Origin of the sequence: Polaribacter sp. (assembly GCF_036480315.1) — a bacterium.
In the GTDB taxonomy this organism is placed as follows: Bacteria; Bacteroidota; Bacteroidia; order Flavobacteriales; family Flavobacteriaceae; genus Polaribacter.
Window position 1 is genome coordinate 1 of the sequence record NZ_JAZGGG010000046.1, and the last position, 57,671, is coordinate 57,671.

Here is a 57,671-nt window from a genome sequence, read left to right on the forward strand (position 1 = left end):
GTTTTAAGACTAGAATACTCTCAAAATTAACCTCATTAACAATTATTCAATTCATTAATAAGTTTACTTTTGATAGAAATATTAACAACTTAAAAATTAGTATTATTTAAATGCACAACGGGTTAAAGCAGATTATTAGTCAATCCAAAGGATTTTAATTTTTAAATTATGCATGATGATAAAGGAAATTGGTTTCCAAATGAATTAGTAGAAGAGTCTAATCCAAATTACATTCCTAAAAGAGTTCAAGTTTTAATTGATAATGGAAGTAAAGCAGAATGTAAATGTTGTTATTCAAAAGAATATCTAACATTTGACCATGTCAATCCGACATCAAAAGGTGGTAAAGATGATAATAATAATGGTCAAATTTTATGTAGTAGGTGCAACTCAATTAAATCAAATAAATTTATATCTATTAAAAAATTAAGAAAATTAGTAAAATGACAAAGCACATACTTTTTAACATCATAAAACAAAAAGAAGTGCCAATTGAATTTACTTTGAATGAGCAAAGAAAATTTCCTGTTCATGCTCATTTCTTAACAGAAGTTGAAAAATCTGTTATTGTGTATAAATATAAACCAGATAAAAATTTAGATGAAGAAAAATATATTGAATTTTTAAAGAATTATTTCAAGAAAAAATACAATGCATATTCAATTGAAGTGGGTACTCTTCAGGAACAATTAAATTAAAAAAAATATCAAAATATTGTCATTAATTTGCTATATTTGAACTCATTATAGATACTTCAAAAAGTCCTAAAAACCATTTTTAGGCATAAGATTTCAACAAATATTTTATTAATTGATTTACATAGGTATAGATCCTGGTGTTAAAACTGGTTTTGCAATCATTTGCAATAACCAAAAGGAAGCACTTACAGTTACTATTCATAATGCTTTTCCATTGATTAAACAGCTTTTAAAACGTGATGATAAAATTCATGTTAGAGTAGAAGATGCAAGAAAAAGAAAATGGTTTGGACCTAAATCAAAAGAAAAACAACAAGGAGCTGGTTCTATTAAAAGAGATTCCAAAATTTGGGAAGATTTTTTAACTGAATTATCCTCTAAAAAAGATTCAAAATTAACTTTTGAAATGTTGCATCCAATCAAAGGCGGGACAAAAATGAATGCTGACCTTTTTAAGAAAATTACAGGAATCAAAAGTAGAACCAGTGAGCATGCTAGAGATGCTTATATGCTAATACATAATTATAAAAAATAATGAAAGCGAGAGCAGGTTTATTAATGTTGTTGATGTGTATCATCAGCTTCACAGGATTCAGTACTACAACTGACCTGAACCAAAATTCGACCGCTGTAACAAATGCCGACTACGATGTAGGTGATATAGTTACAGATTTTGTAGTAACCACAAATACTGATTTCACAATCACAAAAGAAGCCAGTCTAAGGATTGTAAATTTCTTTGATGATTATTCTAAAGAAATCGTATCAAAGCAATCATTGGTAACAGATTTAACTTGCAAGGAACTTTATAAACCTCCTGTATATCTAGCTAATACCGATGCAAAGCATAACCGATTAAAGAACCTTTGCACAGATAATTCACAGCCAAGTTTAAAAAACAAAATCAGTTCCAGCAGATTTAAAGATAATTCAATTTATCGAAAAGCAAGAGATTCCTTTAGGATGTGCTAATAAAAGTTTGAATTATTATATACAAAAAGCCTTTGCAAAAACGGTAAAGGCTTTTTTAAAGTTGATGTTCCTGAGTGGTTAAGGGAGCTGTTTGCAAAACAGTCACCATACGGTGGTAACATATAAACAAAGTCAATAGAATTAAGGAATTTGAAATGAGTATATCACACAAGAAATTAGCAATTAAAGACATTATCCTCTTGGAAAACAATCCAAGAATGATAACTGATGATGAATTGTTAGGATTATCTAAGGATATTAAGAATGACCCAACATTTTTACATCAAAGACCTCCTTTAATTAATTTCATTGATGGGAAATATTATTGTTATGCAGGAACACAAAGAATAAAAGCACAACTACTGTTAAAAGAGACTGAAACAATTTGCTTTATTGAAGAAAATGTTCCAGAGGATTTACAAAATAAAAGAATGTTGAAAGACAATCTTCATCGTGGTAAATGGGATTCTGATAAGTTATTTGACTTAGGATTTGAAATATTAGAATTAGAAGAAATAGGTTTTGATTTTGATGAATTAAATATTGACACAGATCTGTTTACAGAACCAACAGATTTAACTTCTGAAATGAAAAACAATCCACCAACTTTAAAATTGGTATTCCAGGAGGAAAAACAAATGGCAGAATTCATAAAGGATTTAGATGTTTTAATAGACACAACAAATAATCCAAAATATTCAGGTATTAGTTATTCAATAAGTCTAGGAGAATTATGAGAATAGAGAAAGCATCCGGTAAAGCAATTAAGTATGCTTGTATGAAATTTCATTATGCAAAAGCAGTTCCACAAATACGTTTGGGATATTCTGTTTTTAATGATGCTAATGAATGGTGCGGTGTAGTTCTTTTTTCAAATGGTGCAAATAGATATATAGCTTCTGAATTTGGTTATGTTCAAGGTCAAGTTGTAGAATTAGTTCGTGTAGCATTGAATGGTAAGCAAAATGCAACTTCACAAGTATTAGCTGCAACATTAAGGCAAATTAAAAAAGATGCTCCAGCTGTAAAGCTAATTGTTAGTTATGCTGATAGAAATCAAAATCACATAGGTATTATATATCAAGCTACTAACTGGCTGTATTTAGGAGAATATGCAAATGAGAGAGGAATTATGTTGAATGGTAAGTTAATTCACCGTAGAAGCATCAATTCTAAATATGGAACATCAACTTTAAGTTGGTTAAAAGAAAATGTAGATCCAAAGGCAGAAGTCATTAAAGGAAAAACAAAAATTAAGTATGTATTCCCTTTAAATAAATGGACAAAAAAAGAATTAAGTAAAAGAGCAAAACCATATCCAAAAAAGGAAATGGAGAAAGTTGCTTAAATATTAACTACATTAGTCATCTAATTAATTTCAATAGAATGGCTAATTTTCAAAATAAGTTTTTAATGTATATCGATTACTTAAAAAGAAAATTAAAAAGAAGAAAAGAATCTTTTAAAGATTTACAGGATAGAATAGACAATAATATTGCTTCTTCTTTAGCTAAACAAGAATACTTTGAAACAAAAGGTAGGATTGAAGAATTAGAAGATGATGTTGATGCTGCTGAAGGAATGTTAGAAAAAGAGTAGTATATTTTTATAATTGACTATTCAGTCAATTACTACAGTATTGAAAGATATGGTGAATGTTAATGTTCTATTGACAATTGCACCGAAATCAAATTGATTTTTATTAATGGCAACCAGAAAGAAACCGGTAAGGAAAAAGCCTGCTGGAAAGAAAACTGTTAGAAAACCAGTTGGACGCCCAACACGTTACAAAAAAGAGTTTGCAGCACAAGCATTGAAGCTAACAATACTTGGTGCTACAGATAAAGACATGGCTGATTTTTTTGATGTTGATGAAAGAACTATTAACCGTTGGAAGAAATCTCATACAGAATTTTGTCAGTCCATAAAGAAAGGTAAGCTAGAAGCTGATGCAAATGTAGCTTCATCATTGTATAAAAAAGCTATCGGATTTAAACATAAGGATTCAAAAATATTTCTAAATGATGGTAAAGCTGTTGTAGTGCCAACAGAGAAACAATATCCACCTGATGCAACAGCTGCTATATTTTGGTTAAAGAATAGACAACCTGAAAAATGGCGTGATACAAAGAATATAGATCATACAACAGGTGGTGAAAAGATAAATGAAAATAGAAGTGATAGGGATGCAAGGATTGAAGAATTAATAAAAAAGCATCAAGGTGGCGCTGACTGATAATGAAGCAAGGGAATTAGAGAAGTTGTTGTATCTGAATGATATTGAAGATAGTCAAGATGGATTATTAGTATTTACAAAAACAACATTTAAGAAATTCGTGCCAAAAGAATTTCATATTAAGTTCTATGACATATTGAACCGATTTGCACATAAACAAATCAAAAACCTAATTACATCAATGCCTCCACAACATGGTAAATCAGAAGGAGCTACAAGAAGATTGATGTCTTTTATAGCTGGATTGAGACCTGATATGAAAATGGCTTTGATTTGTTATGCAGCTACAAAAGCAGAAAAATTTGGACGTGAAATTATGTCTATAATGCGAGAAAAAGAATATAGAGATATATTTCCTCATGTTCAATATCCTGAACGTGGTTATACTGGAGCAAAAGCAAACACAAATACGGAAAGAGAATCTATTAATTCAGATGGCTCAATGAAATTTGTAGGTGTTATAGGTCCGCTAACAGGAGATCCAGTTGATATACTTGCAATGGATGATTTGTATAAAGATTGGAAAGAAGCAAATTCACCATTAGTACAAGAAAATGTTTGGGATTGGTATATATCTGTAGCAGATTCAAGGCTTCATAATGATTCTCAACAATTAATAACATTTACACGTTGGAGTGATAATGATTTGATAGCAAAGCTTATAAAATTAGGATTAGTTGTTTTATATGATGGAAGTGAAGATTTAGATGATGTGATTGCTAATTTAAGAAATGACCAGTTTTTGATGATAAACTTTCCAGCATTAAAAGTTGGAGAACCAAATGAAATAGATCCTCGTAAACCAGGAGAGGCTTTATGGCCTGAAAAACATTCTCAATCTAAATTAGAAAGTACAAGAGCAAAAGACCCTGATAAATTTGAGTGTTTACATCAAGGAAATCCAGTTAATAAAAAAGGATTGATGTATCGAAAGTTTAAAACATATAAAGAGCTTCCAGAATTTAAAATAATCAAAAATAGAACTGATACAGCTGACACAGGTTCAGATTACCTGTGCAGTATAAATTATAAAGTTCCATTAAATTCTAATGATATTCATAAATATGTTACTGATGTTTTGTTCACCAATGAACCAATGGAAGTTACAGAACCACAAACTGCAGCACTATTAAAAAGAGGAAATGTAAATAAATCTTGGGTTGAAAGCAATAATGGAGGTAGAGGATTTGCAAGAAATGTAAAAAAATTATTGAAGTTAATGAAAGGTAAAACTATTGTAGAATGGTTTCATCAAGGTAACAATAAAGAAGCAAGAATATTTGCAGAAAGTGCATCGGTTAATGAACAAATTGTGTTTCCAGAAGATTGGCATATTAGATGGCCTGAATTCTATCAACACATTACAACATATAAAAAAGTATTCAAAGAAAATAAGTTTGATGATGGTCCTGATGTATTAACAGGAATCATAGAAGAAGAAAGTAAAACCAATACAACACATACAACAGAAGTTAATGCAAATGACTTAGGATTGTTTTAAACAAATTTATATTATGGATTTATTAGAATTATTAAAAGGAAATAAAATAAAAGAAGCTATTGAAGCTCTAAAAGGAAAAGGAAAGACATCTACTTCTGGTCATGCTGCTGAATATGAAAATGACAGAAAACAAAGAAATACTCAAGTAGGAAAAAGATTAGATAAAACTGTTGGTAATGATGTTGTAACAGTATCAAAAATTCCTATTCCTTTTCAACGTAAAATAGTTAAGAGTGCAGCATCATTTTTATTTGGAAGTCCTGTGAAATTGACTCAAAAAGAAAAAGATGAAAACTCAAAAAATGAATCATTTGAATCAATTACTAATCTTTGGGATGATTTACGTTTAGATTCTTTATTGTTAAAATTCTGTAAAACTGTAAAATCTGAAACTGAAGGAACGATTATATTTTTTCCTGTTGAAAAAGAAGGTGCTGAAAAGGTTAAAATTAAAGCTAGAGTATTGAGTAATGAAAATGGAAAAGTATATCCATATTTAGATGCATTTGGTGATATGATAGCTTTTGGATGGGAATACCCAACAAAAGAAAATGACAAAGATGTGTTATACATGTATTTATGGACTGCTGAAACTAATTATGTTTTTAGAAAAGAAAAAGATTGGGAACCTGCAGATGTAAATCCAAAAACACCAAACTTATTTCAAAAAATACCAGTTGTTTATTTGTCTCAAAATCATCCTGAATGGTGGGAAGTGCAAGATATGATTGACACGTTTGAAATGTCATTTTCAAAGTTTGTTGATACTAATGGATATTTTGCTTCACCTATGTACAAAGTTAAAGGAGCTGTTGGATCTATGCCTAAAAAGGATGATACAGGTAAGATGGTTAAACTTGATATTGTTGAAACTGACAAAGGAAATGTAGTAGAAGCTGATTTAGAAGTTCTTTCATGGGATAGAGCGCCTGAAGCATTGAAATTAGAGTTTGAAACTGCAAAAGGATTGATTCATGAAATGACTGATACTCCTGATTTATCTTTTGATAATGTAAAAGGTTTAGGAACTGTATCTGGGCTTGCATTAAAATTAATGTTTTTAGGACCAATATTAAAAGCTAAATGGAGTGAAGGAGATTATCAAATTGTAGTTAGTAGAATTATTAATTTATTGAAATCAGCTATTACCAACATCACTAAAGATGGTAAAGGAAATATGGATGAATTAAGAATCAATACAACATTTACATCTATACTTCCAGAAAACTTAAAAGAAACAATTGAAGTGTTATCTGAAGCATTAGGTGGTAAACCTTTAATTAGTCAAAAAACAGCTGTTAGTCATAATCCATTAGTTGAAAATGTAGATGAAGAAATGACTGAAATTGAAGCTGAACTATCAAAAGAATCTGCATCTGAATTAGGAGGAACTGAACAAATTTAAAAATTAAATAATGAAGTCAATAACATTTCCAGAAGTAACAAATAAAATAGCTGAACATCAAGAAGAATTTAATACAGTTCATGTTCAATTTCAAAAGAATGATAACAGTGTGAATATGTGTTTTGAATTAACTGATGATGAAATAGAAGAAATAAAAAGAACTGGTAAAATTTGGTATAAACAAGTTGTTAATGGTCAAATGCATCCAATGAGGTTATCTCCATTTAAGAATCAAATTATAGAATAATGAGTTGCTCAAAAGTAAATATTGACAACATGGAGTTGATTGAAAATGAATATCAAGATCAACATGGTAATATTTGGTGTGCTTTAAAATTAATAGAACATTCAAAAAAGTATAAACCTTTTAAATTGCCTTTAATCGGAATTGATTTAACAAGATTACCATGGGATGTAGATAATATTTCAACATTTATTCATCATGCCAAAAGAATTAAAAAAACGAGTTTAAAACATCCAATAATTTTAGATGATGAGGGTATGATAACTGATGGATGGCATAGAGTAGCAAAAGCTATTTTAAAAGGTGAAACTCATATAAAAGCAATTAGATTAGAAACTATGCCAACTCCTGATAGAACAGAAAAATCAAATGAAGAATAAAGCAAAAATAAAAGTAGAACAATTCTTAAATGCTTGGAAAGAAAACAATCATATAAAAATGTATGAATTGACTTCTAAAACATGGATGGCTAAACATTCTAAAAAGCAATTAAAACAATTGCTTCCAAAAAGAATAAAATCATTTAAGGTTGAAGAAATTACAGAATTTTCTCCATGTATTTATGATGCTAATATCACTTTAAGAGTTGGTGGTAAAACAAAAAAAGTAACAGCAAGATTGTTGTGTGAATTAGAGCCTTATAAGCCATCAGTAGATGGTGTGTTTGGAATAAATCCAATAAGTATAATTAAAAACCTTTATTAAAATGGAAACAAAAAAACCAGTAGAAAAAAAAGAAACTAAAACAGTTTCAAAATCAGAGAAATCAATCAATTTATTGTTGAAAAACAGAGGATTTGATAAACATCAAATAATATCTGAAAACACCAAAGAATTGACTGTAGCATTTGGATATGAAAAACACAATCATTCTGAATTAATTATACACAATTTCAGTAAGAAAACAAATGAAACTGTAATTGTTGATGGTGAAGCATCATTTGATGAATTTGTTGTAAAAGTGAAAGAATACTTGAAGAAAGATTAAATAAATGCCAAATCATAAAGAATTATTATCAACATTATCAAAGCAAGAATATTATCTGAATAAGATATATGCTGCTATGGCTTCTGATTTATCAAAAGTCCTGAAACGATATAAAATTAATGGTAATTCTAAATTATGGTTTAAAAATGCATTAGTTAAAAAGGATGTAGAAAAAGTATTGTCGAAATACAGAAATGTAATTTATAATCATATTTCAAGCAACGTAAAAAGCGCATGGGAATTATCAAATAATCATAATGATTCATTTGTAAATAAATACATCAAAGGAATTACAATACCAAATGATAAATTGTATTTCCAAAGAAATAATGAAGCTTTAAAAGCATTTTTAAAAAGGCAATCAAATGGACTTGATTTATCAGGTAGAGTTTGGAACTTATCTAATCAAACAAAATCACAATTAGAATATTTTATTGCAGAAGGATTAACCGATGGAAGATCTGCTGGAGATTTAGCAAAAGATTTACAACGTTATTTAAAGCAACCTGAAAAGAGATTCAGAAGATTAAGAAACCCAATTACTGGTAAGTTGGTTTTGAGTAATCCTGCTAAAAACTTTCGCCCTGGTCAAGGTGTTTATAGATCTAGTTACAAGAATGCTTTGCGATTAGCAAGAAATGAAATTAATATTGCTTACAGAACATCAGATTTTGAAAGAAGAAAGCAATTACCATTTGTAACAGGTATTACTGTTCATTTATCTAATGCACATCCAAGATATGATATATGTGATGAATTGGTTGGAGATTATCCTAAAGAATTTGTTTTTACAGGATGGCACCCAAACTGTTTATGTTACACAACATCAAAACTATTATCAAAAAGAGATTTTATTAAACAGTTAAAAGGAAATAGTATTGATAAATCAATTTATACAAATACAATTCCGGTAAGAGCTGGAAGATTTCTTTCAGTGAATTCAAATAGATTACAAAGGTTGAATTCTAAACCTCATTTTCTTCAAGATAATTTTAAAAATACAGACAAAGGTTATCAGCTTAAAAAAAGTATTGGAGAACCTGTTTTTGTAACAGAAGAAATAGAAGATAGTTTAATTAAAGGATTGAAAAATATTGATGTTAAAACCAACTTTAATGATGCTGGATTAACTTCTTTTAAAAGTAATGCAGCAGGTTTTAATTTGAATGAAATGTTTTCTGAATTAGAAAACCAATTAACAATTGCTGGTTTAAAGAAAATATCTAAAAAAGTGTATTTGAATAAAGATGGATTTCAATTTGAATTATCATCAAGAGGTTTTAATATGACCAGGAGTGTTTTGTATGGAAAAGAATTTAATAGTGTTTCTCATGATTATTTATTGTTGCCAGATAAAGTTCAAGGAGGTGGATTAACAAAAAAAATGTTTCAATCTTTATATAAACAATATGAAAAAGGGAATATTAAAAAAATAGAAGTTCATGCTAATATTAATGTTGGAGGTTATGCGTGGGCACGTTATGGTTTTTCATCAGTAGATAAACGTTATTTAGATTTAGTTGTTAAACGATTTGAAGGAACATCTATTTTTAATAAAGTTAAAAGGATTGTAAGTAATCATTATAAGAATGGGAATAGCACACCTTTTCCAATGTATAAAATAGTTGAAGTAAAAGGATCTAAAGAAATACTATTAGGTTCAGATTGGTTTGGTGAAATAAACCTAAATAATAAAGATGAAAAAGAAAGATTTTTGAATTATTTGTTTAAGAAATAAGCTTCAACCATTTTGGTGAATACTTATCATATTGAGCTTTAGTAATATCATATACTTCTAAAGCTTCATTTAATTCAAAAACACCATCTTTTACAACAGAACATGCTGCATGTACTTTGTGAGAGATTTCAGTTTCAGAATCAATAGTGAATTCAGAATGCATTTTATCTGTAAGTTCTTCTTGCATAAATGCAAAAATACAAAAAAATGAGTAAAGATATAAACATATTAAAATCTGCAGAAGATTACATCAATAATCATGATGTAGATAAGTCTGTTGAAGAATTGTTTATTGAATTTCAAAAAATAGTTGACCTACATATAGAGTTTGAAAAATATTTAAAAGAAAATAAGTTAAATCAAAATCTAGAAAAAATGCAAAGAAGCAAAAGACTTTTAGCAAAACGCAAACTATTTGCTGAATGGTATTTAGTGTCAACACAAAATAAATTAGACACAAAAGTTGTGTTTATAGATCTTTCAGAATTCACATTTGCATCTAAAAGAACTATTCAAAAAGACTTATCGAGTGAAGCTACGGCTTAAACTATTTTAAAACAATATCTCTTTTCTAAATAGCAATTATTTTTATCACTAATTAATAATCTAAATTATCTAAAAATGTTAAAACAGAAACTCAAAGATGCACTGAAACTAGCAGGGCTTAGTGAGGGTCTAGCAGACTTTATTTCAATTACAGAAGAATCACAAATTGAGGGGGTTATAACTTCTTTAAAATCAACTCAAAACCCTGATGATGTAACACCTGATTTCAATAAAATATTGGGTTCTGAAGAATTTGCAAAATACATTTCAAAAACTGGGTTTGAAAAAGTTATTGAATTATCTAAACCGTTAAAAAGCGGGCATGATAAAAAAGTAACTGAAGGTATCAAAAACAATCAAGAAAAGTATTTCAAGCAAATTAATCCAGAAAACAAAGAAGAAATGAATGAAGATGGGACACCGAAAACACCAAAAAAAGATGATGATATGCCAGCTTGGGCAAAAACGTTAATGGATAAAGTAGAAGGGATTGAAAAATCTAAAACTACAGAATCTAAATTAGAACAAGCAAAAGCATCATTAAAAGGATCTAAAATAATTTCTGAAAAACTTCAAGAAAGATGGGTTTCAAGAATAGATTTAGAAAGTGATAAATCATTTGAGGACCAGGTAAAAGAACTTGAAACTGAATATACAGAAACTTACACAGCTGCTGTGGGAGGTGCTTCAGGTAAAGGTTTACCGTTAGGAGGTCAAAATACTGGTGAAGCATCAGATTCAGAAGTTGAAGAAATATTTGGATAAAATCTAATTTTAAAAAAAACAAGCAAATGAGTAATCTAAATTTAAACACCACCGAAGAAGAGTTTGAAGGAGCATATGATGCTGCAATCAAACACTATGTTCATGGTAAAGAAGGAGGAGCTGTTTTAGATATGACAGGTTTTTCTGATGCTTATGTTTACAAGGGTCATGGAATAATCAATGACAACGGAACATTTAAGCCTCAACCTGTAGATGGAAGTCAATATGCTAAATTAGTTGGAGTCGTAAGGTCTAACACAAAAGCATCAAAACCATCAACAGGGATAATGACACAAGGAACTATTAACAACAATGCTGTAAAGTATCCATTTAATGCCAATTCTTTAGCGGCATTACAAGCTTTAGGTATTTATAATCAAGTAGATTAAGATGGCAAAATCAATATTTAAAGAATTAATAGGCAAATACTTTTCAAAGATTGCAAAGTATTTCTATGACAAGATAAATGGTTCTAAAGAAGAACCAAAATATCTTCACGATCAAATGTTAGATGAAGAGTATTCTGCTGACATGACTTACGAATCAATAAGTGGAAATTTCACAAGAATTACAGCAGATGTAGTTTCTTTTGATTCCCCAGCACCAATTAAAACAAGAGGTTCTTTTAAAAGAGCTTCTGGCGATATTACTAAAATGGCTTTAAAGTTTTTATTAACTGAAAAGCAAATGAATACAATTCGTATTTTAAGTAAAGATGAAGGGCGTAAAAAAGAGCTAATCAAAAAGATATTTAATGATACAGAAGCATGTATTGTTGGTATTAAAGAAAAAATTGAACAGGCTCATTTATTAGGTTTCTCTGGCGGTGTAACTTTAATTGAAGATGATAAGAATGTAGGAACAGGAATCAGAATTGATTACAATATTCCTAAAGGAAATCAATTTGGTGCAGTTACTAAATGGAGTGATGATGATGCAAAACCAATTGATGACATTAAAAGAATTAAAAGAAATGCAATGCATAGTGGTGAATATCCTAATACAATTTGGATGGATAGCTACATTGTAGATAAGCTTTTAAATAATGCTCAAGTAAAAGAATTATTTGCATTTAATTTAAACTTTGTAGGTACTAACGTACCAATGTTGAGTGAAGAACAATTAAAATCTGTTTTCAAAACAAATCTAAAATTAGATTTAATGGTTGTAGATAGAACTTTTGTTCATGAAAAAGATGGTAAAAGAACAGTTTCTCAGGGATGGACACCAAATATGGTTGTTTTTACTACTGGTGTAAAAGTTGGAGCATTAGTTTATAGCACACTTGCAGAGGAGGAATTCCAGCAAGAAAGTGTAGAATATGCTAAACCTAATTCTTATATCTTAATTAAGAAAGATGGTACAACTGACCCTGTGAGTGAAAAGACAGCAGGAGAAGCTTTAGTTATTCCAGTACTTCAAAATGTAGAATCTTTATTTTACTTAAATGTGGAAGAAGCTGAAGCATCAGAAGATACGCAAACAGAAGGTGATGCAGTATATACTTATAAAGAAGTTAATTATACTAAACAATCTGTAGTTGATGGTATTAATGCAGGTAGAACTGTTGATGATGGTATTGCAGAAGCTAAAATAACAAATGCAGATAGCACTTTAGCTAACAAAATTGATAAATTATCTGAAGAAGGAATTGCATTATTTGAAGCTGAATTAGTAGCTGTATAATGACAATATTAGAAGCCATACAAGCTAATCCAGTGTTTTCTGATTTAGAAGAAAAAACTATACAATATGCATTAGTTAGCCGCTCCGTTGATGGAGCGGCTACTTATGCAACAAGTTCTTTGAAAAACGTAGAATTAGTTTCTGCAGATTTATATTTAGATAAATCTTTACTGCCAGAATTTAAGGAAGGTCAATTGTCTTTAAAATACAATTCATCAGATTTAAAAAAACGAGCATTAACTATTTATGAAAAATATGAAGATCCAAAAGCTTTAGAATTAGGTCCAAAAACTATAAATGTAGGAGTTACAGCTGTAGATGCTTAAAAGATACCCACATATAGGTAAAATTAAAATCAGTAAAGAAACTGATAATGGTACATCTACTCCAGATATAGCTGAAAGTGAAATTGAAGTTAAAGGGAGATATGAACCAGGAGGACAAAATAAAGCATTGGATTATTCAGCAAAGTTTTATTGCAAACCTAATTCAATACCTCAATTTGATGTTGATGGTCAAAAATTTATCTTTGAAGGCAAACAATTTAAGATAGTTCAATTACATAATTATCAATCACATTGTGAAATATGGCTGGAATAAAAGCACTTTTTAATGGTGTTCAACTAAATAATATTTTTGAACAATTTCAAGAAAAAGTACATAGTGATATTTTAAATACGTTGCGTTTTGTTGGTGAAGAATTTGTAAACAAAGCTAGAATAACTGGAAATTACAAAGACATAACTGGAAATTTAAGGAGTTCAATTGGTTATATTATTTTAAAAGATGGTAAAATAATTGACAAAAATTTTGAAGGAGAAAAAGAAGGGAAAAACCAAGGACAAAAAGTAGCTAAAGAAGTTGCAGAACAACATCCTGACGGATACGTTTTAATCGGAGTTGCAGGAATGCAATATGCAGCATATGTAGAGGCAAAGAGTTTTGATGTAATAACAGGTTCAGCGCCAGAAGCTGGATATTTAAAATCAATATTAGATGAGATCTAGCTTTGACATATTAGATGCTCTTTATGAGTTGATAAATAAACCAGTAGTTACAGATGTAATTTCAGGTAAAATATATTCAGGAAATATTCCAGATAAAGATCAAAATGAAAATATCACAATTAAGACATTAAATAATCCTAATCGATATTTACAAGTAGGTTACATTAATTTGAATATTCACATTAAAGAAATTCAATCTGGCCGACCAAATTTAGCAAGGTTCAAAGAGATATTGAATATCATTATTCCATTAGTAGATGATGTAAAAACAGGAACATTTACGTTTCAAATTGATGATGATAAAGGAGTTTTCAAAAATCAAGAATTAGATAGTATGTATTTCTATAATTTAAAATTAAAATTTCAAACAATTTAAAACCATAATAAAATGGCAAAAGAAGATAATATTAGAGGAATTGATCGAATAGAATTCGGTGTTCCTGGAGATGGTGTTATGGGTGCAGGAACATTTACTGTATTCAAAAATGTTAAATTAAATTCAACAAATTTAACAGATCAAAAACCAACAACAAAAAAAATACCTACAGAAAATCATGCGAATTACCGTACTGTTTCTGAAGGTGCAGAGCCTTTAAAACTAACAATAAGTTTGTATGAAGTAGAAAAAGAAAATGCTGTTTTTCTTGCAGGAGGTACATATACAACAGCAACTAAAACATACACGGCTCCCGTAACGCCTGTAATTAAACATTTATCTGTTAGGTTAGTTGATGTTGAAGGGAACAAATTAGAAATTCCTGTTGCTGCCGTAATTGGTGGACGAGATGGTAATTTAACAAAAGGTGATTTATTAGATTTCAAAATAGAAATTGAAGCAGAAGCAGCAATTACATCAGCTGGTGTAGATAATTCGCCTTATCAAATCATCTATGCAAACTAATTTTTTTAATTAATATATTAAGGGACATTAGTTTGTCCCTTTTTTAATATGAGTGATAAAAACAAACAACAACTAATTCAAGCGTTAATTGAAAAGCCTTCTAAATATGATATTGAGGTTTTAGATAATTCAATGCTTCCTGACAAATTAAAGAAAAGAAAAGCTATCTCATTTGTTATAAAACCACCAACTTTAGAGATTTTAGCAAAATGCACCTTACCTGCATTGAAAATTCCTGAAAGTGTTCGAGAATCTAAAGATTTGAAATTAGATGAAGCAATTGAATACAGAAATGAAATGGCAGAAGTATTTGCAATTTTAGCTCATGGAAAGCCAAGTGATTTTCCTACTTGGTATGTGCCATTCTTTTTAAATAACTTAACAGCAAAAGAGTTGTATATGCTATTTTATGAAAGTGTTTTAAAATTACAAACAGATTTTTTTTTGAACTCTTTCCAGATAGCAAGTCAGAACAATCCGATGATGATGATGAAAAAAGTAAAAGATTTAACCCCTACCAATTCATAGGTAGTGTATGTAATTACTATCATTTTAGTTTTGATTTTGCTTTTAGAGAAATATCATTTCAAAACTTAATAATGCTTTCAGCAAGTGTTCCTAAGCACAAAACCAAAGAAGAAAAAAAGAAATCACAATCATTCACAGATCTTTTAAAAAATCATGGAAAATAAATTTGACATAGTATTCAATAGATTAAAAGAAATCAAACTTGATGAAAACGTTTTGTGCAAAGCTTTTTGGTTAAAAGTATTAAGATTGCATCAAAATTTTAATGAGGCTGATTGTTGGCAATTGATGACTGAAAATATCAGTTGGTTGTTAAAAGCAAAAAAACATTTTGGAATTGATATTGATATTATTACTTCTGATGAAATTAGAGATTGGTTTCCTGAAGATATTTTAAATGAACATCATATTTATTCAAAAGGAAAACATCATATATCTAATACTCAAGTTATAGGCCTTGGAGATGTTAAATTAGAAGTTGATGGTCATAGTGAAGTGTTTTTGTTTGATAATGCTTTTGCGAAGTGTGGAGATACAACTTTTGTGAAAGGATATGATAATAGTTTTTTTATTGTAACTGATTGTATTGGTAATGCTTTTGAGAATTGCCAAGCTGAATCAAAAGGTTTGTCAATTGTAGAAAATTGGACTAATAATAAAGTAGTTAAAGGACCTAATTCTTTGGTGGTAAATCGTCATTAAAACCTACAGGGAATAAAACATGATAAACCATGCAATTCCAGTAGTATCTTAAAATCCTATACCATCTTGGTAATTTATTTTTCTTTTTCATAAAAACAGACTTTTCATGTTAGGAAAATGTAATTCATCTCCAAATTCATATTCTTCTAAAAACTCATAGAGTTCTTTTCCTCTTAATTCAACATCAAAATGAAAATCTTCATTTTTAAAAAAGAAGTTATTGTTTTCTCTTTTGTAATAAATATAATACTTGCTTATTTGTTCAGTAATATCCATTTGAGTATGCACCATTGCAAGTGCGCTTCTAATAGATAAATGCTTTGCCAACATAAAACGATAAGGATGTACTTTCTTTCCATTAAAAAAAGCTTTTGTTCCAACCCAATTAGTGACATTATATTTTAAGATTGGAAATATTTTATCATAGATATGTAAAACATCATCAATTTCAATCCGAATTTCTTCACCATCAAAAGAACCTCCTAAAGTCAAAGCACATTCAATTGCTTTACTGAAATTTTTAGATCTATTTTTTTTAATAATTAGTATAAACATAAAATCGTCTGAAACTACGGAAACAGACATGCAATTTACTTCTTAAAAATGGCTGTTACAAATACTTTTAATGAAAATATAATTTCATGGCAGTACGTGGAGATAACTCACTTTTTTTTGCAACAGGAATAGATAACAGCGGTTTACTTAAAGGAAAAACTGATGCAGTAAATATTATACAATCATTAGGTTCTAAAATATCTAAAATAAATCCTTTTGCAGCATTAGCTATTGGAGCAATAGCTGCTTTTACTTTAATTGCTAATGAGGGTTATAAAATGTCAAAGGCATTTGAATCTGCAATGGCAGAAGTTAAAACGATTGCTAACGTTTCAGAAAAGGATTTTAAAAAGTTAGAAGAAAATGTATTTGGTATTTACAAAAGGTTAGGTACAGAACCGCCAGACAAATTAGCACAAGGATTGTATGAAATTATAGGAGCTGGTTTTGAAGCTGGTGATGCATTAAATATTTTAGAAATTTCTTCTAAAGCTGCTACTGCCGGTGTTACTGAAACTGCTGTTGCTGCAGATGGTTTAACTACTATTTTAAATGCTTTTAAATTAACAACAGGAGATGCTCAAGAAGTTGCTGATATTATGTTTGCAACTGTTGACCGTGGTAAGATTTCTTTTGAAGAATTATCAAGTCAAATTGCAACTGTAGCACCTTTAGCTGCATCCAGTAATATTTCATTTCAAGAAGTTGGTGCTGCAATATCTACATTAACAAAACAAGGTGTGCCAGCAAGTGTTGCAATGACACAAATACGTTCAGCTATAATTGCCACAAATGAAGTTTTAGGAGATGGAGCATTTAAAACATTGACTTTACAGCAAGGATTGCAAAAGATGTATGAATCTGCAAATGGAAGTCAAAACCAATTAAAAGAATTAGCAGGTAGAATTGAGGCTGTAAATGGTATTATTGGAATTGCTGGAGATAATTTTAAGGGAGCTTCTGAAGATTTAGATGCCATGGCAAATTCTGCTGGTAGTGTTGATAGATCCTTTAAAACAATTACATCAACAAATGCGAATCAATGGGAGATATTTAGAAATAGAATAAAAGCTACTACTAAAGGAATTGGTGATGCTGTTTTAGATATGAGCAATGATATTGTTGGTGGATTAAATAGAATGATTGATGGAAATGAATCTGTAGTTGATTCATTAAAAGAACATAAAAGAAAACTAAATGACTTAACTTTTGAATACAATGACCACAATACATCTGCTGAAAGAAGAAAAGAAATATTAGGAGAATTAAAAAAATTAAACCCTGCAATTGTTTCTGGTCTTGGAACTGAAAAAGACCAATATGTTTTATTAAATGACAAACTCCAAGATTACAATTCTCTTCTAAATAATAGAATTAGTTTAGAAAAAGAACTAAATAATATTGCTGAATTAAATACGGAAAAGGATGAAAAGAAAGAAAGTATTTACAATTTAGAAAGTAAAGCAGATAAAGCAATTAAAGACATTAACAATGAATTTAGAAACGGAAATATTAAGTTTTATGATGATTGGGCTAAAAAGTTTGAAGAAGCACTAAAAGGAGATTTTGAAAACTCTTTTTTAAAATTAAAATCTTTGACTGAAATCCTTTATAGTGATAGAAATAACACAGGTCAAAGAACAAAAAACAGAAACATTACAACACGAATACATCGTGATAATTTTGGAGATGTTGGTGGGGCAAAAGGGTCATTTGTTAGATATAATAAAGAAGTACAGGAATTAAGTAAATCTATTGATGCTGAACAGTCAAAAATTGATGCAAAAAGATTATATGATTTAAGAGGGAAGGAAGATTATGTTTTAAAATTATTGAAATCATACAAGAATTTAGATAAAGTTACTAGAGAAATTGGTGTAGATGTGTCTTTAGTTAAGGATTCAGATGTTAAAAAAGAAGTAGCTTTTATTAAAGCAACAAATGCTGAAATCAAAAAGATAACAAGTATTAATAATTATGCTTATAAAAAAGATAGAAATATTTTTAAAGAATATCTAAATTCTAAAAATGAAGATATAAAAGCAGCTGCCAAAAAGCAAAAAGCGTTTTTAGATTATAAAATACCAAAAAAGCCAGGAGATGATAATAGAACTGCAGCTGAAAAGTTTGCTGATGATTTAAAGATAAAAGAGGAACAATACAAGCATTACAATTTAGCTTTAAAAAATGAGGACCTGGAGTTTGCGAAAAAACTAAAGGAAACATATAAATTAAAGGAAGAAGATTATATCACATACTTAAGAAACTTATATAAGATTTCTCAATCTGATGGTTCTAAAGTTTTGATTTTACAAAGTCTAGATAAACAAGGTACTGGTTTAACTCCAAGGGAAAAAGTAACTGCTTTACCATCACTGAAAACAGCACCGTTGGTTTTAGATATTAAATTAGATACATCCTCTTATCAAGCTGTTGAAAGAGAAATTAAAAGACTTGAAAAACTAGCAAAAAAATCTCAAAGTGAATCAGAACAAAAATCTTTAGGAGAAAAGATAAAAGTTGAAAAAAAGAAATTAAAAGCTATTGAAAACAGAATTAATGGTGCAGAAAAATTAGAGAAAGATTTTCTAACCAAAATTCAAACTTTATCGAGAAAAGATTTAATTGCAGAAAAAAAACGATTAAAAGAAAAGCAAAAATTATTAGACAAGAATACTGAAGAAGGTTCAAAATCTTATGAGGAATTACAAAAACAGATTCGTAAAATAAATGAAAAGATTGGTGATGATATTGCTGGAGTTGCACAAGAATTCTCTAAAGCATTTTCAGGTTTATCTGATTTATTTTCAAAGTTTGGAGATGAAGATACAGCTCAATTATTAGGTCAATTATCAGGAGTAGCAGATGGTATTGCTTCTATAGCATCTGGAGATATTGTAGGTGGTATTTCAGAAGTGTTAAGTTCTGCTATATCTGTTGAAGTAGTTTCTGATACTGCAAAATTTGAAGCATCTATCAAAGAATTGGAAAAAGCAATTGACAAACTAGATTATGTGATTTCTAAAAGTATTGGTAATGACAAAATAGGAAATCGTAAACAAGCAATTAAAGATTTAGAAGATTTAGAAAAACAAGCTGATTTAGCCTATGAAGCTGAAAAAAAAGCAAGGAAAGAAGTTAAATTTTTAGGATTAAAACTTTGGAGTAAAGGATCTGGAAGTGGAACAGATCCTGCTAAATTAGAAGAATTAGAGCAAAAAGCAGAAGATGCTAGAAGAAAAGCACAGGAGCTAAAAGAACAATTAGATGAACTTTATACTGGTACCACACAAGCAACTATTGTTGATAGTATTATTTCAGGTTTAAAAGAAGGTAAAAGGTCCGTTGCAGATTTTGCTGAAAACTTTAAAGAATTAATGCAAGATGCATTATTACAAGCATTTCAAATAAAGTACCTGGAGAAAGAAATCGAGAAATTTTATGAAGCATTTGCAGATGCTGGTTCAGATAGTAATTATACTGCTGAAGAAATATCTGCTTTACAGAATCTTTATAATTCAATGATTGCTGGAGCACAAGATGATATTGATGCTATTAATGCAATTTTAGAAAGTTCTGGAATTGGTAGTTTAGGAAGTGAAAATGGAGCAAGTGGTTTAGCTGGTGCTGTTTCAACAATTACAGAAGATAGTGCTAATATTATTGCAGGTACTTTAAATAGCATTAGAATTGATATTGCAACTGGTTTGGAGATTGCTCAAAGAAATACAATTTACTTATCTCAAATTGTCACCAACACATCTTATAACAAGCTGTTGGAAAAGATGGATATAACATTAACTAACATCGATTCAAAACTATAATCAGATGAATAAATTAAATGGACAACTTTTAAGTTATTACGGTTTTGTTTTGGTTGGATATTCAGGCATTATGGATATGCCTCAAAGATTAGGAGAAACATTCTATGATTGGGGAGATTACCAGGAACCTTTAGTTGATTCAGAAGATATATTTTGGAAATCGAGAGACTTTAGTATGGATGTTGTTTTTGATGAACGCAGAACATCTAAAACTTTAAAATCAATAGTTCAAGAAATAGCCAATTTACATGAATGTTTGTTAGAAACTGATTATGGAAACTTTGCAGTAAAAGTAAAAGAAATTCAAAAAGTAAATAGGTATGGTTTAGTAACCAAACTAACATTGTTATTCAATGAAAGGATTCCAAAATTCAATGCAACTTTAGGAAATCGAATTGGAGGTAATGGTGTTTTGATTGACGATTATGACTTTAAAAAAGACTTTGGCATTACAATTACCAAAGTGAAGCCATTAGAATATGCTCCAGTTGCAAAGTTAATGAACACAACCGTTTTTAATACTTCTCAAAAATTTTCAGACCACAGAAACTTTAAGGTGTTTGAATTTGATTGTGTAAAACATTTTTCATCAATAAGTGAATTGAGTGAAACTACGGAAAAATTTAAAAAATTACTATCACTAGGTGGTTACCGAATTATAAATTTAAACAATGAAAGCTACAACTGTTTTTTAATTGAAGGATTTAAAATTCTCTTTGTTGGAGATAGTCTTATTAAATTCAAATTAAGGTTAAATAACTATATAATATAAAATTATAATGCAACAAAAAACAATTAGAAATCATAACGGTCAAACCTACACAATACAGGAGGCTTCTGATATTTTTAAAGAATTAAGTGATAGAACTCAATCGAATGAACAGGGTTACAATTCTATAAACGAGTTAGGTGGTAAAGTTAAAAATTTAGAAAACAATCAAATTACTGGTGTAAAAACTTTTGAGGATTTAGACGACAATTCTAATGGTAAAACTTTTTTACCAATCACAGGAGATGTTGAGGTAAGTTACAAGGTAACTAACGTAACAAACCCTTCTTCTACAAGAAAAAACGGTTATTATAGTTGGAGTGGAAGTGTTTATACTTTTGAAGATAGTTTAGTTGTTGGTAATATTGAAAAAGATAATATTGATGCTGTAAGTGGGGGTAAAGTATATGATACTATTATTAAAAAAGCTAATTTATTAAACAACAAAAACATTTATGTAAGTGATGAATTAATCACAGGAGCATACATCAAATATACAAACGGAGTTATTACATCTAATGCGGGGTATTCCTACATTAAAATTGAGGTTAAACCTAATACTACTTATACTTGGTCAAATGATGTTGGTTCTAATAATTTAGAGCAATTTTCTTGGACTGAATCAGATGGTACATTTGTAGATGGTAATATTGGAGGTTCTGAATCAATTACTTTTACTACATCTTCAACAACGAAGTACGTATTATTAAGTATCAATAATAGTTATTTAAACTCTGAATACCAGTTAGAAGAAGGAGCTGAAAGATCTGAATACATTGAAGGGAGATTAGAGATTAAAGCATCTGATTTAGAAAAAAAATCAATCAGTCCAGAACATATTAAAAACGAGTCTATAAGTGATGAACTTATTAATCCAAGTTCTAACATTGTTTTAAAAAGGGTTGGTGTAAATGTATTTGATATTAATTCTATTATTTCAGGAGCATACATCAAATACACAAATGGAGTTGTTACTTCAAATGCAGGATATTCTTATTCTGATTTTATTGAATTAAAACCAAATACAGATTATAATTGGTCTAATGGTTCTTTGGTAACTAATTTAGAGCAATTTGCTTCTTATGATAACGATAAAAACTATTTAAGCGGACATATTGGAGCAGAAAAAAGCATCACATTTAATACAGGAAATGATATTAAGTATGTTAGGTTTTCTATAAATAATAACTATCTAAATTTAGAATATCAATTAGAAGAAGGAACTGAAAGAAGTTTGTTTAAAGAGTACTCTATTTCATTAAAAGTATCTGATTTAGAAAAAAAATCTATTACAAGTGAATACTTGAATCAAGATTTATTAAACTCATTAAGCAATGTTTTAAAAACAATTGTAACTGTTGATATAAATGGAAGTAAGCAATTTACAAGTTTAAGAGATGCTATAAATAGTTGTACAAATTTATCTACAAAATATGAAATTCAAATTAAAGAAGGAGAATATGATATAATGTCTTATTTCACACAAGCCGAAATTGAAACAAGTGGATTTAAAGGATTGGATATACCTAACAATGTTTCTTTAGTAGGAATTGGGAGAAAAGAATTTGTACACCTTAAAGGAGAATTAGATACTAATATTTATCCTCCAGCAATAACAAGTATTGTTTCAACTTTGAATACAAAAGGTAGTGGAGATTTTATCAATTTAAAAGTAACAGCTTTAAATTTAAGGTATGCAGTTCACGATGATGTTAATTTTATCGATTTAGTTAGATACGTTAAAGATTGTATTTTCTATCATTATCAAGGTGCTGGTTTTGGTCAAGCCTATGGAGAAGGTTGTAGAAGTGGTGGCAATTTCACTTTTGAAAATTGTTATTTCTACACAGAACAAAATGGCTCATCATATTCTACACATAACAATGTGAATTTTGACAAACCAAGTAAACACAAATACATCAATTGTGTTTTTGACAACAAAGAAGGAGATTTAGCAATTAGGTTTGGTTCTATGGGAAGTGGTCAAAAAGATATAATTGAGTTAGTGGGATGTAAATTTAATGGAAGAATTTACATAATGGAAGAACAATCTAATGGTGTTGGAATTGATTTTGAAATTACTGGTTATGGAAATGATATTGTTCCAATTGAAATAGAACACACAACAAATAATCAATATACTTACAATTTAACAGGACAAACTATTAGTAGAAAAAATGAAGGTAACTCAAATATTTTAAAAGGAGATGCTCTAAAGTTGTCAATTAATGGTAAAGGTGTTGAAAAAATGCAAACCTCTGATGATGCTTCTCTATTCTATGGAATAGCATTTAATGATTTCACACAGGATAATACTGGGATTGTTAAAATAGGTGGATTTCATCAACTTTCTGACACAAATTTAACTGGTTTGAATATAGGAGATAAAATAGGAGTAGTTAATGGAGAATTATCAGTTGTTAGTGTTGCTGAATATATTAGTGTTGTTTTGTTAACTGGATTTATAAGAATTAAATAAAAATGAAATTCTACAGAAATCAAGTAGAAATAAGAGATGTAACTGTTGATAACAAAACACAGTTAAAGCAATCGTTACAAGGTCAAGATATTATCCAATGTAATTTTACATTGGATAGTTTTTTTGATTTCCAAATTGGAGATTATGTTGAATGGAGAAACAAGAAGTATACAATATTCAAGCAACCATCTGTAAAAAAGGATAAAACAAATGTATTTCAATATAATTTCGATATAGAAAGTGACCAATACAGGCTTTTAGATGCTCTTTATATGCTTGATGGGCAAACGGATTTTTATTTAATGGGAGATCTTGAAAAATTTGCAAACTTGATCGTTGTTAATTTGAATAGGCTTTCAGGGACTGGATTTTATCAATTAGGTTCTATTCCAAATACAGATGTTAGAAATTTATCTTTTCAAGACCAAACTTGCCTTAATGTACTACAAAAAATAAGTCAAGAATTTAGTTTTGAATTTTTATTTTCTGATGATGGTAGAACTATATCTTTTATAGATAAAATAGGTAATGATATAGGGTTATCTTTTGAATTTAAAAAAGGTTTAAGAAATATAGAACGACAAAAAGTAAATGATAAAAATATCATTACAAACCTTTATGCATTTGGGGGAGAACGAAATATTTCAAAAGATTATGGAAGTAAGAAATTAAAAATTGATGTATTAGAAAAAAATGTTGATTTATTTGGAAAAATAGAAGGTGTTGTAAACTTTGATGAAATATACCCACATAGAGAAGGGACTGTTTCTACAGTAATTTCTGATAATTTATTGAAATTTACTGATACATCATTAGATTTTGATGTGAACAGCCAACTTATTGAAGGCACGGTTGCTAAAGTTACTTTCAATTCAGGCTATTTAGCTGGTTATGAATTAGAAATATCAGATTATGTACATTCTTCAAAAACATTTACAATTATTGCTTATTCTGATGTAAATGGTTTAGAGTTTCCAAATGATACTTTAAAAATCCGACCAGGAGATAAGTATGTGCTGCATGATATTATTATGCCTGAAATTTATGTAACAAATGCAGAAACTGAATTAGAAGAAAAATCACAAGATTATTTAGATGAAAATAGTTTGCCAAATGTAATTTATAACATTGTACCAGACTATGTTTATCTAAGAAAAAACTTAATTCAATTAAAAGTAGGAGATGTAATTGAAGTAAAAGATACAGATTTAAATGTTGTTTTTAATACTCGTATAATTGATGTAGTTCAAAGTTTATCGAATAAATATGTTTATTCTATAAAGGTTGGAAATAAAGTTAATGTTGGCTACATATCTCAAGTAAGAAATAATTTAACAGCACTTGATAATAATATTAGAATTGAAAGACAAGATAGAACAATTCAATATAATAGAATTCGTAGAAATTTAAAAAACATAGATGAATTAAGAGATTCTATTTTCGACCCTGACGGTTACTTTGAAACTGATAAAATAAAGCCTTTAAGTATAGAAACAGGGATGCTATCTGTGGGAATGAAAGGTCAGCAATTTATCACTCGAAACTTATTGATAGAAGCTAATTTTCAAGGCAATACAAACAGGATAAAATGTGGAGAAGGACAATTAGTTCATTTTATTATAGATCCTAATGGAGTTAAAGAATGGAATCTAACTGGAAACATATTTGATTTAAGTAATTCAAACACTTTTTATTACATATATGCTAAATGTAGCAAGGCAACAAATACAGGTGTTTATGAAATATCTACAAATCAAATTCAAACAGATTCAGGAATTTATTATTATTTTCTAATTGGAGTAATTCATTCAGTTATTGACAATGTTAGAGGTATAAGTTTAACATATGGACAAACCACCATTAATGGAAAATTCATAACAACAGGACGTGTTCAATCAATAGATGGTTATAATTTCTTTGATTTAGATTCAAATCAAATGAATTTAGGTGATGGTCTGAGTGGAATGGATTGGAATGTGTCAAATCCAAACAAATTAACAATTAGAGGAGGGTTAGTACAAAGTCCTTCAGGAAGTACAAATCCGATTACTGTTTATAAGGGAGATTGGAAAGTAAATGAAATCTATTTTTACGGAGATGAAGTAACTCATAATGGAAGTACATTTATCTATATTAACACAACTCAAACTCAAGGAAATTCACCTATTCATAGAGATTATTGGGTTGCATCAGCACAGTCAGGAAACACTATTCGAACAATTTACAGAAGATATGTTGATAATTTTGTGAATGATGGTTTTACTGTTGTTGGTTTTATAGATAATATTTACATTCCAGAAGGATTAAATCCTGCAGATTGGAGTGAAGAACCAACTCAAGGAGATGGCCCTTTATGGATGTCGAAAGCAATTGTTGATATTTATGATGAAATAATTGAAGGATGGTCTAATCCAGTAAGATTAACTGGTAGAAATGGAGTTTCTGGTCCTGGTATTGTTTATCGTGGAATATTTGATGAAACAAAACAATATTTTAATAATGAAAAAAGAAGAGATGCTGTAAAATATAGTGGTAATTATTATTTATATAATGGAACAAATGATGTTGCTTTAGTTTGGTCAAACAGTAATTGGGAAGATTTTGGAGCTCAATTTGATAGTGTTGCTACAAACACTTTGTTAGCTGAAAATGCAAATATTGGAGATTGGAAAATAAAAGATGGAAAAATAACTTCTCAAAATGAGCACAATGGAAGTCCAAGAGCTCAATTTGATGGTGCGAATGGGAAAATCACTTTAAGAAGCCCAAAAGAAATATATAATACCGACTCAACCACCTCAATTATAGAACAAATTATTCAAATAGATAGTATTGAAGGTCAATTAAAATCTACCCACGAAGGTACTTTAAATCAAGAACCCGGAGAAACTATTGTAGATAGCGAGGGTTTAAGTGTAAAATTTGCAGGTATAAACGTTGAAGACACTGAAGCAATAGATTTAAAAGCAGGTGTATCTGCAAATGTAAAAGGTAAAATGAATTCTCTTGGATTTGGTTCTCAAAATCCGTTAGTAGGAGTTTACGGAAGGGCTTTAAATACAGATATCGACCCAACAAAAGCTTTTGGAGGGTATTTTTATGATTTAATGGCAAAAGGATTGTTCTTGCATGGTGCTGTTAGGCAGAATTTAAGTTATTATATCCCTGAAAATGAAGTTTTTGTAACAATGTCTGGTGCATCAGCATCTACAGTTTATCTACCTTATAATGACAAAGGTCATAATACATATAGACTATTATTTATAAAAGCACAGGTTAGTACAGTTACTGTAGATGCTAATAATGGTGTTATTTCTACAACTACTAATGTATCTACAATTTCATTATCTCAAGGTCAAGTAGGTTTGTTTTATAATATTGGTATTAATTCATGGAGTTTTAGTAGATTAACTTTTTAGGTTATGATTATCATAAGTAAATTTTTAGTTAGAAAAGGATACGCAGGAATGGCTATATTTCCGTTAATAATTTTGAGGAATAAAAAGAACAAAACCAATAAACGATTAATTAACCATGAAAGAATACACTTAAAACAACAATTAGAACTTTTAATTATACCTTTTTTTATTTGGTACGGTATTGAGTTTTTAATTAATTGGGTAAAATATAAAAACAGCAAAACAGCTTACTACAATATCTCATTTGAAAGAGAAGCATATCAAAATGAATATAATCTCAAATATCTTAAAACAAGGAAATTATTTTCATTTTTAAAATATTGAATGAAACTACGGATATGCCAAAGCTAAAGAGTTTTTAATTATTCTCTTTAGTCTGAAATTAGCATCTAAACTGATTAAGATGTTAGGTAGTAAAAATGATTTTTTCGTTCAATCAGAAGATTTTCTTTTCAAAGCAAAAGGAGATATGGTATCTGTACTTCAAAAACTTGGAAGAAGTAAGAAAGATATTGATGAATATTTAGATGCCTTTGAATATTTCTGCATTCCAGAGAATCAAAATAAATATGATGGGTCAACTGTATTAAGAGACTTGTATTTGTTGAGGTACCGTAATCCTAATGTAAGATTGAGTGTGGATTCAATGAAACATGATTACGATTATTTAATGGGTGCCAATAGAAATTGGAAAAAACAATGGAAGGCTGATTTAAAATATTTCTTTGGATTGTTAAGTAATGGAAAAGGAACTCATTACACGAGATTGATTGCGCTTCTTTTATTAAGTACTACACTTTTAATCCCTATTAATTTTATAAAAAGTAAGTTAAAATGAAATCAACCCTCATAATTATATCTTCATTTATTGCAAAGCATTTACTTATAATCCATAAAGGGACTGCAATAGCAAAATTAAAATCAAGTGTAACCTTGGCAGTATCTGCTTCACCAATTGCATTATTACTTGATAAATTGAAATCATGGGCAATAGATAATATTGAATTTATGACAATTATTGCCTTTGCAATTATAATAGATCATATCATTGGCTCTATACTTCATGCTTTTAAATTAAGAGATTTTACTTGGAAAGAAAACCTAAAAGGTTTGTTGGTGAAAATGGGTTTAACAGTTGCAGGCTATTTGCTTTTTGAAATGTTCAATTTCATGTTAAAGGATGCTGAATGGTTAGCTAAATACTTCAAGTTAGTAACTAATTTAACTGTGTTTCTATATCCTGCAGGTTCTGCTTTTGTTAATATAAGCGTTCTAACAGATGGTAAATTTCCACCTATTGGATGGATTGAAAAAATAAAGAAATTTCAAACCAACCTTAATTTAAAAGAATTTAAAGGGGAAGAAGAAGTCAATAAAATAAATGTTAATGATGCTGAAGTAGTAGAAGTTGAAATTGATAAACTAGAAAGATAATGGGATATAAATTTGGAAAAAACAGTGCAAAAAAACTTTCTACTTGTCATATTGACTTGCAGAGAATAATGAATCTAGCAATATCTCGAAGTAAAGTTGACTGGGGAATATCTGAAGGTCATAGACCTAAAACAAGGCAATATCAATTATACCTTGAAGGTAAGTCTAAAATTGATGGTTACACAAAAAAAGGAAAGCATAATTACAAACCTAGTTTAGCTGCTGATATTTTTGGATACCATCCTGATTTAGCAACAAGAAGAAAGTTAGCTTATGACAAGACTACTTTAAGCTATATAGCAGGATTAATAGATGCATGTGCCAAAGAACTTTACGAACAGAGAGAAATAAGTCATTTAATACGTTGGGGTGCAAATTGGGATTCTGATGGCATTATAGATTATGACCAGTCATTTGATGATTTTCCACATTTTGAATTAATAAAACCTTAATCATGAAAGAAGTAATTTCAATAGTAAAAGATGAAGAAGGGAATGAACAAGCTCTTTTTATTTGTCCTGGTTGTGGAGGTGGTCATGCTCCATATATAAAAGGTACTGGAGTTCCTGTTTGGGGATTCAATAATGATTTGGTAAAACCAACTTTTACACCTTCAATATTAGTTAAAGGTCATTTAGGAGAAGTAAAAGGAATTGATAAATATGGTATTTGCCACTCATTTGTTACTGATGGTAAAATAAAATTTTTAACTGATTGTACTCATGAATTAGCAGGAAAAACTGTTGATATAAAACCAATATAAAATGAAAAAGATACTTGAATTACAAAGTAAGTTAACTCCAAAAAATGACAAATTAGGTCATTTCTTCTGGGGTTTTTGGTATGCTCTATTTGGAGTGTTAATGTATGTTGTTTTCAGTTGGATTTACTGGATAGTTATTCCAACTGTGATTCTTGCAGCGTCAAAAGAATTTTGGGATAGTAGAGGTAATGGAAATGTTGAATTTTTAGATTTCCTTTTTACAATTATACCAAGCGCAGCATTATTTCTTATAGCTTATATGATATGAGACAAAAATACTACATCATTATCATATTAATTGCGTCAATCATTGGTGTAGGAAAACACTATTATGACAAGGAACAATATAATTCTCTAATAAATAAGATAAAAGAGGATTTAGAGACAGAAAAGCAAAGTGCTATAAGATTAAAGGATAGCATTATTTTAAAGAGAAATGATAAAATTAACGTATTAATTCAAGACAATGAAAAAGCCAAAGCAAAAAGCAATTACTGGTACAATATGGCAAAACGTAATAATGTCAACCCTAACTATGATATTGATTTTATTACCGCAGCAGATATTCTCTCAAAAAGTAAATATCAATCAGGAAAAACAAACAGTAACTCTAAACAAAGAAAAGACAATTGATGTAGCTAAAATCATTAAGAATGAAAAACGTTTAACTGAAGAGAATGCTAAACTTGTAGAAATCATAAGAAAGCAAGATAGTACTATTCAATCTTTAGCAAATAAAAACCTTTTAGGATTAGAAACTGTTAAACTTCAAAATTCTCAAATATTCAAACTATCTCAAGATGTTCAGCGTTATAGTAATATGCAATTGAACTATGAAGGAAAGAAAAAACATAAACCAACTTTTTTATTTGTAAAGTTTAGAGCTGACTATTTACCTACCACAAAACAGTATATACCAAGTACTGGAATTACATATTTTGGAAAAAAAATAGGTGCAGGAATTAATATTGGTTTCTTTGAAAATCAAATTACGTATGGAGCTGAAATAGCAATCAATATATTTTAAATTAGATAACTGATAAAATGTAAAAACCACTCCGAAGAGTGGTAAAAATTGCTATGAAAAAGAAAAAGTGATCTTTCGACCAATTTAGATTATAAATATACAAATTCTTATTCAAACAGCTTATTAATAGTGTCTGATTCTTCTTTGTGATAAAAATCTTTTAAGTAATGTTGAGTTGTTGCAATTCTTGTATGACCTAATAGTTTAGATATCATTAATAAACCAACATCACTTTTTACTGCATAATCTGTAAAAGTATGTTTTCCCATATGCATTGATATTGGTTTATTTATCTCACATTCTCGTGCAATTATTTTTAAAGCTCTGTTGAGATTATTATTTTGAATGTATATTCTGTACTCAACTTTTTCTGTTGGTGATTTCTCATATCCATATAATGGTGGGAAAACAAAACAATCATCTTTGCCTTTATATTTTTCCAGTATTTCAATAGATCTAGGATTTAAAGGAATTGTTCTCCTGGCACCAGCTCTATTTCTTGCTTTATTCATTGTGTAAACAATATCATTCCCAATAATATTACTCCATTGTAATTTACACATATCTGTAAAGCGCATACCAGCTGTATAAAAAGAAAAAAGAAACATATCCCTTGATTTAACCATAGCTTTATGTCTAGGATGTATTTCTAATTTAATAACTGACTGTATCTCTTCTAAAGTAAGAGACTGTTTTTCAACATTCACTGGGTGTACAGTAAATCCTCTTAATGGATTTTTCTCTATAATGCCCATTTTAACAGCATTGTTTAAAACTAAATGTAATGCTCTAAAATTAGATGAAACTGTATTTGTTTTGTTTTTACGAGCTCTTAAAAATGATTCATACTCTTTACCCCATGAAGGAGAAATATCTGAAAAAGCAATGAATGTAGAAAACATTCTTAACTTATCTAAATAATGTTGATATGTTTTAGCAGTTCTATATTCGCCTCTTGATTTTTTTTCATCTACAATTGATTGGTAAAAATCTAAAAAGGATGAAGTGTCATATTTTTTTGTGTTCCGGTATATTTGTAATAATCGTTTAGCAGATACACCTTCATTTTTATAATGGACTTTTTTAACTTCAGAAAGTAATGAATTTAATTTAGCATTAAAGTTTTCTTCTAAATTATGTTTTTTTACAATTTGCTTTTTTGGGTCCCATTGATTTTTTAGAACAGATATCTTTGTGTCAATATATTGAATATCATTTTGGCTAGTAAAAAATCTTAAACGAATTGCTTGAGTTCCGTTTTGCTTTTTGTAAGTGTTTATTTGAAAGCTAAAAGTCATTTGTTCATTATTTGTTCATAAATTCGATAAATATAAACTATTATAAATAAATATGAAAAATAAAACCCTTTAGCAAAGTAAGGGGTTTGGCTGTTATCTACTATGTTTATTCACTATTCCATCAACATACTGTGGTAAATATTCTGTACATCATCATCTTCTTCTAGCTTTTCTAAAAGCTTCTCAACATCTGCTTGTTGTTCTTCAGAAAGTTTAGTTGTTGTTGTGGGGATTCTTTCAAAGCCTGAAGACACAATTTCAATATTACTTTCTTCAAAGAAAGCTTGTATTGCACCAAATTGTTCAAAAGGTGCATAAATAATAACACCATCTTCATCGTCAAAAACTTCTTCTACTTCAAAATCTATCAATTCTAATTCTAATTCTTCTAAATCTATTGTAATATCTTCTTTTTTAACAGTGAAATTACAAACATGGTCAAACATAAAAATAACAGAATTAGAAGTCCCTAAATTTCCATCATTTTTATTAAAAACTGCTCTAACATTGGCAACAGTTCTATTATTATTGTCAGTTGCAGTTTCTAGAATAACAGCGATTCCATGAGGTGCATATCCTTCAAACAAAACTTCTTTATAATCTGCTGTATCTTTATCTGTAGCTTTTTTTATAGCGCGTTCAACATTTTCTTTAGGCATATTTGCTGCCTTTGCATTTTGCATTACTGCCCTTAAACGTGAATTTGCATCAGGATTTGGCCCCCCTTCTTTTATAGCCATTACAATGTCTTTACCAATTCTAGTAAAAGTTTTTGCCATTGCTGACCAACGCTTCATTTTACGCCCTTTCCTTAATTCGAATGCTCTACCCATTTCTGATTTTTATTTTTATTAATGCTCACAAATGTAAAAATTTGAAAGCTGTTTTACAATCTTTTGATTATTCTATTTGTAATGACATGAATTTCATTTGTAATATAAGCTAATTCAATATATTAGCTTTTGTTTAGTATTTATTTTAAAAGGTTATAAGATTGTTTTGCAATCTCAATTTCTTCATTTGTAGGAATAACCAAAATTTTTACTTTAGAAGTAGAAGATTGAATTTCTCTGATTTCTTTTGAGCGTATTTCATTTTTTTCTATATCTAAATTAATTCCTAGAAACTCTAGATTTTCGGAAGTTAACTTTCTCATTAGGTTTGAGTTTTCCCCAATTCCTGCAGTAAATACAATAGCATCTAATCCGTTTAAAACAGCAGTGTAACTACCAATGTATTTACGAATTCTATAGCCTGCTAATTTTAAAGCATTTTGACATTCTAGGTTCCCTTTATTTGCGTTTTCTTCAATTTCACGTAAATCTGAAAATCCAGTTAAACCTTGCATTCCAGATTTTTTATTCAATAAATCTGCTACTTCATCTGCAGATTTGTTTAATTTTTTCATCAAAAAGAAAATCACTGATTGATCGATATCTCCAGAACGAGACCCCATAATTAAACCGTTCATTGGTCCAAAACCTAATGAATTCTCTATGCTTTTTCCATTTTTTATTGCAGACATACTACAGCCATTTCCTAAATGAATGGTAATTATATTTTTTGAAGCATTTTCACCTAAATGTGCTATTGCTTTTTCTGAAACATATTTATGGCTTGTGCCATGAAAGCCATAAGCTCTAATTTTATGTTCCTTTAGATAAGTATTATTAATAGCGTATTGATATGCTTCTTTTGGCATTGTTTGATGAAAAGCAGTATCGAAAACGGCTATTTGCTTTGCTTCTGTAAAAATAGTTTCAGCAATTTCTATACCTGTTAAATTTGCAGGGTTGTGTAAAGGTGCTAAATCAAATAAATTACGAATACTATCTTTAACCTCTTTATTTACAATAACTGTTTTACTAAATTTACTTCCGCCATGTACTACTCTGTGGCCAACAGCTTCAATTTGATCAACAGAATCTATAACGCCTATTTTTTTATTTAATAAAGTTTCTGCAATTTTTTTTAACCCAACCTCATGATTTAAAATTGATATAGTTTCAGAATATTTTTCAAGGCCTTTTTCGTGTGTAAAAATGGCATCTTTCATTCCTATTCTTTCCACTAAACCAACACATTTTACGGTTTGATTTGGCATTTCTATCAGCTGATATTTCAAAGAAGATGAGCCCGCATTTAATACTAAAATATTCATATTATCCTTGTTCTGCTTGAATTGCTGTTAATAAAACGGTGTTAAAAATATCATCAACCGTACAACCTCTACTTAAATCATTTACAGGTTTATTTAAACCTTGTAACATTGGACCAATTGCCAGTGCGCCAGTTTCTCTTTGTATTGCTTTATAGGTGTTGTTTCCTGTATTTAAATCAGGAAATATTAATACAGAAGCTTGTCCTGCAACTTCTGAATTTGGCATTTTTGTTTTTGCAACAGACATATCTACTGCAGCGTCATATTGAATTGGTCCTTCAATTTTTAAATTAGGATTTTTTGCTCTTGCTAATTCAGTTGCTTTTCTAACTTTTTCAACTTCTTCTCCTTTTCCAGAACTTCCTGATGAATAAGATAACATGGCAACTTTAGCTTCAATACCAAAAGCTTCTGCGGAAGCTGCAGATGAAATAGCGATTTCAGAAAGTTGTTCTGCATTCGGATTTGGATTTACTGCACAATCTCCCATTACAGAAACTCTATCGGATAAACACATAAAAAATACAGATGAAACTACAGAAACACCAGGTTTTGTTTTTATCAATTGTAAGGCAGGTTTTATAGTGTGCATGGTTGTGTGAACTGCTCCAGAAACCATGCCGTCTGCTAAACCGTTTAAAATCATTAAGGTTCCAAAATAGGAAACATCTCTGGTTAAATCGACAGCAGTAGTTTCAGTCATTCCTTTATGTTTTCTTGCTTCAAAAAGGGTGTTTGCAAAACCTTGGTTATAAATAGAATCTTCAGGGTTTATAATATTTAACTGATCTAAATTGATTTGTAACCCTATTTGATCGCATTTTTGTTGAATTTCTGTTTTATCACCTAATAACGTTAAATCTACAATGTTTAATACTTGTAAGCGAGCTGCAGCTTGTATGATTCTTTCATCATTTCCTTCAGGTAGAACAATGTGTTTTCGTTTAATTTTTGCTTTTTGAAGTAAATTATATTGAAACATACTTGGTGTTAAGCGAATGGAATTGAAAGAGGTTAAGATATTCGTTAATCCTTCAGTATTTACATAAGTATCAAAAGTGTCTAAAGACAAAATTATTTTTTTACTATGTGATGCATAAATTTTTGCTTTTACTGCACCAATTCTATTAGAAATCCCAAAAGTTCCTCCTTCTACAGAGATAATAGGAACTGTAGATTGCACACCTTCTATTAATTTGATAATAGATTCTTCAGGAGTAATACTTCCTGTTAAAATAATACCTGCAATTTTTGGATAATTTTTAGAGGCGTTTGCTTGTAAAGCACCTAAAATAATATCTGCTCTGTCTCCAGGGGTTATTACTAATGCATTTTCTTTAATACGGGTTAAGTAATTTCGTAATTGCATGGCGCCAGTACTATAACTACCAATTGCATTGTCTAAAAATTGTTTTCCGAAAAGTACTTTTCCATTTAAAGCTTCCACAACTTCTTTTACTGTTGGAAATGCTAAAAAATCTACTTTAGGAATTACATCTACTTGTACTTTGTAAGGGATTACCTCCCTTAATTCTTTGGTGATATACTCAATTTCATCTTTCTCTGTTTTATTAGCAATTACACCTATAACATCTACATCTTTTTCTATAAAAGATTTGTACGATAATTGCATGGTATTGATAAAATCCTTTTTGGTTTTATCGTTTCCTGCACCAATTATTAAAGCAGGGATTCCCAAGTTTTTTGCAATCATTAGATTTACATCTAGTTCTGTAAAACCACCTTCACCAGAAAAATCAGTTCCTTCTACTAAAACATAATCGTATTTTGCTTCTAGTTGTTTGTGTTTTTTAATGACATTATGAATTACTTCATCTTCTTTTCCTTCACTTAATAATTCTACAACATCACTCTGTTCGTAGGCATAACAATCTTTGTAATCGATGTCTAAATTAAAATAGTTAATTGCTGTGTTTGTATGATTGTCATAATCACTGTTTTTGCCTTTGTTGATAATAGGTCTAAAATAACCGACTTTAGATGATTTTGTTAGCATCATTCTTAAAAGGCCTAATGATATTAAAGACTTGCCACTATTGGGTTCTATAGTGGTAATATAAATGGATTTGCTCATTTTTTTTAAATATTGTTTTGCAAAAATAAAATTTAAGGAAATGATTAATTGTGATAATTGTCATTTGTAATAATGAATGTATTTTAATAGGTATGTGTAAAGTTCATTTTGCCGCCTTTTTTTAAAATTTCCTTTGCTTTTTTATGATTTTCTTCAAAAGTCTGAAGGCTTGTGTATTTACAAATACCATAAGAATAATGGTATTTAATAATCTCAAAATCTAGTTTAGTCAATTCTTTTTTGCTAGACTTACAGCTAGAAAGCATACTACTACAAGGTAGTTTTTGTGTTTTGAAAAAACGCCCTAAAGTTTGATAAAAATGTTGAAGTAAAATATTGGCATTTTCTTTTTTGTCAATTGTATTGTTTCTTGTTAAGTTGATTTCTAGTTTTCCATCATAAATTCTCCCATTTTTCCAATTAACATAATAGTTTATGTATTTGTTTTTTCTTAAGTTTTTTGAATATTGATATTTATTCTTTTCATCAATTTGAGAAATAATATAATTGGATTTGGTGATATCTTTAACGTACGAAATTTTAAGTGAATCTATAGAAGATAGCTTTTTTACTTCTTTTTTTATTTTTTTTATGTAATACTTGTCTAGTGAAGGTGTAAAATATATTTTTATCGGTTTTTCCCACAAACGCATAAACTCTTTTTTTCCTCTTCGTATGTTGCCTGTAGAATTGTACTTCTTGAAAACAACGTCCTTGTAGATTTCTAAAAAAGTAGAGTCTTTTGGTTCATAAGGAATAGAAACTCTTTTTTGACTTTTATAAAACTCTTTATTGCTGATAAAAATTAATGTATCGTTGTCTTTAAATTTAAAATTAAGAGAATCTTCACGGGTGATAATTTTTGTGTATCTTTTTTTGTACTGACGTAAAGGCATATATGCCATGCTTCTTCGAACAAAAGAGGTGTCTTTATTTTTGGAAGTTTTTTTAATTAATTTTTTTAAATTTTTGATAAAAACCAAAGTATCTCCATTAGAGATTTTGAAGTTAGAAGAATCTTTTTTTGTTAGTTTTTTATTAAAGATTTTCTTGTAAAGAGGGAGTTTTATATAAGTGCTTTTTGTTTGGTCTAAATGGTTTTCCTCACTTTGTCCAAATGACTGTAAACAGATTAATAAAAAAAGTAATATTATTTTTTTCTTTTTCATAGTAGAATTTATTTATACCTGTAAAATACCCATATTAAATTGTTTTTCAATAGGAGCGTGGTTTGCTGCTTCAATTCCCATAGAAATCCAAGTTCTAGTATCTAGAGGGTTTATAACTGCATCTGTCCAAATTCTTGATGCTGCATAATATGGTGAAACCTGTTCATCATATTTAGATTTTATTTTATTGAATAATTCAGCTTCTTTTTCTGGCGTAATTTCTTCGCCACGTTTTTTAAGAGATGCAGTTTCTATTTGTAATAAAACTTTTGCTGCAGAATTACCACTCATTACTGCTAACTCTGCAGAAGGCCATGCAACGATTAGTCTTGGGTCGTAGGCTTTACCACACATTGCATAATTTCCTGCTCCGTAAGAATTACCAATCACAATTGTGAATTTTGGCACAACAGAATTACTTACTGCGTTTACCATTTTTGCGCCATCTTTTATAATTCCTCCATGTTCAGATTTAGAACCTACCATAAAACCAGTAACATCTTGTAAGAAAATTAAAGGTATTTTCTTTTGATTGCAATTCGCAATAAAACGTGTCGATTTATCAGCTGAATCGTTATAGATTACACCACCGAACTGCATTTCACCTTTTTTGGTTTTTACTAATTTACGCTGATTGGCAACGATACCAACAGCCCAGCCATCAATTCTTGCATAACCAGTTAAAATGGTTTGGCCGTAACCTTCTTTATATTGTTCAAATTCAGAATTATCAACCAAACGTTTGATAATTTCTAACATATTATATTGTGCATTTCTTTCTTTCGGAAGAATTCCAAAAATGTCATCTTCATTTTCTTTTGGTGGAAAAGATTCGGTTTTGCTAAAACCAGCTTTGTTGTAGTCGCCAATTTTATCAACAATAAATTTTATTTTATCTAATGCATCTTTATCATCTTTTGCTTTGTAATCTGTAACTCCAGAAATCTCACAATGTGTTGTTGCGCCACCTAAAGTTTCATTGTCTATCGATTCTCCAATAGCAGCTTTCACCAAATAACTTCCAGCAAGAAAAATACTTGCAGTTTTATCTACAATTAAAGCTTCATCGCTCATAATAGGTAAATAAGCACCACCTGCAACACAACTTCCCATAACTGCGGAAATTTGTGTAATTCCCATACTACTCATTACAGCGTTATTTCTAAAAATACGTCCAAAATGTTCTTTGTCAGGGAAAATTTCATCTTGCATTGGTAAATAAACGCCCGCAGAATCTACCAAATATATGATTGGTAATTTGTTTTCTATGGAAATTTCTTGTGCTCGTAAATTCTTTTTTCCAGTAATAGGAAACCAAGCTCCTGCTTTTACAGTTGCATCATTTGCAACCACAATACATTGTTTCCCTTTTATGTAGCCTATTTTTACAACAACGCCACCAGAAGGGCAGCCACCATGTTCTGCATACATACCTTCACCTGCAAAGGCACCAATCTCTATAGATTTAGCATTGTTGTCTAGAAGATAATCAACACGTTCTCTTGCGGTCATCTTACCTTTTTCGTGTTGCTTGTCAATTCTTTTTTGACCGCCACCCAATTTTACTTTGGCGAAACGTCTTTTTAAATCTGAAACTAAAAGCTTATTATAATCTTCGTTTTTATTGAAGTTGATGTCCATAAAAATGTATGTTTTTTCAGTTGCTAAAATAAGGAAATTTTAGCTGTAAGAGTTAATAATATTGTCAACTGTATTGGCAATTTTTTGGTATTTTTCTTGTTTTTCGAGCCTTGTAGGTTCTGCAACTCTTTCGTCACAATTTTTAACAGCACATGTTTCACAGGTTACACCAACCAATTTTTTTGTAAATGTATTTTCATCAAAGAAATTTAGTTTCTTTTTTAAATGAGGAGATAGTAACATGCCAATACTTACACTTCTATTAATGTTCTTTTTAAAAGGGTCTGTTGTTGCAGATGATAAAACTAAATATTCGTTTTTCTGGTTTACATAAGAAGATATTTGTACGCCAAATGTAGATCTCGTTTTAGAGGAGTTTTCTAAATCTTGAATGGTTTTTATAGAAACCCAACGTCTGCAATAATGCTCATTATTTCTATTTGCTTTAGGAGCTTGTTGTTGCGTTACGTGTAGTTCTTTATTTAACCTATATTCTGATGAATTTTCTTTGTGTGTAAAACGTAAGAAAAATAAATTTTTAATATTGAAATTTTTAGGTAAAATACTAGTCAGTCTTTGGTAAAAAGTTTCTTGAGAACAGTTAAAATGATTAATAATTTTTTGCAATTCTAAAGGGCTCCACTTTTCTAGAGAGAAAAAAATATTTAATTTTTCTGTAAGCGATTTTCTTGGAATAATTAATGCTCCGGCAAAATAAGAGGCAATAAAATTATTTAAAACTTGATCAAAATTTTCAAACTTTATCCATGGAAAAGTATATAGTCGGTCATTTATTTTTAAAAAGTTATAAGCTAATTCTTTTGCGTAAATAAATGTTTTTTGCGCTTCGGAAATATTATTATCTATTAATAATGTTTTGTTTTTCGGGATAAAAATATTTCTTAATTCATCTAAATTTTCATGTTTCGAAAGCTCTTTGTCATCTATTTTGTAACTAAATTCTTCAGTTAAAATATCTTTTAAATCATTAGAAGTTATTTTTTTTGTTAAGTCTAAATGATAAGATTTAGCAAATTTTTCTACATCATTTTCAATCTCTTCAAAATAATTACTATGTGATTCTTGGTAAGAACGTAAGGAGGCTAAAAAAAAACTTTCTCTTGTTAAATTGTAGTTTTGAGAAATTTTAATAATAGTACTGATAAACGCATTTACTTTTGCTGGGGCATTAGCAACAATGTCAATTAGGTTGTTTTCTTTAATTCCGAAAAGCTCTAATGGAATTTCTTTTAAGATTTTAGATTGAAGAATTTCGCCAATTGGCGCTAGGTTTTTATCTAGTTTTAAAGAAACTAAATGATCGTAAGGAACTTCTAGACTTTCAGAAAGCAGTAATATTTTATCTGTTTTTGGATATTTTTTTCCTTTTTCGATTTCGTTTAAATAGGATTTTGATAAACCTGATAATTTCGCTAATCCAAAGAGAGATAAATTTCTTTCTGTTCGTATTTGTTTCAGTTTTAATCCAAAAATTAGGCGAATGTATTCGTCTTCTATCATCATAAATCAAATGTAAGTATAATTAGCGAATTAATAATAAAAAAAATTTTACGCAATTTAGCGAACGTTCGCTTGTGGAGTTCAAAAATAATTTATATCATTGCAGTATAGAAATTAAAACACTCTAATTATGCAAGAAAGTATTATTACAAAAGGAATTGATTTTAAGGGGTTTAAAGTTGATGCGTATCAGGAAATTTTAACAAGTGAAGCAAAAATATTTTTGTTAGAATTACATAAAAATTTTAATAAAAGAAGATTAAAATTATTGGAAAATAGAGAAATTGAGCAAGCATATTTTGATGCAGGTAATCTTCCTTTTTTTCCAAAAGAAACAAAAAACATTAGAGAGTCTGATTGGGTTTGTGCAGAATTACCAGAAGATTTATTAGATAGAAGAGTCGAAATTACTGGGCCAGTTGATAGAAAAATGGTTATCAATGCTTTAAACTCTGGAGCAAAAACTTTTATGGCAGATTTTGAGGATAGCAATTCTCCAAAAATTGAAAATAATTTAGAAGGACAAATCAATTTACGTGATGCAATCAATAAAACGATTTCATTTTATAATGAGAAAAAAGATAAAACGTATGCATTAAATGAAGAAACTGCAACTTTGTTGGTTCGTCCAAGAGGTTTGCATTTAAATGAAAAGCATTTTGTTATTGATGGAGAAGAAATGTCTGGTTCTATGGTGGATTTTGGATTGTACTTTTTTCATAATATAAAAGCTTTGCAAGAACAGAATTCTGCAACTTATTTTTATCTACCAAAATTAGAGCATTATTTGGAAGCTCGTTTTTGGAATGATGTTTTTGTATTTGCACAAGATTACTTATCAATTCCGAAAAAAACAATAAAGGCTACTGTTCTTGTTGAAACAATTACAGCTAGTTTTCAGTTAGATGAAATTATTTTTGAATTGAAAGATCATATGGCTGGTTTAAATTGTGGGCGTTGGGATTACATTTTCTCTTACATCAAAAAATTTAGAAATCATACTGGTTTTATGGTTCCGAATAGAGATCAAGTAACGATGAAAACGCCATTTATGAAAGCATATTCTTTGCTAGTTATTCAAAAATGTCATAAAAGAAATGTACATGCAATGGGAGGGATGGCTGCACAAATTCCGATTAAGAATGATGAAGTTGCTAATGATTTAGCATTTGCAAAAGTGTTTGCAGATAAAGAGCAAGAAGTAAAAAATGGACATGATGGAACTTGGGTTGCACATCCTGGATTAGTTGCTGTAGCAATGAAAGTTTTTAATGAAAATATGACAACTAAAAATCAAATTCATATTGCTAGAAATGATGTAAAAGTAACAGGAGCAGATTTAGTTGAAATGCCAAAAGGAACCGTTACTGAAGAGGGGATTAGAAAAAATATAAATGTTGGTATTTTGTATATAGAGAGTTGGTTGCGTGGAAATGGTGCTGCTGCAATCTATAATTTAATGGAAGATGCTGCAACTGCAGAAATTTCTAGAACGCAAATTTGGTTATGGCTTCAAAATGAAGTAACAATAAATAATGATGAAACTTTTAATTCTAAAACTTATGAAAAATTCAAATCTCAAGAGATTAAAAAAATTAAAAATTATGTTGGAGAAATTGAATTTGATAAAGGTAAATTCAAGGAAGCAATACAGTTATTTGATGAACTTGTTTTAGCAGAAGAATTTGAAGAATTTTTAACATTATCAGCATATAATCATATATAAAAAAATGTCTCGGAACTACTGGAATAGTTCACGAGACGTAATTATCAAAATATAGAAAACCTTAATAATTAAAAATCAAAATTATGAAAAATTTAGCACAAAGCAATTATAGTTCAGCATTAGAGACAGTAAGAAGCTTAAAAGCAAAATATGGTAACTCTTGGAATGCTATCAACTCTGAAAGTGCGGCAAGAATGGTTACTCAAAATCGTTTTAAAACAGGTTTAGATATTGCTAAATATACCGCGGATATTATGAGAAAAGATATGACAGAATACGATGCGGATTCATCTAACTATACACAATCTTTAGGTTGCTGGCATGGTTTTGTTGCACAACAAAAAATGATTGCAGTAAAAAAACATCATAAAACGACTAATAAAAGTTATTTGTATTTATCTGGTTGGATGGTTGCAGCGTTACGTTCAGAATTTGGACCACTACCAGATCAATCTATGCATGAAAAAACAGCAGTTCCTAGCCTTATTGCAGAGATTTATGATTTTTTACGTCAAGCAGATGCTATTGAGTTAAATGATTTATTCAAAAGAAAGGAAAATGGAGAAGATGTGCAGGATCAAATTGATAATTTTGAAACTCACATCGTTCCAATTATTGCAGATATTGATGCTGGTTTTGGAAACGAAGAAGCGACGTATTTATTAACTAAAAAAATGATTGAAGCTGGAGCCTGTGCAATTCAGATTGAAAATCAAGTTTCAGATGCAAAACAATGTGGTCATCAAGATGGAAAAGTAACTGTGCCGCATGAAGATTTTATTGCTAAATTAAACGCAATTAGATATGCATTTTTAGAATTAGGTGTAGATAATGGAATTATTGTAGCAAGAACAGATTCTGAAGGAGCGGGTTTAACACAAAAATTACCTGTAAGTCAAGAAAAAGGTGATTTAGCTTCACAATATTTGGCTTTTGTAGAAGCAGAAGAAATTGCAATTCAAGATGCAAAAGAAGATGATGTTTTGCTTAAGAGAGAAGGTAAATTAGTTCGTCCAGTAAGATTAGCGAATGGATTGTATAAGTTTAAAGAGGGTTCTAATATTGATAGAGTTGTGTTAGATTGTATTACAAGTTTACAAAATGGTGCGGATTTACTTTGGATTGAAACTCCAACTCCTAATGTTCAACAAATTGCTCATATGGTAAATAGAGTTAAGGAAGTTGTGCCAAATGCAAAGTTGGTGTACAATAATTCACCTTCTTTTAATTGGACTTTGAATTTTCGTAATCAAGCTTACGATGAAATGCTTGCAGAAGGAGAAAATATGTCTGAATACGATAGAAATAATTTAATGGACGCAGAATACGATGGTTCAGAATTATGTCATCTTGCTGATGAGAAAATTAAAACTTTTCAAATTGATGGAGCAAGAAAAGCTGGTATTTTTCATCACTTAATTACGTTGCCTACTTATCATACGACTGCTTTGCATATGAATGATTTAACTGAAGGTTATTTTGGGGAAGAAGGGATGTTAGCATATGTAAAAGGAGTTCAAAGGCAAGAAATTAGAAAGGGAGTTTCTTGTGTAAAGCATCAAAGAATGGCAGGTTCTGATCTTGGTGATGACCATAAATCATTTTTTGCTGGAGATAAAGCTTTAAAGGCTGGAGGAGAAAACAATACTTCAAATCAGTTTAAGGAAATGTCAGAAAAGGTAAAAACTAAAGTTGCGAAAGTTGCTTAATAATTTGGGGTATAATTAATTGAAAGATCTCTTTGAAAAAATCAAAGAGATCTTTTTCGTTTTTATGTTTATTTTCTCAACAGTGAGAAATGCCCTGTTTTAAGTATTTGATTTTTTGCTGGATCAGCTGGTATTAATTGAACTTTATACCAGTAATCATCTAAAGAAAGAACTTTACCATTATAGGTTCCGTTCCAGCCTTGACTGTCAATTGGAATTTGAGCAACTAATTTACCGAATCTATTAAATACATTAATACTAATAGTCGTATTATCTTCATGGGTAGCTGTTAAAACATTTTCTCAACCATCAGAATCATCACCATTTACAAAGATATATTCAGAATCAATTTTTGTAACATCTACAATTTGGTCTATTCCATAATCTCTTCCGCCACCATTATGAAAACTACCATTTGCAGAACCAATATTTGTAACTATAGGTTTGTTTGAGGTAATTAAAGTACCAATTAAACCATCTCTATTTATTACATCTTCATCAGCATTTGTAGCAACAATATAGCTTTCTCCTTCATTTAGTTGAATGTTAGAAAAAGGTAAAGTACCCGTGTAATTTTTAATTAAAATTCCTGCAGGTAAATCATCAAAATTAACAACAGTATTATTTTCTGTTGCCATAACTGAAATAAAGTTCAAGTAATTGGATTGTGGGTTTTCATTGGTAAACATTCCTGCTCTAAATGTTTGTCCGAGTGCAGAAGAACCTTTACTTACTAATGCACCAGCTTGTGCACCGCCACCAGCAGAAACTCTTATTGAAACGTAGATTACATCATCTGCTTCAATTATATAACCTTTATCAGAATGAACAACACTTGTTTGTCTTGAGTCTACCAAAAGTTGACTATCGCCATTGGCAATAAATATTTCTTTAGGAGCTGTACTAGAAACAACATTTGTAATATCGTTTGCCGGAAAACCAACTTGTTTTACGGTAAAAGAAACATTCTGGTTGCTAGGTGTAGAAATATAGAAATATTAATCTTCCGGATTTGCATTTCCAGTTTCAGTATAAGTTAATGGCGGTATAAAATGCTTTTTACTTAATTGAGCTTTTAGGTTTTGATGTGTTAAAAAACATAAAAACAAAATCAATATAAATGAGAATTTATTTTTTAACATTATGGTTGCATTTGTAAAAATGAATTAAGGACTAAAAATAGCAAGAAAATCATAAGAATTTAAATAAGTTTAAAAAAGTTTAGACTTTTTGTAACAAAAAAGGTTTAATTGCTACATATATTTAAAGGAAATGTTCTTTTTTTAGAAAAAAAATAACGAAATTGCTACACTTAAAAAAATTGTTCAACTTAAAAAACTAAATATACATGGCTGATGACTTTGACTTATTAGAAACGAATTCAATACAAAAAACAGAAAAAGTAGATGTAAACTGGGGTAAGGCAATAGATACCATGAAATCTAAACTGTCTCAAGAGGAAGATCCAGAAAAGCGTCAGAAAATATTAAACGCAACTTTAGATGATGTTGTAGATATGGCAAAAGAAGACAGAACTTCTTTACTAGATGCTATTAAAGATTTAACAGATTATCAAGATGAAGTAGGTATAAAATTTGAAGGTTTTTCGGCTTTAAATGCAGATGAACAAAAAGTGATTGATGATGCGCAAAAGGCATTAGAAAGAGCAAGAATTGAGTTAGAAGATGCACAGAATAAACCAGATACTTGGTGGAATAATTTGTGGGGAAGAAAGTCTAAAATCAAAAAAGAAGAAATAGAATTTAAAGCTGCAGAAAAAACACGAGCAGGCGCAGATAATAAAGCAAAAGCATTATTTCAAGTTCGTATAGAAAGTGCAGATATTCAAACTTTATTAGGGGAACTTTCTTTTAAATCTCAAGCTGCAGTAACACGTTTAAAAAACAGAGAAGTAGAGATTAAAGAAGTAGAAGAAAAGTTAAAAACAGCGATTGTAGAAGCTTCTAAAAACCATACAAAAGCTTTAGCGAAGAAGAAAGAAGTAGAAGATAAATTAGAGGAGCAATATGCGTTGTTAAAGCAAGCACGTCAAGAATTAGATGAAATTGCAGACAAGCAATCTACAGCATATTCAGAAGCAATTGGTAAAGTAACAACTATTGAGCAAAAAGTAGAAGAATTAGAAGGTCTTAAAAATGCCTATACAACTCTAGCGGCTAGTAAAGATAGTTTTGTGCACAAACATAATTTAACTATTAAAGTATTAACCTCTTTGCGTTCAAATTTACAAACACATAGAGCAAAATTAAAATCTGATACTGAAGAAAGGTTAAAGTATTATGATGGTTATATTGTTGCCTTAAAAGCAAGAACAGACCAAGAGTTTGCAGCGATTTTAGAACATTTAGGCGTAAAAACAGATGAGCATATTGGAGAAACTTTAGCATCTATGCATTCTGCAAGTGCAAGAGCACGTCAAGACATGATGGATAATATTCCTGTTCATGAAAAAGTTATGACAGGTGTTTACAGTACGTACGCAGAAGCTTTACATGAAATTAGAGAGAAAGATCAAGACATTCAAAAGAATTTTGCAGATCGTTATGGAATAGATATGAAAGAAATTTTCGAAGACTATTACAAATCAGATTCAACTGTACCAAAAGGTGATGATAAACCTTCAGGGACTCCAAAAAAGGAATCTTCTAATGACGATTTGTTAGGTTAAAATTATATGGGCGTTACCACGCCCTAAAGCGTGGTAACGCTTTTCATTATATTTTTTTTCGTTCCTCAAAAAAGATGCCATTTCAATCCTTAATGCAAATTTACTTACCAAGACATTTCAATTTAAAAAGCTAAAAGATTATCAATTAATAAATGATTACAACACCTTTAGATTCTGCACTTTTAGATTCAAAAGAACAATATGTTTTTTATCATAAAATGGTAGATTTTGTATTGAAAGAACTTATTGTAAGTGTACAGCAAGAAAAATTATGCACAAAACAAGAGTTATTAATTTTTAAGCAATATTCAGATTTACTTTTATATTCTATTGAAGCCATGCGTATTAAATATATGTATGATGAAGAAGATAATATGAAGGTCGATTTAACAGATTCTGGTTTTCCTAATTATTTAGAATTCAGGTTTTTGTATAACGATTTAGAGTTAAGAAATGATTATTTAGGAAAATTCACAGGTATAGAAACTGTAAAAGAAGAATTTTTAAACACTCTATTACTAAAAAAACAACCAATAAGAAGGTTAGATTTATTTAAAGCTTCTTCTTTACTGTACTATACATCTGTAGAAAAAAAGTATATTTTTAATAGATTTGTTCAGGGTAAAATTTTAGAAGCTCCAAAAGGTGCTAATTATGATTATATGACCAGTTGGAGTTTTTATGACGTAAGTCATAACCGACCATTTATATGTTATATGTATTTCGATTACAAAGGTAAGAGCGCATTAAAAGATAGAGAAAAAATTTATCAAACTTTAAAAGAAACTGCTGATAGAGAAATGTCTTTAGACACAATGGCGTATAATATTGATAGAAAATTGCCAGACATTCAACCAAAACATATTAAAAGAATAGATTTAGGACCTTTTCACAATGTTTTTGCAAAAGATGAAAATGAAATTACACATGCCATTTTGGGCGGAATTTCAAAAAAAGAAATCCCATTAGAATCATATGCTTTATCATTAAAAATTGATGAAGTTTTTTCTGGGGATACTTTTACAGAAGGCGGTTTTTTCTCTAAACAAACCATGCAAAAATGGAGTGAAGTCATCCATCAGAAATATGTTTTTGCACCCCACAGAATTATTCAATTATTACATAGTAGAACTCCAGAAGTTTTACACAAATTAGCAAAACCACCTATTGAATTAGCTAGTTTAAAAATAGATAAAATATAAAATTGGCGGTTTTTCAGTTGACAGTTTTTTAGTTGGCAGTCTTTAGTCAGTGTGAATTTAAATTGATAAAAATAAATACAGTAAAGATATTAGAGTGAATTGCTAACAGAAGACTGAAAACTAAAATATTTCCGAAAGAAGAATTGTTTAGTTTAACTTCTCAAATTGTTCGTTCAAGTCGATCAGTTTGTTCAAATATTTCTGAAGGTTATAGAAAAAGACAATATGAAAAACATTTTAAAAGTAAAATTTCTTATGCTGATTGTGAAAATTCAGAAACTTAATTATGGCTAGATTTTGCATTAGCTTGTGAATATATTTCAGAAGAAAAGAAATTAGATTTACAAATAAAGAGTGAAGAGGTAGGAAAGCTTCTAAACTACATGATGAAAAATCCTGATAAATTTAGGTGAGAAAAAAGTAGGCAGTAAGCAGTATTCAGTTTGCTGTAGATAAATTATAAAAAAAATAAAATAATCACAGTATCGTTAGAAAAGCAGAGTGAACTGCCAACTGAAGACTGCTGACTGAAGACTTAAAACTATGCAACACAACTCAACTTTTCCAATAAAACAAAATGAACTAGACATGCTTCGAGATGAAGCTTCTGGTTATTTAAAAAGTATTCAATGGGAGCAAAGTAACAGAGCTAAAAATAAAGATAATGATTCAAAAAATGATTCTATCTTATTGTATTTGTCTAGAGCAAATTCTGGTTCTAATGTAGAAATTACTTCAGTCTCTAAAACTATATTAGGCTTAAAAAAGAGATTATTACCAGATTCTATTGCAATTCCGGTGTATTTAAATCAGACTTTATATGCAGTACAAGAAGGAATAACTTTAGGGATTTGGATAAAAGATTCTTATTATGATTCTTCTGGTTTATCATCTTTAAACGAAAGAAAATCAACTTTAGATTCTAACGGAAAAAGAGAATACGAAAGTAAATTACATACTGCAACAGCATTTCAGTTATTTTCAACTTGTTATAAAATTTTATACGATTTAAAACCTCATGCTTCAGATGATTTGTCTGTGATGAAACAGAAATTTGCTGGTATTCCAGAAGTTTCATTTATGTCACCTTTAAAAGGAATTGCATGTGCGTTGTTTTATTTTGATAAATATTTAGGACATCCAGATATTGTAAAATCAGATAAAGATGTTATTGATTTTACAGTGGTTTATTTTGAAGCTTTTATAGATGAAATTCAGTTACGAAAAAGTAGTTTAGAATATGTTGAAACAATTGAAGATAGAACGTATAAATTAGAGAAATCTGATTTTGCAGTTTCTGGTTGGAGTAATGTTTTTTCTGGAACTGCAAAAAGTATTGAGTTCAATAAAATTCAGTTTGAGCAAATTGTTGGTAATAAAGACGCAAAACATTTTGCACGTAGATTAACAGAAAGAATGTTGAGTTACGATTTTGAGGCAAAGAAAAATCCATTTCAAGAATTAGGAGGTTTTATGCCTGTTTTTATGGGTTATGGAATTCCAGGAACAGGGAAATCTATGTTAATTGCTGCAATTGCAACTAGATTAAAAGAACATGCAGACAATTTAGAAATCCCGTTTTTATTTCACCCAATGCCAGATACTTTGATTTCTACTTTTCAAGGAGGATCTGCAGAAAAAATGGTAGAATGGATGAAGCCAATGCAAGATCCAACAAAGTTAATTTTTGCGCCAATTGATGATGCAGAAAATAATTTACAAGAAAGAACTGCACAAGGGGTTTCTGCCGGGGTAAAAGAAGTTATAGGTGTTTTCTTACGTTATACCGAAGGCGCTTATGCTGTAAATTATGGTAATTCTTCAATAGGATTATTTACAAATCTACCAGAAATGTTAGATAAAGCAGTAATATCTAGAGTTCAAGGAAGGTTTAAAATTGATGGAGCAAGAACAGAACACGATTTTTTAGATCAAGATTATATTTGGTGGAAAAAGTTTGAAAAAACAATGCCAGATTTTGTGAATATGCAAAATCCTGCTAATTATGAGTTTTTAAAAGACCAAGGTTTATCAAAAAATATGGGTGATGTTTTAGGAGCCATCAACAAACCATCAGAAGAAAGAGTTTTAGAAGCGTATTCTAAAGCAGAAAGTCTCCATAAAACCAGTGATCATTTGTTTTTTGCAAGTTTGTATAAAGAAATTCAAAAGATATTTCCATTCTTTTCATCAAGAGATATTCGAAATATTCAATCTGCAATTTCTTTGCGATTAACAGATTTCGATTTAGAACAAGATTGGTTTGAAAACCCAGAAACGTATTTTAAACAGAAGTACGAAACGAAGTTTAACATGTTGCAAGAGTTAATGAAAAGTAACATGAAAGGTTTAGATTTTTCTGAAATTAGAAGACAAGAAGTTGTACGTTATTTAGATAATGTAGCAACGATTGCAGATACAGATTTTAAGAGAAAAGTAGATTCGAGAGTGAATCAATTAAATATCGATTTAAAAGCGAGAGAGAATTTTGAAGGTGGAAGATAAGAGAGTCAATAACGTTGTTTCAAAAATACTTTCCAATATTTGGGCAAAGTTAGAACAAGTCAGTTTCGATTTTACATTTAAAAATGGAAAAACAGAACGTTTATCGCATGAAGTATATGGGAAAACAGATGGAGTTGCAGTTTTATTATATAATGCAGAAACCCAAAAAGTAGTTTTATCGAAGCAATTTAGAATTCCAATGTATGTTGCTGGTGTAAAAAACGGATTTTCAATTGAGGTTTGTGGAGGTTCAATAGATAAAAATGAATCGCCAGAAACAAGTGTAATAAGAGAAACAAAAGAAGAAATTGGCTACAATATTTCTGAATTAGAAAAAGTAAGTACTGTTTTTTTATCTCCGGGTTTAATGAGAGAGCAAGTCCATTTATATGTTGCAAAATATAAAGACGACGATAAAATTAATTCTGGTGGAGGTTTAGCAGAAGAAAGTGAAGAAATTACCGTTTTAGAAATGTCTTTTTATGAGGCTCTAAAAATGATAGAAAATCGAGAAATTATTGACGCTAGAACAATTATGTTGTTGTATCATTTGAAAATTAAAAAATTGTTAGAATAAGTATGTTAGAAGAATTTGATAATTATTATGCAAGATTTGAAAAAGCAAGTATTGGAAGAAGAATTGCTGCTGCTATAATCGATTTTATTATATATTACTTTGTATGTGTTTTTTTAGCTCTAGTTTTTGGTTCTTCATCTGGCAGTATTTTTAGTTTTCAATTAGAAGGTTTTTCAGCTTTAATTGCATTTCTATTAGGCTTTTTTTTGTGGCCAATAAGTGAAAACTTATGGGGACAAACTACCGGAAAAAGATTTATGGATATAAAAGTTGTAAATAAAAAAAATGAAGCTATTACGCTAATACAAGCTTTTGGGCGTTATTTTATGGGATTTATAGATTGTATTTTATTTATAGGAATTATTGTCGCAGCAGCTAATAAAGATAATCAAAGAATAGGAGATGCCGCAGCAGGAACTTTTGTTGTAAAAAGTAAATATAATGAATAAACTAAAACAAGCAAATTTATTTAGAAGTGAACTAATTCCGGTAAGCGGTAAATTAGTAGAACGCTATAATAAGTGTCTGCAAAAATTAGGTTTTGCAAAAACTAAATTAACATCATTTTCTATTGATGGTATTGGTTGGAGTCCAGAAATAGCAGAAGAAAAAAAAGAAACTTATTATTTAAATAATGGTGAAGCAAATTCACACGGAATTATTATTACACCATTGCAAAAAGGCTTGCCAATTTATAATCCTTTTCATTCTTTCGATAAAGAATTAATGAAGTTAGTCTTTAAAACACATTTAAAAAAGATTAAAAATATTACAAGAGATTCAGCTATTTGTATTGACTTTGATCAAAGTATAGATGTTTTTTATGAACCTTTAGATGTCTTAAAATATAAAGACGTAATTATTAATTTTCATCTAATTGATGATTTAGATAAAGCAAAAGCAACGCAATTAGCACTAATAAAAACGTTTAATAAAGATTATAATTTTATTGATGAAAATTTGCATCAAAAAATAGTAGCATCTGCAAAAAAATATGGCGATTTAAGAACAAGAGATATTACTTTAGATCCAATAATTTTTACAACAGATTCTTTTTATACAAAAGCATTTGGCGGCGTTTATCTTTTAAGAAATTTCATTTCGCCGATCTTAATTTTTGAAACGAAAGAAGCGTATAAAGAAGCAATCAACGACACTACATATAATGTTTTAATGTTTCATATTTCTCAATCAGAATTAATAGCACAATTAAGAGATCATTTAATTATTGAGTGTAATTTAACGCAAGAAGTAATTACAGATAGGTATATAAGAATAAAGAACTTTATATTTTCTGAACATTTAAAAGACACACAACATCCTATAAAAGATATTTTAAATGACAACATGTTATTTAAGAGTTATTTGAATAAAATCGATTTAAAATCTCGAAAAAAAGTAATGAGTGTAGAGCGTTATTTAGAGAAAAAATCAATTAATAAAGATATTAAAATTAAAGATATTGTAGATGAAGAATTTTATTTTTCACTTCAAAAACCACATTCTTCTTTAAGAGCAAATCATCAAGATTTAATTTGGCATTTGTTGGTTAATGTTGCATCAAAAGATGTGTTATTTTTGTATTGGTATGACAAAGAACAATTTTATCAAATTTTTAAAACTTGGGATGAATCTACCCAAGATTGGGTAATAGAAACAATTTGTAACAATTTTTAGAAAAAATAGACTAACTTTATAAAGGCATCAAACTCAACAAATCATGACACTAGAACTCATTATATTTATTGCATCAATTGTATTCGGAATTATTCTGTATTGGAGAGAATCTCAAGGAAATGGATTGTATCGTTTTTTTAACAAGTTAATGAATTCCAAAGAATTACAAATGAAATCTACGGATAAAAAAGGATTCTTTTACCAGCAAGGTTTTTTATTAAGATTGGTTTTTGTAGTTTCATTATTCTTAATTGTTATATTAATAACTCGTTTTTTAATACCAATTGATTTAGCAACCATTTCTTTATTTGCTTCTATGATTTTTGGGACTTTAATAGGAACATATTTGGCGGGCTTTATTTTTAAATCATCAGCTATTATCGATGAGCAAACAGATTCTATAGAAGATAAGTTTCAAGAAGTTATAGAAAAAGGGAAAGATTTTATTGAAGACTTACAAACAAACGATTCAAAAGAAAAAGAAAATATTGAAGCTGAAAAATCAGCGCCAAAAGTTGAAGAAAAAAGCGCAAGAGATAGATTGAAAGATAAAGGGTTGTTATAAGTTTGCAGTAACAGTATACAGTTTAAAAGTGTTACTAAATTTAAAATTTTAGAATAAATTAAATATTAATTATAAACACATAGTTGTTCACACTATGAGTTTCTTCCCTTTGGGAGGATTAAGATAGGCTATATGATAAAAAATTATTGGAACAAAGGAGCAAAACAAAAGAAAAGAGTTATTATTTTTAGTATAATTCTAATTGGGTTATTATTCTTTTTAAGAGATGATTATCAACCTGCATTATTGTTTTTTAGAAAATTTATTTTCATTATATTATTCTGTTTTATAGTGTTGTTTTTGGGGTTGAAAAAATTCAGAAAGTCAGCTGCTACTAGAAGTAGAATTGGAATTTTATTTATACTAGCAATTTTCTTCGGAGCCATTTACTATGTAGGATTTCATTCTAAAATGTATAATTATATGCAAACTTATAATGTCTTTAACGATTTAAATCGTATCGAAATTGTAGAATTGCCTTTAACTCAAAATGAAAGAATTCAACCATTAAGAAATATTTTTTCAATGGCAAATGAATCTGTTGGTGAAACCAAAGATGTTTCTCTACCTCATTTAGTTAGAGTTGATGGTAAGAATCAGTGGACAATGGCAATTCAGCCAACCGAAAAATATGTCTGGCAAGGAATAAAAGACAATACAGAAGAAGTTTTTTCTGTGTCAAGTACAACACCTTTTCCTCGTTTTTCAAGTGAAAATAGAATTCCGGTTACATTTTCAATTGGCGAATCTTTAAAATTTAGTCGTAATACTTATAATGCGGTAGTTCAGAGGTTTAACCCTTGGATGTTGTTTAATTACGAACCAAGCGATACTTTTTATATGAAAAATGATAAAGGTGCTTGGGTTGAGGTTGTTAGTTTAATTAGATGGAAAGGATTCTTTTTCCCATATCCAACTTTTGGTGGTGTAATGGTTGTAGAAAACGGAGAACATGATTTTAACGATTATTTAGAAAGAATTACAATAGGAAAAGGAACGTATATTTCTCCTGAAGAAATGAAAAATTATGCTTACTTAACAAGGCAAAATACATTGTCAGAAAAAGTAACACGTTTACAAGCAGAATCTTTAAAGTTTCTTGCTGGTTTTTCAGACCCATTACCTTGGAACATGAAAAGTGCAGTTAAAATTCCTACAGCTCCAAAAGACCAAAACACACAACCTTATGTTACTGATTTCGATTTTTCAGATACTAAAACAGGAGCGTTTTCTGGTTTATATCATTGGTTTGGTTTAGAGCCAGTTGGTGCAGAAAGAACAAGTTTAAGTTACAGCGTTTTTATTCCTGCAGATGGTACAGATCAATTTTATTATTATGATCATGCATCAAAAAAACAAGGTTATGCAGGTGTTTCTGCAATGCCTTTAAAAGTAAAGGAATCTAAAAAAGAATACGATTGGAATGCAAATACGCCAGTAGAGTTTAGACCTTATATTAAAATGATTGCTGGTAGAAAACGAATGTTTTTTCTAGGAACAGTTTCTACAATTAGTGACAATAATCCAGAACAATTCGATGGTTCTGCAACGCCAGATTTAGCTTTGGTAGATAGCGAATATAGAGATGTTGTTTGGATTAACGCTAAAAAACCAAGCACTTGGGATGAGGAGGTTTACAATCAATTAAATGAAGCATGGCGAACTAGTGAAGGCGCAAATATATATTTTGAAAAGGAGCATACAGTGTTAGAAAAGAATCAATTAATTTTAGATTCTATAAAACTAATTTCTAAAAAGGAAAAAGACCTTAAAGAAATACAACGTCTTCAAAAAAAGATGGATTCGATTAAGTTAAACCAGTAGCTTGTGCTGAACTTGTTTCAGTATTTCACTAAAATAGTTTAGAAGCTATTTCCTGCTTTCGCTACTCGCTTTTTTTAGTTTGTTCTCTGTACAAATTTTTCATTCTTCAAAATTCACTCGAACTTACACTAAAAAAGAGCTCAAACAAACCGCTTAATCAGGGCTAAACTTGTTTGCGGTTTTTCAGAATTTAAATGAGACTTTTTTTTATATTTAACCTCATAATATTCCTTGGATTTATTTCCCTTGGTAAGTAAAATTTTATTTTGTATCTTTGTCAAGAATTTAAAAGTATACAAGATGAAAACAACAAAAATTATTTATTATATTTCTACTGGATTATTAACTTTATTAATGCTTTTTTCTGCAGGTATGTATTTCTTTAATCATGTAGAAGTTGCAGCTATGTTTGCCCGTTTTGGTTACCCAACCTATATTATTTACCCGTATGCAATAGCCAAATTATTAGGTTTAGTTGCGTTGTGGTTTGTTGCAAATAAAGCAATAAAAGAATGGGCTTACGCTGGATTTTTCTTCGCATTTATTTTAGCATTTTTTGCACATATAATGATTGGGGATGGAGAACAAATGGGAGCAATTTTAGCAATGGTATTTTTAGTTACATCTTATTTTACACATAAGAAAATTTCAAATGGCAGAGCATAAAAAAGTGGAAGTAGTTTTAACAAACAAAAATTATTTAGCAGAAATAAAAACCAGAAATCACTTTTTAACAATGGATCAATCTGTTGCTTCTGGCGGTAGCGATACTGGCGCAACACCAGTAGAATATTTATTAGCAGCAATTGGTGGTTGTGTTTCAATGACGTTAAGAGCCTACGCAGAAAGAAATGGTTTAGATGTTGGTGAAATAAAAGTAAATGTCTCTCAATTTAAAGACGAAAAAGGCACATACTTAACTGAAGAGATTTCTTTTGAAAAAGAAATGACAGAAGATCAAAAAAGAAGATTGTTAGTCTTTGCAGCTAAATGCCCAGTTGCAAAAATGGTTAAAGGAGAAACTAAAATAGTAAGCAGTATTCAGTAAGCAGTTAGTAGTAACAGTTTTCAGTTTGTCAGTTCGAGTGATTTTTGAGGAACGAAAAAACTGTATTGAGAACTAATTAAAAATAACATAATTAAATAATATGAAAAAAATAATAGCATTTGCTGGTAGTAATAGCAAAAAATCAATTAATAAAGAATTAGCAATTTATGCTTCAAGTTTAATTAAAGATGTAGAAGTTGTCGTTTTAGATTTGAATGATTTTCAAGTTCCTATATATGGAATAGATGAAGAAACAGCAAATGGAATTCCAGAACAAGCAACTGAATTTTTAAAAACTATTCATAGTTCAGACGGAATTATTTTATCGTTAGCAGAACACAATGGTAATTTTGCAGCAGTCTTTAAGAATATCTATGATTGGTCTTCTAGAATAGAGCAAAAACTATGGAATAACATTCCAATGCTATTAATGGCAACATCTCCTGGAGGTAGAGGAGGAGCATCTGTTTTATCAATTGCAAAAAGTGGGTTTCCGCATATGGGAGGAAATATAGTTGCTGATTTTTCTTTATCTAGTTTTTATGATAATTTTAATGAAGGTAAAGTTATAAATGAAGTTTTACTTGTATCTTTAGAAAAACAAGTAGACAAATTTAAGAATGCTTTAAATCAATAAAAAATGGAAATTATAATATACGGTAGAAAAGGGCATGCACATACAGTAGCTTTTAAAAATTATTTAAGAATGGCAGAAATGCCTTTTGAATATAAAGATGTAGCAATAGATGAAGAAGCAAAAAAACATACTAAAGAACTGTATAATGGTGTTATGAAATATCCAACATTAATTATCGATGGAGAAATTTATTTAACACCAACTTCAGATGAGTTTAACAAAATAATTAAAGAAGCAAGTTTAAAAGATTAATCCAAAATCATGGGAGACATTTCTAAAGACATCAACTCTAAATTTGTTAGTAACAAGTTAAAAGCACTAATCAATATAAAGTATACTTCAAATTGGTTAAGTAGTAAGGAAACTGAATTCTTTAAACCTTATGGAATTTCACCACAACAATACAATATTTTAAGAATATTACGTGGCGCGAAAGACAGAATCAAGGTTCAAATCGTAAAAGATAGAATGATTGAAAGGGCGCCAAATGCAACACGTTTAATGGATAAATTATGTGATAAAAACTTAATAGAAAGAGAACGTTGTGACCATGATAGAAGAGTCGTGTATGTTAAAATAACCAATCAAGGTTTAGAATTGTTATCAACTATTGATGACAATAAAAATCTTTCTTTTCTTGAAAATTTAACAGATGAGGAAGCAGCTATTTTAAGTAATTTATTAGATAAATTAAGATAGAAAAAATTTGCAAAAATATTTTCCTTGGAAAATAAAAAATGCCAGTTCGAGTGATTCCGATTTTTCATCGTAATTGTATCGAGAACAAATACATAAATTATCATGAAAAAATTAAAAACAATACAACATAAAGTAACAAGTCCGTTAGTTAATATGGGACCCATAAAATTGCGTCAACCATTACCAACACAAGGCATCGAAAATGTAGATCCTTTTTTATTATTACATCATTATGGGCCTTATGCAATTTCTGAATTTAATAACCCATTTGATTTAGGTCCACATCCTCACAGAGGTTTTGAGCCAATAACATTGCTTTTTAAAGGAGAACAATTACATAGAGATTCTTTGGGAAATGAGATGGTTGTAGAAGCTGGAGATGTACAATGGACAACTGCTGGCGGTGGAATTATTCACGCAGAAGGGCCAACCAAAGAATTTGTAAAAAAAGGTGGGGATTTAGAAGGGATTCAGTTGTGGTTAAACCTACCTGCAAAAGATAAAATGATGACTCCTAATTATCAACATTTAGAAGAAAAACAAATCCCGAAGTTATTTTCTAATGATAATAAAGTGCAATTAAATATAATTGCAGGAAATCAGCAACAAGAAACAGGATTGATAAAAACGCAAACTTCAGCAAATGTTTTTACAGCAAATGTTGAAAAAGGAGGAAAGATGGAAATTGAAATCCCAGAAAACCATCAATCTTTAATTTATTTACTAGATGGTGAAATTTTG

The 57,671-nt window shown here is 29.5% G+C and carries 65 protein-coding genes and 2 pseudogenes (1 of these 67 running past the window's edge); 55 read left to right on the top strand and 12 right to left on the bottom strand.

The features are described 5' to 3' along the window. The 16 genes and pseudogenes from V3V28_RS09240 to V3V28_RS09315 all read left to right on the top strand — a co-directional run. A pseudogene (locus V3V28_RS09240) lies at positions 1-110 on the top strand (IS982 family transposase); the annotation flags it as partial. Between the two features lie 58 nt (positions 111-168). Further along, entirely contained in the window at positions 169-447 is a 279-nt protein-coding gene (locus tag V3V28_RS09245; protein ID WP_331364734.1) for an HNH endonuclease, read from the top strand. Continuing rightward, positions 444-698: a hypothetical protein gene (locus V3V28_RS09250; protein ID WP_331364735.1), complete on the top strand. Its 255-nt coding sequence runs from the start codon at positions 444-446 to the stop codon at positions 696-698. The genes V3V28_RS09245 and V3V28_RS09250 overlap by 4 nt, the downstream gene beginning before the upstream one ends. 112 nt (positions 699-810) lie before the next feature. Beyond that, the gene (locus V3V28_RS09255) at positions 811-1,233 is read left to right on the top strand and encodes a hypothetical protein (protein WP_331364736.1); all 423 of its coding nucleotides are present in this window, start codon (positions 811-813) and stop codon (positions 1,231-1,233) included. Continuing rightward, on the top strand, positions 1,233-1,670 hold the full coding sequence (locus tag V3V28_RS09260) for a hypothetical protein (RefSeq protein ID WP_331364737.1): 438 nt from the start codon (positions 1,233-1,235) through the stop codon (positions 1,668-1,670). Before V3V28_RS09255 ends, V3V28_RS09260 begins: the two co-directional genes overlap by 1 nt. Before the next feature lie 155 nt (positions 1,671-1,825). Next, entirely contained in the window at positions 1,826-2,407 is a 582-nt protein-coding gene (locus V3V28_RS09265) for a hypothetical protein (protein ID WP_331364738.1), read from the top strand. Then, positions 2,404-3,018 carry a Mom family adenine methylcarbamoylation protein gene (locus V3V28_RS09270; RefSeq protein WP_331364739.1) on the top strand — a complete coding sequence of 205 codons (615 nt, stop codon included), beginning with the start codon at positions 2,404-2,406 and terminating at the stop codon, positions 3,016-3,018. Before V3V28_RS09265 ends, V3V28_RS09270 begins: the two co-directional genes overlap by 4 nt. 38 nt (positions 3,019-3,056) lie before the next feature. After that, positions 3,057-3,269, top strand: a complete 213-nt coding sequence (locus V3V28_RS09275; protein WP_331364740.1) for a hypothetical protein — start codon at positions 3,057-3,059, stop codon at positions 3,267-3,269. Between the two features lie 106 nt (positions 3,270-3,375). Continuing rightward, positions 3,376-3,906 carry a terminase gene (locus V3V28_RS09280; RefSeq protein ID WP_271677320.1) on the top strand — a complete coding sequence of 177 codons (531 nt, stop codon included), beginning with the start codon at positions 3,376-3,378 and terminating at the stop codon, positions 3,904-3,906. Continuing rightward, entirely contained in the window at positions 3,893-5,407 is a 1,515-nt protein-coding gene (terL, locus tag V3V28_RS09285) for a phage terminase large subunit (RefSeq protein WP_331364741.1), read from the top strand. The genes V3V28_RS09280 and terL overlap by 14 nt, the downstream gene beginning before the upstream one ends. 13 nt (positions 5,408-5,420) lie before the next feature. Further along, positions 5,421-6,812: a phage portal protein gene (locus tag V3V28_RS09290; RefSeq protein WP_331364742.1), complete on the top strand. Its 1,392-nt coding sequence runs from the start codon at positions 5,421-5,423 to the stop codon at positions 6,810-6,812. Between the two features lie 10 nt (positions 6,813-6,822). Beyond that, positions 6,823-7,059: a hypothetical protein gene (locus tag V3V28_RS09295; RefSeq protein ID WP_271677317.1), complete on the top strand. Its 237-nt coding sequence runs from the start codon at positions 6,823-6,825 to the stop codon at positions 7,057-7,059. Beyond that, positions 7,059-7,436, top strand: a complete 378-nt coding sequence (locus V3V28_RS09300) for a hypothetical protein (RefSeq protein WP_331364743.1) — start codon at positions 7,059-7,061, stop codon at positions 7,434-7,436. The genes V3V28_RS09295 and V3V28_RS09300 overlap by 1 nt, the downstream gene beginning before the upstream one ends. Further along, positions 7,426-7,761 (top strand): hypothetical protein, encoded by a 336-nt coding sequence (locus tag V3V28_RS09305; protein WP_331364744.1) that lies wholly within the window; start codon positions 7,426-7,428, stop codon positions 7,759-7,761. Before V3V28_RS09300 ends, V3V28_RS09305 begins: the two co-directional genes overlap by 11 nt. Before the next feature lies 1 nt (position 7,762). After that, on the top strand, positions 7,763-8,044 hold the full coding sequence (locus V3V28_RS09310) for a hypothetical protein (protein WP_331364745.1): 282 nt from the start codon (positions 7,763-7,765) through the stop codon (positions 8,042-8,044). Positions 8,045-8,048: 4 nt separating this feature from the next. Then, positions 8,049-9,782: a hypothetical protein gene (locus V3V28_RS09315; protein WP_331364746.1), complete on the top strand. Its 1,734-nt coding sequence runs from the start codon at positions 8,049-8,051 to the stop codon at positions 9,780-9,782. Here V3V28_RS09315 and V3V28_RS09320 read toward each other — a convergent pair. Further along, on the bottom strand, positions 9,772-9,969 hold the full coding sequence (locus V3V28_RS09320) for a hypothetical protein (RefSeq protein ID WP_271677312.1): 198 nt from the start codon (positions 9,967-9,969) through the stop codon (positions 9,772-9,774). The genes V3V28_RS09315 and V3V28_RS09320 overlap by 11 nt on opposite strands. Positions 9,970-9,989: 20 nt before the next feature. Between V3V28_RS09320 and V3V28_RS09325 the strand changes: the two genes are divergently transcribed. The 11 genes from V3V28_RS09325 (at position 9,990) to V3V28_RS09375 (ending at position 15,917) form a co-directional block, all read left to right on the top strand. Continuing rightward, positions 9,990-10,328 (top strand): hypothetical protein, encoded by a 339-nt coding sequence (locus V3V28_RS09325; protein ID WP_331364747.1) that lies wholly within the window; start codon positions 9,990-9,992, stop codon positions 10,326-10,328. Positions 10,329-10,403: 75 nt separating this feature from the next. Next, complete coding sequence (locus V3V28_RS09330) at positions 10,404-11,093, top strand: hypothetical protein (RefSeq protein ID WP_331364748.1); 690 nt, start codon at positions 10,404-10,406, stop codon at positions 11,091-11,093. Between the two features lie 26 nt (positions 11,094-11,119). After that, entirely contained in the window at positions 11,120-11,482 is a 363-nt protein-coding gene (locus tag V3V28_RS09335) for a hypothetical protein (RefSeq protein ID WP_331364749.1), read from the top strand. 1 nt (position 11,483) lies between these two features. Beyond that, positions 11,484-12,779 carry a major capsid protein gene (locus V3V28_RS09340; protein WP_331364750.1) on the top strand — a complete coding sequence of 432 codons (1,296 nt, stop codon included), beginning with the start codon at positions 11,484-11,486 and terminating at the stop codon, positions 12,777-12,779. Continuing rightward, positions 12,779-13,105, top strand: coding sequence for a DUF6706 family protein (locus V3V28_RS09345; RefSeq protein WP_331364751.1), 327 nt, complete (start codon positions 12,779-12,781; stop codon positions 13,103-13,105). The genes V3V28_RS09340 and V3V28_RS09345 overlap by 1 nt, the downstream gene beginning before the upstream one ends. Further along, a complete protein-coding gene (locus V3V28_RS09350) occupies positions 13,098-13,379 on the top strand; it encodes a hypothetical protein (RefSeq protein WP_331364752.1) in 282 nt (93 codons plus the stop codon). The genes V3V28_RS09345 and V3V28_RS09350 overlap by 8 nt, the downstream gene beginning before the upstream one ends. Continuing rightward, positions 13,367-13,786 (top strand): hypothetical protein, encoded by a 420-nt coding sequence (locus V3V28_RS09355; RefSeq protein WP_331364753.1) that lies wholly within the window; start codon positions 13,367-13,369, stop codon positions 13,784-13,786. The genes V3V28_RS09350 and V3V28_RS09355 overlap by 13 nt, the downstream gene beginning before the upstream one ends. Next, complete coding sequence (locus tag V3V28_RS09360; protein ID WP_331364754.1) at positions 13,776-14,162, top strand: hypothetical protein; 387 nt, start codon at positions 13,776-13,778, stop codon at positions 14,160-14,162. Before V3V28_RS09355 ends, V3V28_RS09360 begins: the two co-directional genes overlap by 11 nt. Before the next feature lie 12 nt (positions 14,163-14,174). Beyond that, positions 14,175-14,687, top strand: coding sequence for a hypothetical protein (locus V3V28_RS09365; RefSeq protein WP_331364755.1), 513 nt, complete (start codon positions 14,175-14,177; stop codon positions 14,685-14,687). Positions 14,688-14,735: 48 nt separating this feature from the next. Then, positions 14,736-15,215: a hypothetical protein gene (locus V3V28_RS09370; RefSeq protein ID WP_331364756.1), complete on the top strand. Its 480-nt coding sequence runs from the start codon at positions 14,736-14,738 to the stop codon at positions 15,213-15,215. Positions 15,216-15,368: 153 nt separating this feature from the next. Beyond that, on the top strand, positions 15,369-15,917 hold the full coding sequence (locus V3V28_RS09375) for a hypothetical protein (RefSeq protein WP_331364757.1): 549 nt from the start codon (positions 15,369-15,371) through the stop codon (positions 15,915-15,917). Between the two features lie 87 nt (positions 15,918-16,004). Here the strand turns inward: V3V28_RS09375 and V3V28_RS09380 are convergent, their stop codons facing one another. Further along, complete coding sequence (locus V3V28_RS09380) at positions 16,005-16,502, bottom strand: hypothetical protein (protein WP_331364758.1); 498 nt, start codon at positions 16,500-16,502, stop codon at positions 16,005-16,007. 56 nt (positions 16,503-16,558) lie between these two features. Here V3V28_RS09380 and V3V28_RS09385 point away from each other — a divergent pair, with 56 nt between their 5' ends. The 11 genes from V3V28_RS09385 (at position 16,559) to V3V28_RS09435 (ending at position 30,187) form a co-directional block, all read left to right on the top strand. Further along, the gene (locus V3V28_RS09385) at positions 16,559-20,296 is read left to right on the top strand and encodes a phage tail tape measure protein (RefSeq protein WP_331364759.1); all 3,738 of its coding nucleotides are present in this window, start codon (positions 16,559-16,561) and stop codon (positions 20,294-20,296) included. A gap of 4 nt (positions 20,297-20,300) precedes the next feature. Beyond that, entirely contained in the window at positions 20,301-21,068 is a 768-nt protein-coding gene (locus V3V28_RS09390) for a hypothetical protein (protein ID WP_331364760.1), read from the top strand. A 7-nt stretch (positions 21,069-21,075) separates the two neighbouring features. After that, positions 21,076-23,544, top strand: a complete 2,469-nt coding sequence (locus V3V28_RS09395) for a hypothetical protein (RefSeq protein ID WP_331364761.1) — start codon at positions 21,076-21,078, stop codon at positions 23,542-23,544. 2 nt (positions 23,545-23,546) lie between these two features. Further along, on the top strand, positions 23,547-26,963 hold the full coding sequence (locus V3V28_RS09400; protein WP_331364762.1) for a phage tail protein: 3,417 nt from the start codon (positions 23,547-23,549) through the stop codon (positions 26,961-26,963). Between the two features lie 3 nt (positions 26,964-26,966). Beyond that, a complete protein-coding gene (locus V3V28_RS09405; protein ID WP_331364763.1) occupies positions 26,967-27,287 on the top strand; it encodes a hypothetical protein in 321 nt (106 codons plus the stop codon). Between the two features lie 79 nt (positions 27,288-27,366). Continuing rightward, the gene (locus V3V28_RS09410; protein WP_331364764.1) at positions 27,367-27,801 is read left to right on the top strand and encodes a hypothetical protein; all 435 of its coding nucleotides are present in this window, start codon (positions 27,367-27,369) and stop codon (positions 27,799-27,801) included. After that, complete coding sequence (locus V3V28_RS09415) at positions 27,798-28,397, top strand: hypothetical protein (RefSeq protein ID WP_331364765.1); 600 nt, start codon at positions 27,798-27,800, stop codon at positions 28,395-28,397. Before V3V28_RS09410 ends, V3V28_RS09415 begins: the two co-directional genes overlap by 4 nt. After that, entirely contained in the window at positions 28,397-28,849 is a 453-nt protein-coding gene (locus V3V28_RS09420) for a hypothetical protein (protein ID WP_331364766.1), read from the top strand. Before V3V28_RS09415 ends, V3V28_RS09420 begins: the two co-directional genes overlap by 1 nt. Before the next feature lie 2 nt (positions 28,850-28,851). Continuing rightward, positions 28,852-29,160, top strand: coding sequence for a DUF6527 family protein (locus V3V28_RS09425; protein ID WP_331364767.1), 309 nt, complete (start codon positions 28,852-28,854; stop codon positions 29,158-29,160). A 1-nt stretch (position 29,161) separates the two neighbouring features. Further along, positions 29,162-29,428 carry a hypothetical protein gene (locus V3V28_RS09430; RefSeq protein WP_331364768.1) on the top strand — a complete coding sequence of 89 codons (267 nt, stop codon included), beginning with the start codon at positions 29,162-29,164 and terminating at the stop codon, positions 29,426-29,428. Between the two features lie 198 nt (positions 29,429-29,626). Further along, the gene (locus tag V3V28_RS09435; RefSeq protein ID WP_331364769.1) at positions 29,627-30,187 is read left to right on the top strand and encodes a hypothetical protein; all 561 of its coding nucleotides are present in this window, start codon (positions 29,627-29,629) and stop codon (positions 30,185-30,187) included. A 107-nt stretch (positions 30,188-30,294) separates the two neighbouring features. Here V3V28_RS09435 and V3V28_RS09440 read toward each other — a convergent pair whose 3' ends face one another. From V3V28_RS09440 to V3V28_RS09470, 7 genes are all read right to left on the bottom strand, one after another. Then, the gene (locus tag V3V28_RS09440) at positions 30,295-31,485 is read right to left on the bottom strand and encodes a tyrosine-type recombinase/integrase (RefSeq protein WP_331364770.1); all 1,191 of its coding nucleotides are present in this window, start codon (positions 31,483-31,485) and stop codon (positions 30,295-30,297) included. Positions 31,486-31,598: 113 nt separating this feature from the next. Continuing rightward, the gene (locus tag V3V28_RS09445; protein WP_331364771.1) at positions 31,599-32,318 is read right to left on the bottom strand and encodes a YebC/PmpR family DNA-binding transcriptional regulator; all 720 of its coding nucleotides are present in this window, start codon (positions 32,316-32,318) and stop codon (positions 31,599-31,601) included. Between the two features lie 140 nt (positions 32,319-32,458). Continuing rightward, a complete protein-coding gene (locus tag V3V28_RS09450; protein ID WP_331364772.1) occupies positions 32,459-33,646 on the bottom strand; it encodes an acetate/propionate family kinase in 1,188 nt (395 codons plus the stop codon). 1 nt (position 33,647) lies between these two features. Then, entirely contained in the window at positions 33,648-35,741 is a 2,094-nt protein-coding gene (gene pta, locus V3V28_RS09455; protein WP_331364773.1) for a phosphate acetyltransferase, read from the bottom strand. Positions 35,742-35,824: 83 nt separating this feature from the next. Then, positions 35,825-36,910: a hypothetical protein gene (locus tag V3V28_RS09460; protein ID WP_331364774.1), complete on the bottom strand. Its 1,086-nt coding sequence runs from the start codon at positions 36,908-36,910 to the stop codon at positions 35,825-35,827. A gap of 12 nt (positions 36,911-36,922) precedes the next feature. After that, entirely contained in the window at positions 36,923-38,551 is a 1,629-nt protein-coding gene (locus V3V28_RS09465) for an acyl-CoA carboxylase subunit beta (RefSeq protein ID WP_331364775.1), read from the bottom strand. Positions 38,552-38,590: 39 nt separating this feature from the next. Continuing rightward, a complete protein-coding gene (locus V3V28_RS09470; protein ID WP_331364776.1) occupies positions 38,591-40,075 on the bottom strand; it encodes a helix-turn-helix domain-containing protein in 1,485 nt (494 codons plus the stop codon). Positions 40,076-40,202: 127 nt separating this feature from the next. Here V3V28_RS09470 and aceB point away from each other — a divergent pair, with 127 nt between their 5' ends. Both aceB and V3V28_RS09480 read left to right on the top strand, forming a co-directional pair. After that, positions 40,203-41,798, top strand: a complete 1,596-nt coding sequence (gene aceB, locus V3V28_RS09475) for a malate synthase A (protein ID WP_331364777.1) — start codon at positions 40,203-40,205, stop codon at positions 41,796-41,798. An 83-nt stretch (positions 41,799-41,881) separates the two neighbouring features. Then, a complete protein-coding gene (locus tag V3V28_RS09480; protein ID WP_331364778.1) occupies positions 41,882-43,507 on the top strand; it encodes an isocitrate lyase in 1,626 nt (541 codons plus the stop codon). Positions 43,508-43,575: 68 nt separating this feature from the next. Here the strand turns inward: V3V28_RS09480 and V3V28_RS14690 are convergent. The 3 genes and pseudogenes from V3V28_RS14690 to V3V28_RS09490 form a co-directional block, all read right to left on the bottom strand. Next, positions 43,576-43,776 (bottom strand): annotated as a pseudogene (locus V3V28_RS14690) (T9SS type B sorting domain-containing protein); the annotation flags it as partial. A gap of 33 nt (positions 43,777-43,809) precedes the next feature. After that, the gene (locus V3V28_RS09485; RefSeq protein WP_331364779.1) at positions 43,810-44,364 is read right to left on the bottom strand and encodes a hypothetical protein; all 555 of its coding nucleotides are present in this window, start codon (positions 44,362-44,364) and stop codon (positions 43,810-43,812) included. A 141-nt stretch (positions 44,365-44,505) separates the two neighbouring features. Further along, positions 44,506-44,649, bottom strand: coding sequence for a hypothetical protein (locus V3V28_RS09490; protein WP_331364780.1), 144 nt, complete (start codon positions 44,647-44,649; stop codon positions 44,506-44,508). Positions 44,650-44,855: 206 nt separating this feature from the next. Here V3V28_RS09490 and V3V28_RS09495 point away from each other — a divergent pair, with 206 nt between their 5' ends. From V3V28_RS09495 to V3V28_RS09565, 15 genes are all read left to right on the top strand, one after another. Next, entirely contained in the window at positions 44,856-46,196 is a 1,341-nt protein-coding gene (locus V3V28_RS09495) for a microtubule-binding protein (protein WP_331364781.1), read from the top strand. Between the two features lie 152 nt (positions 46,197-46,348). Continuing rightward, a complete protein-coding gene (locus V3V28_RS09500; protein WP_331364782.1) occupies positions 46,349-47,398 on the top strand; it encodes a hypothetical protein in 1,050 nt (349 codons plus the stop codon). Between the two features lie 125 nt (positions 47,399-47,523). Then, positions 47,524-47,682 carry a four helix bundle protein gene (locus V3V28_RS09505; protein WP_331364806.1) on the top strand — a complete coding sequence of 53 codons (159 nt, stop codon included), beginning with the start codon at positions 47,524-47,526 and terminating at the stop codon, positions 47,680-47,682. A 259-nt stretch (positions 47,683-47,941) separates the two neighbouring features. Continuing rightward, positions 47,942-49,903 carry an AAA family ATPase gene (locus tag V3V28_RS09510; protein WP_331364783.1) on the top strand — a complete coding sequence of 654 codons (1,962 nt, stop codon included), beginning with the start codon at positions 47,942-47,944 and terminating at the stop codon, positions 49,901-49,903. Further along, positions 49,893-50,480 (top strand): NUDIX domain-containing protein, encoded by a 588-nt coding sequence (locus V3V28_RS09515; protein WP_331364784.1) that lies wholly within the window; start codon positions 49,893-49,895, stop codon positions 50,478-50,480. Before V3V28_RS09510 ends, V3V28_RS09515 begins: the two co-directional genes overlap by 11 nt. A gap of 2 nt (positions 50,481-50,482) precedes the next feature. After that, entirely contained in the window at positions 50,483-50,929 is a 447-nt protein-coding gene (locus V3V28_RS09520) for an RDD family protein (protein WP_331364785.1), read from the top strand. Continuing rightward, a complete protein-coding gene (locus V3V28_RS09525; protein WP_331364786.1) occupies positions 50,922-52,157 on the top strand; it encodes a DUF6638 family protein in 1,236 nt (411 codons plus the stop codon). The genes V3V28_RS09520 and V3V28_RS09525 overlap by 8 nt, the downstream gene beginning before the upstream one ends. Before the next feature lie 43 nt (positions 52,158-52,200). Then, a complete protein-coding gene (locus tag V3V28_RS09530; RefSeq protein ID WP_331364787.1) occupies positions 52,201-52,722 on the top strand; it encodes a hypothetical protein in 522 nt (173 codons plus the stop codon). 132 nt (positions 52,723-52,854) lie between these two features. Then, the gene (locus V3V28_RS09535) at positions 52,855-54,546 is read left to right on the top strand and encodes a hypothetical protein (RefSeq protein ID WP_331364788.1); all 1,692 of its coding nucleotides are present in this window, start codon (positions 52,855-52,857) and stop codon (positions 54,544-54,546) included. 300 nt (positions 54,547-54,846) lie between these two features. Further along, positions 54,847-55,212 (top strand): DoxX family protein, encoded by a 366-nt coding sequence (locus tag V3V28_RS09540; protein WP_331364789.1) that lies wholly within the window; start codon positions 54,847-54,849, stop codon positions 55,210-55,212. Next, positions 55,199-55,594, top strand: a complete 396-nt coding sequence (locus V3V28_RS09545; protein ID WP_331364790.1) for an OsmC family protein — start codon at positions 55,199-55,201, stop codon at positions 55,592-55,594. Before V3V28_RS09540 ends, V3V28_RS09545 begins: the two co-directional genes overlap by 14 nt. 100 nt (positions 55,595-55,694) lie before the next feature. Then, positions 55,695-56,231 carry an NADPH-dependent FMN reductase gene (locus tag V3V28_RS09550; RefSeq protein ID WP_331364791.1) on the top strand — a complete coding sequence of 179 codons (537 nt, stop codon included), beginning with the start codon at positions 55,695-55,697 and terminating at the stop codon, positions 56,229-56,231. Positions 56,232-56,234: 3 nt separating this feature from the next. Next, on the top strand, positions 56,235-56,483 hold the full coding sequence (locus tag V3V28_RS09555) for a glutaredoxin family protein (RefSeq protein WP_331364792.1): 249 nt from the start codon (positions 56,235-56,237) through the stop codon (positions 56,481-56,483). A gap of 9 nt (positions 56,484-56,492) precedes the next feature. Beyond that, a complete protein-coding gene (locus V3V28_RS09560) occupies positions 56,493-56,930 on the top strand; it encodes a MarR family winged helix-turn-helix transcriptional regulator (RefSeq protein WP_331364793.1) in 438 nt (145 codons plus the stop codon). Positions 56,931-57,032: 102 nt separating this feature from the next. Next, positions 57,033-57,671, top strand: partial view of a pirin family protein gene (locus V3V28_RS09565; RefSeq protein ID WP_331364794.1) — the 5' portion only. Its footprint extends 231 nt past the window's final position; only the first 639 of its 870 coding nucleotides appear in the window; the start codon lies at positions 57,033-57,035; the stop codon falls past the right edge of the window.

What these genes read in the sequence shown, in the direction of transcription:
- V3V28_RS09560 (WP_331364793.1), top strand. Translation starts at nt 56,493, where the DNA reads ATGGGAGACATTTCTAAAGACATCAACTCTAAATTTGTTAGTAACAAG.
- V3V28_RS09350 (WP_331364752.1), top strand. Translation starts at nt 13,098, where the DNA reads ATGCTTAAAAGATACCCACATATAGGTAAAATTAAAATCAGTAAAGAA.
- V3V28_RS09460 (WP_331364774.1), bottom strand. Translation starts at nt 36,910, where the DNA reads ATGAAAAAGAAAAAAATAATATTACTTTTTTTATTAATCTGTTTACAG.
- aceB (WP_331364777.1), top strand. Translation starts at nt 40,203, where the DNA reads ATGCAAGAAAGTATTATTACAAAAGGAATTGATTTTAAGGGGTTTAAA.
- V3V28_RS09280 (WP_271677320.1), top strand. Translation starts at nt 3,376, where the DNA reads ATGGCAACCAGAAAGAAACCGGTAAGGAAAAAGCCTGCTGGAAAGAAA.
- V3V28_RS09335 (WP_331364749.1), top strand. Translation starts at nt 11,120, where the DNA reads ATGAGTAATCTAAATTTAAACACCACCGAAGAAGAGTTTGAAGGAGCA.
- V3V28_RS09550 (WP_331364791.1), top strand. Translation starts at nt 55,695, where the DNA reads ATGAAAAAAATAATAGCATTTGCTGGTAGTAATAGCAAAAAATCAATT.
- V3V28_RS09260 (WP_331364737.1), top strand. Translation starts at nt 1,233, where the DNA reads ATGAAAGCGAGAGCAGGTTTATTAATGTTGTTGATGTGTATCATCAGC.
- V3V28_RS09530 (WP_331364787.1), top strand. Translation starts at nt 52,201, where the DNA reads ATGACACTAGAACTCATTATATTTATTGCATCAATTGTATTCGGAATT.
- V3V28_RS09510 (WP_331364783.1), top strand. Translation starts at nt 47,942, where the DNA reads ATGCAACACAACTCAACTTTTCCAATAAAACAAAATGAACTAGACATG.
- V3V28_RS09500 (WP_331364782.1), top strand. Translation starts at nt 46,349, where the DNA reads ATGATTACAACACCTTTAGATTCTGCACTTTTAGATTCAAAAGAACAA.
- V3V28_RS09545 (WP_331364790.1), top strand. Translation starts at nt 55,199, where the DNA reads ATGGCAGAGCATAAAAAAGTGGAAGTAGTTTTAACAAACAAAAATTAT.
- V3V28_RS09400 (WP_331364762.1), top strand. Translation starts at nt 23,547, where the DNA reads ATGAAATTCTACAGAAATCAAGTAGAAATAAGAGATGTAACTGTTGAT.
- V3V28_RS09430 (WP_331364768.1), top strand. Translation starts at nt 29,162, where the DNA reads ATGAAAAAGATACTTGAATTACAAAGTAAGTTAACTCCAAAAAATGAC.
- V3V28_RS09330 (WP_331364748.1), top strand. Translation starts at nt 10,404, where the DNA reads ATGTTAAAACAGAAACTCAAAGATGCACTGAAACTAGCAGGGCTTAGT.
- pta (WP_331364773.1), bottom strand. Translation starts at nt 35,741, where the DNA reads ATGAGCAAATCCATTTATATTACCACTATAGAACCCAATAGTGGCAAG.
- V3V28_RS09375 (WP_331364757.1), top strand. Translation starts at nt 15,369, where the DNA reads ATGGAAAATAAATTTGACATAGTATTCAATAGATTAAAAGAAATCAAA.
- V3V28_RS09290 (WP_331364742.1), top strand. Translation starts at nt 5,421, where the DNA reads ATGGATTTATTAGAATTATTAAAAGGAAATAAAATAAAAGAAGCTATT.
- V3V28_RS09480 (WP_331364778.1), top strand. Translation starts at nt 41,882, where the DNA reads ATGAAAAATTTAGCACAAAGCAATTATAGTTCAGCATTAGAGACAGTA.
- V3V28_RS09390 (WP_331364760.1), top strand. Translation starts at nt 20,301, where the DNA reads ATGAATAAATTAAATGGACAACTTTTAAGTTATTACGGTTTTGTTTTG.
- V3V28_RS09295 (WP_271677317.1), top strand. Translation starts at nt 6,823, where the DNA reads ATGAAGTCAATAACATTTCCAGAAGTAACAAATAAAATAGCTGAACAT.
- V3V28_RS09555 (WP_331364792.1), top strand. Translation starts at nt 56,235, where the DNA reads ATGGAAATTATAATATACGGTAGAAAAGGGCATGCACATACAGTAGCT.
- V3V28_RS09470 (WP_331364776.1), bottom strand. Translation starts at nt 40,075, where the DNA reads ATGATGATAGAAGACGAATACATTCGCCTAATTTTTGGATTAAAACTG.
- V3V28_RS09520 (WP_331364785.1), top strand. Translation starts at nt 50,483, where the DNA reads ATGTTAGAAGAATTTGATAATTATTATGCAAGATTTGAAAAAGCAAGT.
- V3V28_RS09425 (WP_331364767.1), top strand. Translation starts at nt 28,852, where the DNA reads ATGAAAGAAGTAATTTCAATAGTAAAAGATGAAGAAGGGAATGAACAA.
- V3V28_RS09420 (WP_331364766.1), top strand. Translation starts at nt 28,397, where the DNA reads ATGGGATATAAATTTGGAAAAAACAGTGCAAAAAAACTTTCTACTTGT.
- V3V28_RS09250 (WP_331364735.1), top strand. Translation starts at nt 444, where the DNA reads ATGACAAAGCACATACTTTTTAACATCATAAAACAAAAAGAAGTGCCA.
- V3V28_RS09540 (WP_331364789.1), top strand. Translation starts at nt 54,847, where the DNA reads ATGAAAACAACAAAAATTATTTATTATATTTCTACTGGATTATTAACT.
- V3V28_RS09325 (WP_331364747.1), top strand. Translation starts at nt 9,990, where the DNA reads ATGAGTAAAGATATAAACATATTAAAATCTGCAGAAGATTACATCAAT.
- V3V28_RS09440 (WP_331364770.1), bottom strand. Translation starts at nt 31,485, where the DNA reads ATGACTTTTAGCTTTCAAATAAACACTTACAAAAAGCAAAACGGAACT.
- V3V28_RS09300 (WP_331364743.1), top strand. Translation starts at nt 7,059, where the DNA reads ATGAGTTGCTCAAAAGTAAATATTGACAACATGGAGTTGATTGAAAAT.
- V3V28_RS09270 (WP_331364739.1), top strand. Translation starts at nt 2,404, where the DNA reads ATGAGAATAGAGAAAGCATCCGGTAAAGCAATTAAGTATGCTTGTATG.
- V3V28_RS09445 (WP_331364771.1), bottom strand. Translation starts at nt 32,318, where the DNA reads ATGGGTAGAGCATTCGAATTAAGGAAAGGGCGTAAAATGAAGCGTTGG.
- V3V28_RS09380 (WP_331364758.1), bottom strand. Translation starts at nt 16,502, where the DNA reads ATGTCTGTTTCCGTAGTTTCAGACGATTTTATGTTTATACTAATTATT.
- V3V28_RS09320 (WP_271677312.1), bottom strand. Translation starts at nt 9,969, where the DNA reads ATGCAAGAAGAACTTACAGATAAAATGCATTCTGAATTCACTATTGAT.
- V3V28_RS09495 (WP_331364781.1), top strand. Translation starts at nt 44,856, where the DNA reads ATGGCTGATGACTTTGACTTATTAGAAACGAATTCAATACAAAAAACA.
- V3V28_RS09450 (WP_331364772.1), bottom strand. Translation starts at nt 33,646, where the DNA reads ATGAATATTTTAGTATTAAATGCGGGCTCATCTTCTTTGAAATATCAG.
- V3V28_RS09245 (WP_331364734.1), top strand. Translation starts at nt 169, where the DNA reads ATGCATGATGATAAAGGAAATTGGTTTCCAAATGAATTAGTAGAAGAG.
- V3V28_RS09435 (WP_331364769.1), top strand. Translation starts at nt 29,627, where the DNA reads ATGAAAAAGCCAAAGCAAAAAGCAATTACTGGTACAATATGGCAAAAC.
- V3V28_RS09465 (WP_331364775.1), bottom strand. Translation starts at nt 38,551, where the DNA reads ATGGACATCAACTTCAATAAAAACGAAGATTATAATAAGCTTTTAGTT.
- V3V28_RS09315 (WP_331364746.1), top strand. Translation starts at nt 8,049, where the DNA reads ATGCCAAATCATAAAGAATTATTATCAACATTATCAAAGCAAGAATAT.
- V3V28_RS09490 (WP_331364780.1), bottom strand. Translation starts at nt 44,649, where the DNA reads ATGTTAAAAAATAAATTCTCATTTATATTGATTTTGTTTTTATGTTTT.
- V3V28_RS09345 (WP_331364751.1), top strand. Translation starts at nt 12,779, where the DNA reads ATGACAATATTAGAAGCCATACAAGCTAATCCAGTGTTTTCTGATTTA.
- V3V28_RS09385 (WP_331364759.1), top strand. Translation starts at nt 16,559, where the DNA reads ATGGCAGTACGTGGAGATAACTCACTTTTTTTTGCAACAGGAATAGAT.
- V3V28_RS09410 (WP_331364764.1), top strand. Translation starts at nt 27,367, where the DNA reads ATGTTAGGTAGTAAAAATGATTTTTTCGTTCAATCAGAAGATTTTCTT.
- V3V28_RS09305 (WP_331364744.1), top strand. Translation starts at nt 7,426, where the DNA reads ATGAAGAATAAAGCAAAAATAAAAGTAGAACAATTCTTAAATGCTTGG.
- V3V28_RS09415 (WP_331364765.1), top strand. Translation starts at nt 27,798, where the DNA reads ATGAAATCAACCCTCATAATTATATCTTCATTTATTGCAAAGCATTTA.
- V3V28_RS09405 (WP_331364763.1), top strand. Translation starts at nt 26,967, where the DNA reads ATGATTATCATAAGTAAATTTTTAGTTAGAAAAGGATACGCAGGAATG.
- V3V28_RS09310 (WP_331364745.1), top strand. Translation starts at nt 7,763, where the DNA reads ATGGAAACAAAAAAACCAGTAGAAAAAAAAGAAACTAAAACAGTTTCA.
- V3V28_RS09360 (WP_331364754.1), top strand. Translation starts at nt 13,776, where the DNA reads ATGAGATCTAGCTTTGACATATTAGATGCTCTTTATGAGTTGATAAAT.
- V3V28_RS09365 (WP_331364755.1), top strand. Translation starts at nt 14,175, where the DNA reads ATGGCAAAAGAAGATAATATTAGAGGAATTGATCGAATAGAATTCGGT.
- V3V28_RS09370 (WP_331364756.1), top strand. Translation starts at nt 14,736, where the DNA reads ATGAGTGATAAAAACAAACAACAACTAATTCAAGCGTTAATTGAAAAG.
- V3V28_RS09535 (WP_331364788.1), top strand. Translation starts at nt 52,855, where the DNA reads ATGATAAAAAATTATTGGAACAAAGGAGCAAAACAAAAGAAAAGAGTT.
- V3V28_RS09265 (WP_331364738.1), top strand. Translation starts at nt 1,826, where the DNA reads ATGAGTATATCACACAAGAAATTAGCAATTAAAGACATTATCCTCTTG.
- V3V28_RS09340 (WP_331364750.1), top strand. Translation starts at nt 11,484, where the DNA reads ATGGCAAAATCAATATTTAAAGAATTAATAGGCAAATACTTTTCAAAG.
- V3V28_RS09355 (WP_331364753.1), top strand. Translation starts at nt 13,367, where the DNA reads ATGGCTGGAATAAAAGCACTTTTTAATGGTGTTCAACTAAATAATATT.
- V3V28_RS09525 (WP_331364786.1), top strand. Translation starts at nt 50,922, where the DNA reads ATGAATAAACTAAAACAAGCAAATTTATTTAGAAGTGAACTAATTCCG.
- V3V28_RS09395 (WP_331364761.1), top strand. Translation starts at nt 21,076, where the DNA reads ATGCAACAAAAAACAATTAGAAATCATAACGGTCAAACCTACACAATA.
- V3V28_RS09275 (WP_331364740.1), top strand. Translation starts at nt 3,057, where the DNA reads ATGGCTAATTTTCAAAATAAGTTTTTAATGTATATCGATTACTTAAAA.